This window comes from Winogradskyella algicola (assembly GCF_005869935.1).
Taxonomy (GTDB): Bacteria; Bacteroidota; Bacteroidia; order Flavobacteriales; family Flavobacteriaceae; genus Winogradskyella; species Winogradskyella algicola.
In genome coordinates this window covers 230,686-288,356 of record NZ_SZQF01000003.1, presented here as the reverse complement: position 1 = coordinate 288,356, position 57,671 = coordinate 230,686, and the positions used below count along the sequence as shown (strand labels likewise).

Annotated in this window: 57 protein-coding genes (2 of these 57 only partly in view); 26 read left to right on the top strand and 31 right to left on the bottom strand. The window is 33.7% G+C overall.

The window, feature by feature from the left end:
• Both FC091_RS07425 and dnaA read right to left on the bottom strand, forming a co-directional pair.
• Window positions 1-325: the 5' portion of a low molecular weight protein-tyrosine-phosphatase gene (locus tag FC091_RS07425; protein ID WP_138433643.1), read on the bottom strand. The gene continues 137 nt to the left of window position 1, outside the view; 325 of the gene's 462 nt are visible here — the first part of the coding sequence; it begins with the start codon at window positions 323-325; its stop codon lies beyond the left edge, outside the window.
• Between the two features lie 12 nt (window positions 326-337).
• Entirely contained in the window at window positions 338-1,765 is a 1,428-nt protein-coding gene (gene dnaA, locus FC091_RS07420; RefSeq protein ID WP_138433642.1) for a chromosomal replication initiator protein DnaA, read from the bottom strand.
• Between the two features lie 200 nt (window positions 1,766-1,965).
• Between dnaA and FC091_RS07415 the strand changes: the two genes are divergently transcribed.
• Entirely contained in the window at window positions 1,966-2,373 is a 408-nt protein-coding gene (locus FC091_RS07415) for an acyl-CoA thioesterase (protein ID WP_138433641.1), read from the top strand.
• Here FC091_RS07415 and FC091_RS07410 read toward each other — a convergent pair.
• From FC091_RS07410 to FC091_RS07390, 5 genes are read right to left on the bottom strand one after another with little or no spacing between them, the layout of a single operon-like run.
• Window positions 2,368-2,976 carry an IMPACT family protein gene (locus tag FC091_RS07410; RefSeq protein ID WP_138433640.1) on the bottom strand — a complete coding sequence of 203 codons (609 nt, stop codon included), beginning with the start codon at window positions 2,974-2,976 and terminating at the stop codon, window positions 2,368-2,370. The genes FC091_RS07415 and FC091_RS07410 overlap by 6 nt on opposite strands.
• The gene (locus tag FC091_RS07405; RefSeq protein ID WP_138433639.1) at window positions 2,976-3,824 is read right to left on the bottom strand and encodes a DMT family transporter; all 849 of its coding nucleotides are present in this window, start codon (window positions 3,822-3,824) and stop codon (window positions 2,976-2,978) included. Before FC091_RS07405 ends, FC091_RS07410 begins: the two co-directional genes overlap by 1 nt.
• A complete protein-coding gene (locus FC091_RS07400) occupies window positions 3,821-4,432 on the bottom strand; it encodes an HAD-IA family hydrolase (RefSeq protein WP_138433638.1) in 612 nt (203 codons plus the stop codon). Before FC091_RS07400 ends, FC091_RS07405 begins: the two co-directional genes overlap by 4 nt.
• Window positions 4,425-5,429, bottom strand: a complete 1,005-nt coding sequence (ribD, locus tag FC091_RS07395; RefSeq protein WP_138433637.1) for a bifunctional diaminohydroxyphosphoribosylaminopyrimidine deaminase/5-amino-6-(5-phosphoribosylamino)uracil reductase RibD — start codon at window positions 5,427-5,429, stop codon at window positions 4,425-4,427. Before ribD ends, FC091_RS07400 begins: the two co-directional genes overlap by 8 nt.
• A complete protein-coding gene (locus FC091_RS07390) occupies window positions 5,430-5,888 on the bottom strand; it encodes an LEA type 2 family protein (RefSeq protein WP_138433636.1) in 459 nt (152 codons plus the stop codon).
• Window positions 5,889-5,950: 62 nt separating this feature from the next.
• Here FC091_RS07390 and FC091_RS07385 point away from each other — a divergent pair, with 62 nt between their 5' ends.
• The 5 genes from FC091_RS07385 (at window position 5,951) to FC091_RS07365 (ending at window position 10,749) form a co-directional block, all read left to right on the top strand.
• The gene (locus FC091_RS07385; RefSeq protein ID WP_138433635.1) at window positions 5,951-6,442 is read left to right on the top strand and encodes a GNAT family N-acetyltransferase; all 492 of its coding nucleotides are present in this window, start codon (window positions 5,951-5,953) and stop codon (window positions 6,440-6,442) included.
• Window positions 6,443-6,444: 2 nt separating this feature from the next.
• The gene (gene prmC / locus FC091_RS07380; RefSeq protein ID WP_138433634.1) at window positions 6,445-7,326 is read left to right on the top strand and encodes a peptide chain release factor N(5)-glutamine methyltransferase; all 882 of its coding nucleotides are present in this window, start codon (window positions 6,445-6,447) and stop codon (window positions 7,324-7,326) included.
• A 1-nt stretch (window position 7,327) separates the two neighbouring features.
• A complete protein-coding gene (locus FC091_RS07375; protein WP_138433633.1) occupies window positions 7,328-7,909 on the top strand; it encodes an LOG family protein in 582 nt (193 codons plus the stop codon).
• 1 nt (window position 7,910) lies between these two features.
• A complete protein-coding gene (gene ligA / locus FC091_RS07370) occupies window positions 7,911-9,905 on the top strand; it encodes an NAD-dependent DNA ligase LigA (protein WP_138433632.1) in 1,995 nt (664 codons plus the stop codon).
• 100 nt (window positions 9,906-10,005) lie between these two features.
• Window positions 10,006-10,749, top strand: a complete 744-nt coding sequence (locus FC091_RS07365; protein ID WP_138433631.1) for a hypothetical protein — start codon at window positions 10,006-10,008, stop codon at window positions 10,747-10,749.
• Here the strand turns inward: FC091_RS07365 and FC091_RS07360 are convergent.
• From FC091_RS07360 to FC091_RS07350, 3 genes are read right to left on the bottom strand one after another with little or no spacing between them, the layout of a single operon-like run.
• Window positions 10,738-11,130 carry a DoxX family membrane protein gene (locus FC091_RS07360; RefSeq protein ID WP_138433630.1) on the bottom strand — a complete coding sequence of 131 codons (393 nt, stop codon included), beginning with the start codon at window positions 11,128-11,130 and terminating at the stop codon, window positions 10,738-10,740. The two genes, FC091_RS07365 and FC091_RS07360, sit on opposite strands and share 12 nt — an antisense overlap.
• Before the next feature lie 57 nt (window positions 11,131-11,187).
• Window positions 11,188-12,099 carry a bifunctional metallophosphatase/5'-nucleotidase gene (locus FC091_RS07355; RefSeq protein WP_138433668.1) on the bottom strand — a complete coding sequence of 304 codons (912 nt, stop codon included), beginning with the start codon at window positions 12,097-12,099 and terminating at the stop codon, window positions 11,188-11,190.
• Window positions 12,100-12,101: 2 nt separating this feature from the next.
• Window positions 12,102-12,827 (bottom strand): 5'-nucleotidase C-terminal domain-containing protein, encoded by a 726-nt coding sequence (locus FC091_RS07350; RefSeq protein WP_317128733.1) that lies wholly within the window; start codon window positions 12,825-12,827, stop codon window positions 12,102-12,104.
• Between the two features lie 99 nt (window positions 12,828-12,926).
• On the opposite strand from FC091_RS07350, the gene FC091_RS07345 reads away from it, so the two are divergent.
• From FC091_RS07345 to FC091_RS07270, 16 genes are all read left to right on the top strand, one after another.
• Entirely contained in the window at window positions 12,927-13,445 is a 519-nt protein-coding gene (locus FC091_RS07345) for a DUF6913 domain-containing protein (RefSeq protein WP_138433628.1), read from the top strand.
• Window positions 13,445-14,329 (top strand): 4-hydroxy-tetrahydrodipicolinate synthase, encoded by an 885-nt coding sequence (dapA, locus tag FC091_RS07340; RefSeq protein ID WP_138433627.1) that lies wholly within the window; start codon window positions 13,445-13,447, stop codon window positions 14,327-14,329. Before FC091_RS07345 ends, dapA begins: the two co-directional genes overlap by 1 nt.
• A gap of 108 nt (window positions 14,330-14,437) precedes the next feature.
• Window positions 14,438-15,238 (top strand): outer membrane protein assembly factor BamD, encoded by an 801-nt coding sequence (locus FC091_RS07335; RefSeq protein ID WP_171032486.1) that lies wholly within the window; start codon window positions 14,438-14,440, stop codon window positions 15,236-15,238.
• 11 nt (window positions 15,239-15,249) lie between these two features.
• Entirely contained in the window at window positions 15,250-15,576 is a 327-nt protein-coding gene (locus FC091_RS07330) for a DNA-directed RNA polymerase subunit omega (RefSeq protein WP_076616447.1), read from the top strand.
• A 7-nt stretch (window positions 15,577-15,583) separates the two neighbouring features.
• Complete coding sequence (gene coaBC, locus FC091_RS07325; RefSeq protein ID WP_138433625.1) at window positions 15,584-16,795, top strand: bifunctional phosphopantothenoylcysteine decarboxylase/phosphopantothenate--cysteine ligase CoaBC; 1,212 nt, start codon at window positions 15,584-15,586, stop codon at window positions 16,793-16,795.
• Window positions 16,788-17,675, top strand: coding sequence for a type IX secretion system protein PorD (gene porD, locus FC091_RS07320; protein ID WP_138433624.1), 888 nt, complete (start codon window positions 16,788-16,790; stop codon window positions 17,673-17,675). Before coaBC ends, porD begins: the two co-directional genes overlap by 8 nt.
• Before the next feature lie 77 nt (window positions 17,676-17,752).
• A complete protein-coding gene (recN, locus tag FC091_RS07315) occupies window positions 17,753-19,405 on the top strand; it encodes a DNA repair protein RecN (RefSeq protein WP_138433623.1) in 1,653 nt (550 codons plus the stop codon).
• A 35-nt stretch (window positions 19,406-19,440) separates the two neighbouring features.
• Entirely contained in the window at window positions 19,441-19,953 is a 513-nt protein-coding gene (locus tag FC091_RS07310) for a tetratricopeptide repeat protein (RefSeq protein WP_138433622.1), read from the top strand.
• 17 nt (window positions 19,954-19,970) lie between these two features.
• Complete coding sequence (locus FC091_RS07305) at window positions 19,971-20,783, top strand: enoyl-ACP reductase FabI (RefSeq protein WP_138433621.1); 813 nt, start codon at window positions 19,971-19,973, stop codon at window positions 20,781-20,783.
• A 135-nt stretch (window positions 20,784-20,918) separates the two neighbouring features.
• Window positions 20,919-22,622: an FG-GAP-like repeat-containing protein gene (locus FC091_RS07300; RefSeq protein ID WP_138433620.1), complete on the top strand. Its 1,704-nt coding sequence runs from the start codon at window positions 20,919-20,921 to the stop codon at window positions 22,620-22,622.
• Window positions 22,623-22,789: 167 nt separating this feature from the next.
• The gene (locus tag FC091_RS07295; protein ID WP_138433619.1) at window positions 22,790-25,741 is read left to right on the top strand and encodes a T9SS type A sorting domain-containing protein; all 2,952 of its coding nucleotides are present in this window, start codon (window positions 22,790-22,792) and stop codon (window positions 25,739-25,741) included.
• 76 nt (window positions 25,742-25,817) lie between these two features.
• Window positions 25,818-26,822 (top strand): glycosyltransferase, encoded by a 1,005-nt coding sequence (locus tag FC091_RS07290; protein WP_138433618.1) that lies wholly within the window; start codon window positions 25,818-25,820, stop codon window positions 26,820-26,822.
• A 4-nt stretch (window positions 26,823-26,826) separates the two neighbouring features.
• Window positions 26,827-27,783: a YbbR-like domain-containing protein gene (locus FC091_RS07285; protein ID WP_138433617.1), complete on the top strand. Its 957-nt coding sequence runs from the start codon at window positions 26,827-26,829 to the stop codon at window positions 27,781-27,783.
• A gap of 1 nt (window position 27,784) precedes the next feature.
• Entirely contained in the window at window positions 27,785-28,378 is a 594-nt protein-coding gene (gene coaE, locus FC091_RS07280; protein WP_138433616.1) for a dephospho-CoA kinase, read from the top strand.
• Between the two features lie 66 nt (window positions 28,379-28,444).
• The gene (locus FC091_RS07275) at window positions 28,445-30,013 is read left to right on the top strand and encodes a sensor histidine kinase (RefSeq protein WP_171032485.1); all 1,569 of its coding nucleotides are present in this window, start codon (window positions 28,445-28,447) and stop codon (window positions 30,011-30,013) included.
• 9 nt (window positions 30,014-30,022) lie between these two features.
• Window positions 30,023-30,736 (top strand): response regulator transcription factor, encoded by a 714-nt coding sequence (locus tag FC091_RS07270; RefSeq protein WP_138433615.1) that lies wholly within the window; start codon window positions 30,023-30,025, stop codon window positions 30,734-30,736.
• A 37-nt stretch (window positions 30,737-30,773) separates the two neighbouring features.
• Here the strand turns inward: FC091_RS07270 and miaA are convergent, their stop codons facing one another.
• The 8 genes from miaA to FC091_RS07230 all read right to left on the bottom strand — a co-directional run bounded on the left by miaA (window position 30,774) and on the right by FC091_RS07230 (window position 38,307).
• The gene (gene miaA, locus FC091_RS07265; RefSeq protein WP_138433614.1) at window positions 30,774-31,676 is read right to left on the bottom strand and encodes a tRNA (adenosine(37)-N6)-dimethylallyltransferase MiaA; all 903 of its coding nucleotides are present in this window, start codon (window positions 31,674-31,676) and stop codon (window positions 30,774-30,776) included.
• Window positions 31,669-32,556, bottom strand: a complete 888-nt coding sequence (locus tag FC091_RS07260; protein WP_138433613.1) for an ion transporter — start codon at window positions 32,554-32,556, stop codon at window positions 31,669-31,671. Before FC091_RS07260 ends, miaA begins: the two co-directional genes overlap by 8 nt.
• 30 nt (window positions 32,557-32,586) lie before the next feature.
• The gene (locus FC091_RS07255) at window positions 32,587-33,948 is read right to left on the bottom strand and encodes an exonuclease domain-containing protein (RefSeq protein WP_138433612.1); all 1,362 of its coding nucleotides are present in this window, start codon (window positions 33,946-33,948) and stop codon (window positions 32,587-32,589) included.
• Window positions 33,949-33,967: 19 nt separating this feature from the next.
• A complete protein-coding gene (locus FC091_RS07250; RefSeq protein WP_138433611.1) occupies window positions 33,968-34,627 on the bottom strand; it encodes a YggS family pyridoxal phosphate-dependent enzyme in 660 nt (219 codons plus the stop codon).
• A complete protein-coding gene (locus FC091_RS07245; protein WP_138433610.1) occupies window positions 34,617-35,855 on the bottom strand; it encodes a DUF1015 domain-containing protein in 1,239 nt (412 codons plus the stop codon). Before FC091_RS07245 ends, FC091_RS07250 begins: the two co-directional genes overlap by 11 nt.
• A gap of 66 nt (window positions 35,856-35,921) precedes the next feature.
• Window positions 35,922-36,296, bottom strand: a complete 375-nt coding sequence (locus tag FC091_RS07240) for a four helix bundle protein (protein ID WP_138433609.1) — start codon at window positions 36,294-36,296, stop codon at window positions 35,922-35,924.
• Window positions 36,297-36,325: 29 nt separating this feature from the next.
• Entirely contained in the window at window positions 36,326-37,213 is an 888-nt protein-coding gene (locus FC091_RS07235; RefSeq protein ID WP_138433608.1) for a 3-hydroxybutyryl-CoA dehydrogenase, read from the bottom strand.
• A gap of 134 nt (window positions 37,214-37,347) precedes the next feature.
• Window positions 37,348-38,307: a Gfo/Idh/MocA family protein gene (locus FC091_RS07230; protein WP_138433607.1), complete on the bottom strand. Its 960-nt coding sequence runs from the start codon at window positions 38,305-38,307 to the stop codon at window positions 37,348-37,350.
• Window positions 38,308-38,450: 143 nt separating this feature from the next.
• Between FC091_RS07230 and FC091_RS07225 the strand changes: the two genes are divergently transcribed.
• Window positions 38,451-39,092 carry a protein-L-isoaspartate(D-aspartate) O-methyltransferase gene (locus tag FC091_RS07225; RefSeq protein WP_138433606.1) on the top strand — a complete coding sequence of 214 codons (642 nt, stop codon included), beginning with the start codon at window positions 38,451-38,453 and terminating at the stop codon, window positions 39,090-39,092.
• Between the two features lie 3 nt (window positions 39,093-39,095).
• The gene (locus tag FC091_RS07220) at window positions 39,096-40,379 is read left to right on the top strand and encodes a cyanophycinase (RefSeq protein WP_138433605.1); all 1,284 of its coding nucleotides are present in this window, start codon (window positions 39,096-39,098) and stop codon (window positions 40,377-40,379) included.
• On the opposite strand, the gene FC091_RS07215 is transcribed toward FC091_RS07220, so the two are convergent.
• The 4 genes from FC091_RS07215 to smpB form a co-directional block, all read right to left on the bottom strand.
• On the bottom strand, window positions 40,376-42,220 hold the full coding sequence (locus FC091_RS07215; RefSeq protein WP_138433604.1) for a Xaa-Pro dipeptidyl-peptidase: 1,845 nt from the start codon (window positions 42,218-42,220) through the stop codon (window positions 40,376-40,378). The two genes, FC091_RS07220 and FC091_RS07215, sit on opposite strands and share 4 nt — an antisense overlap.
• Window positions 42,221-42,252: 32 nt before the next feature.
• Window positions 42,253-42,777: a hypothetical protein gene (locus tag FC091_RS07210; RefSeq protein WP_138433603.1), complete on the bottom strand. Its 525-nt coding sequence runs from the start codon at window positions 42,775-42,777 to the stop codon at window positions 42,253-42,255.
• 82 nt (window positions 42,778-42,859) lie between these two features.
• Window positions 42,860-45,352 (bottom strand): DUF5686 and carboxypeptidase regulatory-like domain-containing protein, encoded by a 2,493-nt coding sequence (locus FC091_RS07205; RefSeq protein WP_317128732.1) that lies wholly within the window; start codon window positions 45,350-45,352, stop codon window positions 42,860-42,862.
• 124 nt (window positions 45,353-45,476) lie between these two features.
• Window positions 45,477-45,935: an SsrA-binding protein SmpB gene (gene smpB / locus FC091_RS07200; protein WP_138433601.1), complete on the bottom strand. Its 459-nt coding sequence runs from the start codon at window positions 45,933-45,935 to the stop codon at window positions 45,477-45,479.
• Window positions 45,936-46,045: 110 nt separating this feature from the next.
• Here smpB and FC091_RS07195 point away from each other — a divergent pair, with 110 nt between their 5' ends.
• The gene (locus FC091_RS07195) at window positions 46,046-46,801 is read left to right on the top strand and encodes a DUF6503 family protein (RefSeq protein ID WP_138433600.1); all 756 of its coding nucleotides are present in this window, start codon (window positions 46,046-46,048) and stop codon (window positions 46,799-46,801) included.
• A 177-nt stretch (window positions 46,802-46,978) separates the two neighbouring features.
• Here FC091_RS07195 and FC091_RS07190 read toward each other — a convergent pair whose 3' ends face one another.
• The 8 genes from FC091_RS07190 to deoC all read right to left on the bottom strand — a co-directional run bounded on the left by FC091_RS07190 (window position 46,979) and on the right by deoC (window position 54,440).
• A complete protein-coding gene (locus FC091_RS07190; RefSeq protein ID WP_138433599.1) occupies window positions 46,979-47,752 on the bottom strand; it encodes an SDR family oxidoreductase in 774 nt (257 codons plus the stop codon).
• 29 nt (window positions 47,753-47,781) lie between these two features.
• Window positions 47,782-49,068, bottom strand: a complete 1,287-nt coding sequence (locus FC091_RS07185; protein WP_246035817.1) for an ATP-binding protein — start codon at window positions 49,066-49,068, stop codon at window positions 47,782-47,784.
• 20 nt (window positions 49,069-49,088) lie between these two features.
• Complete coding sequence (locus tag FC091_RS07180) at window positions 49,089-50,348, bottom strand: glycosyltransferase family 2 protein (protein ID WP_138433597.1); 1,260 nt, start codon at window positions 50,346-50,348, stop codon at window positions 49,089-49,091.
• 2 nt (window positions 50,349-50,350) lie between these two features.
• On the bottom strand, window positions 50,351-51,178 hold the full coding sequence (locus FC091_RS07175) for an SMP-30/gluconolactonase/LRE family protein (protein WP_138433596.1): 828 nt from the start codon (window positions 51,176-51,178) through the stop codon (window positions 50,351-50,353).
• A 10-nt stretch (window positions 51,179-51,188) separates the two neighbouring features.
• A complete protein-coding gene (locus tag FC091_RS07170) occupies window positions 51,189-51,935 on the bottom strand; it encodes an SDR family NAD(P)-dependent oxidoreductase (protein WP_138433595.1) in 747 nt (248 codons plus the stop codon).
• A 143-nt stretch (window positions 51,936-52,078) separates the two neighbouring features.
• Entirely contained in the window at window positions 52,079-52,969 is an 891-nt protein-coding gene (locus FC091_RS07165; protein WP_138433594.1) for a histidine phosphatase family protein, read from the bottom strand.
• Window positions 52,970-53,050: 81 nt separating this feature from the next.
• On the bottom strand, window positions 53,051-53,749 hold the full coding sequence (deoD, locus tag FC091_RS07160) for a purine-nucleoside phosphorylase (protein WP_138433593.1): 699 nt from the start codon (window positions 53,747-53,749) through the stop codon (window positions 53,051-53,053).
• A 28-nt stretch (window positions 53,750-53,777) separates the two neighbouring features.
• Window positions 53,778-54,440, bottom strand: coding sequence for a deoxyribose-phosphate aldolase (gene deoC, locus FC091_RS07155; protein ID WP_138433592.1), 663 nt, complete (start codon window positions 54,438-54,440; stop codon window positions 53,778-53,780).
• A 333-nt stretch (window positions 54,441-54,773) separates the two neighbouring features.
• Between deoC and FC091_RS07150 the strand changes: the two genes are divergently transcribed.
• Entirely contained in the window at window positions 54,774-55,394 is a 621-nt protein-coding gene (locus tag FC091_RS07150) for an OmpW/AlkL family protein (RefSeq protein ID WP_138433591.1), read from the top strand.
• Between the two features lie 230 nt (window positions 55,395-55,624).
• Here FC091_RS07150 and clpB read toward each other — a convergent pair whose 3' ends face one another.
• On the bottom strand, window positions 55,625-57,671 hold the 3' portion of the coding sequence (gene clpB, locus FC091_RS07145) for an ATP-dependent chaperone ClpB (protein WP_138433590.1). The gene runs 560 nt beyond the window's last position; 2,047 of the gene's 2,607 nt are visible here — the last part of the coding sequence; its start codon lies off the right edge, out of view; its stop codon occupies window positions 55,625-55,627.

Genomic DNA, 57,671 nt, shown 5'->3' with positions numbered 1-57,671 from the left:
GAAATAGTTTCACCTTTCCTATATCCGAATTATTTCTTGCCAGACTAACAATGTTGGTGTAGTTTGAAGCATCCATAGCATAGATATAATCAAATTTATCAAAATCTGAAGCTTTAAATTGCCTAGCTGTTTGGTGACTTATATCTACACCATTGTTTTTGGCTACTTTAATGGACCTCTGATCTGGTTGAAGACCTGCATGATATGCTGCTGTACCGGCAGAATCAACATAAAATTTAGAAGTGTTAAGTTTGGATTCCAAGATACCATGGGCTAATGGCGAACGACAAATGTTGCCAAGACACACCATTAGAATTTTAGTCATGGCGTTAAATGTTTAAAGCGATAATTTTTTGGCTAAATCCTCAACGTATTTTCTAAACTGTTTGTCAGTAGACGATAAGTTATCAACAGTTTTACAAGCATGTAATACCGTAGCATGATCGCGCTGCCCAATTTGAGAGCCAATACTTGCCAAAGACGCTTTAGTGTATTTTTTTGCAAAAAACATAGCCAACTGACGCGCTTGTACAATATGTCGTTTACGCGTTTTAGATTGAAGTGTACTTACATCCATCTGAAAATAATCTGAAACGACTTTTTGGATATAGTCTATAGATACTTCGCGTTTTGTGTTTTTAACAAATTTGTCTACAATATCCTTAGCAAGGTTTATTGTAATTTCTTTTTTATTGAAAGATGATTGTGCTATTAAAGAGATTATGGCACCTTCAAGTTCTCTAACATTTGTTTTTATGTGCTTAGCAACATACTCTACAATTTCATCTGGCATTTCTACACCATCTCTGTAAAGCTTGTTTTTAAGGATAGAGACCCTAGTTTCAAAATCTGGAGTTTGTAACTCAGCAGAAAGTCCCCATTTAAAACGAGATAATAAACGCTGCTCAATATCTTGCATATCAACAGGTGCTTTATCACTCGTTAATACAACTTGCTTACCATTTTGGTGCAAGTGGTTAAAGATATGGAAGAATACATCTTGCGTACCTGTTTTACCAGATAAGAATTGTACGTCGTCAATTATTAGAACATCAATGATTTGATAAAAATGAATAAAGTCGTTTCTATTGTTTTTCTTAACAGAATCTATATACTGCTGCGTAAATTTTTCAGCCGAAATATAAAGGACAGTTTTTTCTGGATATTTATCTTTTATATCTACACCAATAGCGTGAGCTAGGTGTGTTTTTCCTAAACCAACTCCACCAAAAATTAAAAGTGGATTAAAAGACGTTCCACCTGGTTTATTGGCAACAGCAATTCCTGCATTTCTTGCCAAACGATTAGAGTCACCCTCTAAAAAGTTTTCAAACGTGTAGCTTGGATTGAGTTGAGACTCAATTTTTACATTTCTTATGCCAGGAATTATGAATGGATTTTTTAACTCAGGACTTTTATTATTAAATGGAACATCAACATCTTGCGACTTTACTGGTGTTCTGTTAGCACTTGGAATCTTTTCTGTAAAAGGTTGCTTGTTGCCATAGGTGTTCTCCATCTTAATAACATACACCAATTTGGCATCGTCTCCTAACTCCTTAGTAAGAGCTACTTTAAGGATTTTAACATAATGCTCTTCTAACCACTCATAGAAAAACTTACTTGGTACTTGAATACTCAATGCATTGCCAGTAAGTTTTACAGCTTGTATGGGTTCAAACCACGTTTTATAGGCTTGGGGTTGTATATTATCTTTAATAAAATCGAGACAATTACTCCATACAGAATCCGCTGTGATCTCCATTAGTTAAATTTAGATTTTAAGTTGTTAGTTAGATTAGCAAAAAAAAAGAGAATTAGGATTCTCTCAGCATTTTGAACATGACAAATATGTGAACAAAATTTTTAAAAAAAAAATCAATTCTAATTGAATTTTAAGATTTTTTTCCCCATGTTTAAAATCTTCTAAAACTACAAATTTTTTATTAAAAATCATCTAAAATTTTGAATTATAACGAAACAAAAATACGTGTCCGCTATGGCGAAACTGACCAGATGGGAGTTGTGTATCACGCTAATTATGCTGTATACTTTGAGGTAGGTAGAACGGAGTGGCTAAGAGAGTTTGGATTCAATTATAGTGCTATGGAAGCAGAAGGTATAATGCTTCCGGTAATTTCACTTAATATAAACTACAAAAATTCAGCACGTTATGATGATGTGCTTAAAGTAAAAACTAAGTTGAAGAAAATGCCAACTGCATCCATAGAGTTTGATTATGAGTTAACAAATCATAAAGGTGAATTATTGGCAACTGGCAATACTATTTTAGCTTTTATTGACACAAAAAAAAATAGACCTACAAGATGCCCAAAATATCTTTTAGACAAACTGCAAAATTATTCGTTATAATTCATCAATTGTAACACCATAAAACTGGTTAAATATTTCAAATACTTTTGAAGCGTTACCTTTTCTGACAGATATTTCTAACAAACAATCAAGCTCTAAGGTTTGTTTTAATATTTCTATTTGATGCTCTTTAAGAATTCGCATCACCTTACTCATGTTTTTATATTCAAATTTGAGTGAGAAATGCTTATTAATTGTTTTTTCAATAATTTCTGAAGCTTCAAGAGCAAATTGAGCGCCAGTTTTGTAAGCGTTGATTAAGCCACCAACACCAAGCTTTATTCCGCCATAATACCTAACAACTACAACAAGAATATTAGTTAGTTCATAAGACTGAATTTGCCCATAGATTGGCATTCCAGCAGAATTATTGGGTTCTCCATCATCGTTTGCTCTAAAACTTATGTTTTCTGTCCCTAATTGATAAGCATAGCACCAATGCCTTGCCGAGTGATGCTCTTTTTTAACTTCATCTATGTAAGCTTTTATTTGATCTTCGTTTTCAACCGGAAATGCAAAACCAATAAATTTACTGTTTTTGTCTTTAAACAACTCTCCAACCGAAGATTTAGAAATGGTTTTATATATGTCTTGAGTCAACATTATAAGGTTACTAAAATTATTGAAATTAAAGCTAAGCCAATACCAAACCAGTTTTTAGAAGATATCACTTCTTTAAAAAGTAATAAGCCTGTTAAACAAGATACTGCAACAATCGCTACATTATTTACGGTAAAAACGACAGAACTTTCAAATCCTTCTACTCTTAATGCTTTTAATAAAAAATACATGGAACAATAGTTTACTAAACCTAAAGCAAAACCAAAGGGAATGGCTTTTACTTTAAAAACCTGTTTTTCTTTTATGGTTTTTATAGATACTAATATCAATCCTATAATTCCTGCGCTAGCAAATATGATAGCCAAAAATAAAGGCATATTCCCTTCAGGTGCAAAATGGTTAACACTTGTTTCTATAACACCAGAACCTAAAAATAGGATAATAGGCAGATAGATGGTCTTTGTCAATCTTACATTACTTTTAGGCTTTATTGATGCTAAGACGACAGCAACTAAAGCGAACATAATGCCCACTATCTTATAAAAACCCACACTTTCATTGTAAACGATGATTCCGAATAAAATAGGTATTATAACACTCATTTTACTCGCAACAGATGCTACTGATAATCCATTTTTCTGAGCTGTAAGTGCCATAACATTAAATATGCTAATAAATAAAAACCCTAATACTAGTGCTACATAAAACCAAGGCTCATTAACAAAATCTATAATATCATTTTTTTTGTCGAATAGAATGATTCCACAGATGCTGGCGGTAATATAATTGTATACGATAGCTTGGAGTGTATCAACATTATATAGTTTAAAGAGTTTAAATAAAATAAAAATAGACGTTGAGGATAAGACACTCAGTACAAGGAAAATCAAAACAGTGTATTATTAAGATTAAACAAATTAATAACATCTTCTTTGGTTTCATCAATATTCCAAACCTTAATACCAAGAGATTTCGCTGTGTCTGTATTTTCTTTAGTATCATCAACAAAAAAGCAACTTTCAGGTTTTAGATTATTACTTTCTAAAACAAAATCAAAAATATCTCTATTAGGTTTTCTCAACTGAATTTCTTGGGATAGATAAAACTGGTCAAAACAGCTTTTAAAGTCTTCATAGAAACTAATATTAGTCTTTATAAAGTCTATATGCATATCATTAGTGTTGCTTAATAATATCAGTTTGTAGCGTTGTTCTTTTGAAAGTTGTTGAATAAACTCTAAGCGATATTTAGGAAAATCTTTTAGGATATAATTCCATGCATCAATGATTTGATTTTCATCTAAATGTGAAAATTTAGATGCATAAAAATTAATAAATTCTTCAGTTGAAATTTTACCAATTTCATATAGAATATTGGTGTTAATCATGTCGTCTTCAAACGTATCAATCTCAAACAAATTAAGTGCGTTTAGCATAGCACCTTGCTTGTCTAGGTTGATAAAAACATCACCAAAATCGAAAATAAGCGTATCAATCATTAATGTATAATTTTAGGCGATCTCCTTTTATTAATTTTTCTGAAACTAATGTACTATTTAGCTGCGGTGCTTTTGTACCTGATTTAAAATTAGTTTTACCAATAAAAATCCGAGCTTCGTCCCATAAATTTTCATCAATAAAGGTTTCAAGCGTTTTAGCACCACCTTCAATAATCACAGAGTTTATATTGTGTTGGTGTAAATAATTACAAATCTCAGAAGCCAGAGTTTCATCAAAATTAAGCTCAGTTTTAGTGAGTCTGATGGTTTTAGCTGAGGAATCAAAAACTTTATAACTCTCTTCGAGTTTGTTGTTCTTATCTATAACAATTCTAATAGGATTTTCACCAGTATAATCTCTAACGGTAAGACTAGGGTTGTCTTCAATTACTGTATTTGTTCCGACTAAAATGGCTTGTTCTTCAGCGCGCCATTTGTGTACCAATTGTCTTGAATAAGTGTTTGTAATCCAAACTGGTTTTTGTTCATCCTTAGTTTCTGGTGCCATAAAACCATCTTCGGTTTCGGCCCATTTCAAAATTATATATGGTCGTTTTTTATTGTGATGTGCAAAAAAACGCTTTAAATGCGCTTTACATTCTGCTTCTAAAACACCAACAATAACATTGCAACCATGAGCCTTTAATTTGGCAATGCCTTTGCCTGCAACATCAGGATTGTCATCTACACAGCCAATTACCACATTTGGGATGTTGTGATGTATAATGAGGTCACTACAAGGTGGTGTTTTTCCGTAATGGCTGCAAGGCTCTAAAAGCACGTAAATTGTACTGTCTTTTAATAAGGATTTGTTTTTAACAGAATTTACTGCATTAACTTCGGCGTGTGGCCCTCCATAAGCGCTGGTAAAACCTTCTCCAATAATACTGTCGTTATGCACAATAACAGCGCCTACCATGGGATTTGGTCTCGTGGTTCCTAATCCGTTTTTGGCAATTTGTAAGCAGCGTTTTATGTAATGCTCGTGTTTTTGCACCTATAACTTAATTTTTACGTCTTCAGTTTTATCAATATTATAGGTAGAAGAATAGCCTAAAACCTTGAACTTAATATCGCCTTTGTATTGCACTTTTAATTTTTTAGATAGTAAACTACCCAACAAACCACCAAGATTACCTTTATTTATAATGCTATCTGTAGCAATAGAAACCGTAAGTGGAATTTTGAACTTGTCTTTAGAAGGTACTTTAAATTCTTTTGATGTAAATGTGGCTATTTCTCTGTCGTTAACAAACACTTTTAAAGCATCTGTTTGAAGTGTGCCACCAACATCATTTGGGTTGCTAAACTCTGCATCTGCACTAATGGTAATAGTCTCAATATTAGAATCTAAAACCTTGATATTATCAATGCCGATAAACTTAGGTTTTTCTCTAACGGTGCAGTTGAAAACAAGTGAACAAATCATCAAAATGAATAATATTCTTTTAATCATAAAAAGGTATTTATAATTATCTTCATGCCGTAAAAACAGACAGAATAAAAGTTTTAATTAAGGTGGGTAAAGATACCATAGTTATTCGAGAAATAGAACAAAAGGACAATCCTAAAATAGCCAAAGCTATACGAAGTGTTTTAATAGAAATGGGAGTGCCAAAGGTAGGTACTGCATACGAAGATGTGTCGTTAGATTGTATGACAGAAACGTATAGTTATCCTAAAACCCGATATTTTGTTTTAGCTCAAAATGAAGAGATTCTTGGTGGTGCTGGTATTGCACCATTAAATAATTACGAAGGAAATGTTTGCGAGTTGCAAAAAATGTATTTTATGCAAGAAGCCAGAGGAAAAGGATTAGGAACTAAAATGATGAATACATGTTTAGACTTTGCCAAAAACGCTGGTTTTGAAAGTTGTTATTTAGAAACCATGCCTTATATGAATGATGCCAGAAAATTGTACAAAAAGGTAGGTTTTGAATTTATCGATAAACCGATGGGGAATACAGGTCATTACTCATGTACGGTTTGGATGCTTAAAACATTTTAATTTTGAAAGCAAAGGATTTAAAAGACATATTTCATAAGGAATTAGATCAAATTTATGGTAAGGATGAGGTAGCAAGCTTTTTTTATTTAAGCTTAGAACATCGTCTTAGTGTGGCCAGAATTCAGTTGCAATTAGATCCTGAATTTACCTTGTCTAAACCTGAAATCGATTTCTTTTTTGAAATTTTAGAAGGGTTAAAGCAGCAAAAACCAATTCAATATTTATTGGGAGAAACTGAGTTTTACGGGTTGCTATTTAAAGTGAATGACAATGTACTCATTCCAAGACCAGAAACCGAAGAGCTTGTAGATTGGATTATAAAGGATGTAAAATATAAAATTCAAAATTCTGAAACAATAAAGATTTTAGATATAGGAACAGGTTCTGGTTGTATTGCAATTTCGTTGGCAAAGCACTTGTCAGAAGCTCAGGTTTTTGCTGTTGATATATCAGAGTCTGCTTTAGAAGTAGCCAAAGAGAATGCGGATAGTAATGGAGTTGAAGTTAAGTTTATTAAAGCCGATATTTTAGAGTCTTCCCTTTGGGAAGGTGTAGCTTTGCGACAGATGGGCTTTTTCGATATCATCGTTTCAAATCCGCCATACGTACGAAAATTAGAAAAGCAAGAAATTAAGCCTAACGTTCTCGATAATGAACCACATTTAGCACTCTTTGTAGAAAACGAAAAACCATTAATTTTTTACAAAGCTATAACTGATTTTGCTGTTAATAAGTTGAAGTCTAACGGCTCGCTGTATTTTGAAATTAACCAGTATCTTGGACAACAAACAAAGCAACTTTTAGTTGATGCCGAATTTAAAGCGATTGAATTGAGAAAGGATTTAAACGGTAATGACAGAATGTTAAAAGGAACAAAAAAGTAACATGAAAAGTGTATCAGTTTTTTGCGGAAGTAGCGATGGAAATGACAACGAAATTATTACTACAGCTTATGCTTTAGGTAAAGAATTTGCTCAAAAAAATATAACGCTTGTTTATGGTGCAGCAAAGATTGGTATCATGGGAAAAGTTGCAGAAGGTGTTATAGAAAACGGCGGTAAAACAGTTGGTGTTATTCCATCATTTCTTAAAACCAAAGAAATTGTTCATACAGAATTAACGGAATTGATTACCACAGACAACATGCATGATAGAAAAGTTATTATGTATGAAAAAAGTGATGGTTTCATTATTATTCCTGGTGGTTTTGGTACTATGGATGAGTTTTTTGAAATCACAACTTGGGGACAATTAGGCTTACATACCAAACCTATTGGTATTTTAAATATCAATGGCTATTACGATGCTTTGATAGAGCAATGCAAAATGATGGTAGAACGTGGATTTTTAAAACAAAACAATTTAGATGCTGTTGTTTTAGACACAACCATTGAAGGACTTTTAGATAAAATGAATAATTACAAACCATTGCCTGCGCCAAAATGGTTGAATAAAGAAAGATTATAGAATGGATATAAAATCTAAGATTGAATCCTTAAGAGACGAGTTACGTCAACACAATTATAATTATTATATACTCGATAATCCTACCATTAGCGATTATGAGTTTGATATGAAGTTGAAAGAACTTCAAGCTTTAGAAGAAGCACATCCAGAATTTTATGATGAAAATTCGCCGACAAAACGTGTAGGTGGTACAATTACTAAGAATTTTAATACGGTTGTACACGATTTTAGAATGTATTCTTTAGATAACTCTTATTCTAAAGAAGATTTAATGGACTGGGAAAAGCGCATCAAAAAAATGGTCGATGGTGACGTGCAATACACATGTGAGTTAAAGTACGATGGTGTATCGATGAACTTAACCTACGAAAACGGAAAACTCGTAAGAGCAGTTACCAGAGGTGACGGAGTGCAAGGAGATGAAGTTACGGCTAATGTAAAAACCATTAATACAGTACCACTTCAGTTAAAAGGTGATTATCCAGAGCGTTTTGATATAAGAGGTGAAATCATTTTACCTATTGAAGGATTTTTAAAAATGAACGAAGAGCGTATTGCTAATGATGAAGAACCCTATCGAAATCCCAGAAATACAGCATCAGGAAGTTTAAAGCTGCAAGATAGTGCTGAGGTGGCAAAGCGACCTTTAGAATGTCTTCTATATAGTATTAAAGGTAATAATCTTAATATTTCTACGCAGTTTGAAGGTTTAGAAAAAGCCAGAGAATGGGGCTTTAAGGTACCACAAGAAGCGAAATTGGTTAATTCTATTGATGAGGTTTTAGAGTACGTAAATTTTTGGGATGAATACCGACACAGTCTGCCATACGAAATTGATGGAGTAGTGGTAAAGGTAAATAGTTTATATCAGCAAGATGAGTTAGGTTATACAGCCAAAGCACCACGTTGGGCTATGGCTTATAAATTTAAAGCCGAACAAGTTTCAACTAGGTTAAATGAAATTACGTATCAAGTTGGTCGTACAGGAGCCATTACACCTGTGGCGAATTTAGAGCCAGTGCAATTGGCTGGTACAATAGTAAAACGTGCATCGTTGCATAACGCTGATCAGATTGAAAAGTTAGACATTAGAGAGGGAGACGAGGTCTTTGTTGAGAAAGGTGGCGAAATTATTCCAAAGATTATTGCTGTAGACCTTGCAAAACGTCCTGAAGATTCTAAACCAACAGTCTACATTACAAATTGTCCTGAGTGTCAAACCGAATTGGTAAGACCAGAAGGGGAAGCAAAGCATTATTGCCCTAATTATAATGGTTGTCCACCACAAATAATAGGTCGTATTCAACATTATATTTCAAGAAAGGCAATGGATATTGAGGGTCTTGGTGGAGAAACCGTTGCGCTTTTGGTAAAAGAAGGCTTAATTTCAAACTATGCTGATTTATATGAGTTAACAGTAGAACAAGTTATTCCGTTAGAACGCATGGCGGAAAAAAGTGCTGAGAATTTGGTAAAAGGTATTGAGGCCTCTAAACAAATTCCGTTTGAACGTGTCTTATTTGCTTTAGGTATTAGGTATGTTGGAGAAACTGTTGCTAAAAAATTAGCAAAGCATTATAAATCTATAGATGCGTTAATGTTTGCTTCAGTCTTGGATTTGGTAACTGTAGATGAAATAGGTGAGCGTATTGCAGAAAGTGTTGTGGAGTTCTTTTCTTCAGAAGAAAATAAAACAATTATAGAGCGATTGAAAGGATATGGTGTGCAATTAGAAATCTCTGCAGCGAAACTAGCTAACCAAACGGAAAAACTCAAAGGACAAACTTTCGTAGTTTCAGGTGTATTTGAATCCATTTCTAGAAACGAGCTTAAAAAACTCATTGAAGATAATGGTGGAAAGGTGTCGTCCTCCATATCATCAAAAACCAGTTATGTTGTTGCAGGTGACAAAATGGGACCAAGTAAGCGTACAAAAGCAGAAAATTTGGGTCTCACTATTCTTTCAGAACAAGAATTCTTATCTTTTTTGAAATAAATTCCTACAAAAAAATTAACTTTTTATCGATAAAAAGCGTTTTTTTATCGTTTAATTGTTTTTTTTTGATATATTCGCCTAATTAATAAGGGATTAATTAATGTTAGTAAATAAAATCTTAAAAGTACTACTATTGCTCTTGGGTGGTGTTTTTATAATACTTCAAGGTCTTGCCTATGAAGTACAAGGTGCCGCTGTAAGTGCTCTGATGCTTGTGCTATTGACCATTTTGTATTGTGGTTGGACAGCAGATAAGTCTAAGCATTTCTTTTGGTTTTTGGTAATTTTTTCAATCGGTCACATTTTAAGTTATACAGGCTGGTTTATGCCATTATTAGAGGTAGACCAATTTGATATACATTATTATGGTGCTAATATCCTTTTTATTAGTGCATATTTATTTTTGATAATCAAAGTTTTAACTTCAATTAATGTTGGTAAGGTTTTTAGAGAGTTGTTAATTCCTGTTATAATTCTTGTTGTATTAGATGTGTTTTGTGTAATTATTGTAACAGATGCTACTGGGAATTCACTTACTACTTATGAATATATTTTAGAGTTTGTTTATAATGGTATTATAATGACGTTATTATCTGTAGCTTTAATAGACTATATGTATAGAAATGATAATAAATCTATGCTTTTTCTATTAGGTTCTATTTGTATAGTTTTTTCAGAAATAATACAATTAGCTTATTATTATATTTTAGAAGATAAAAATTTAGGATTTATTTATTCGTTTTTCCTAGTTGTAGCGTTTGTGTTCTTCTACTTACAATCGCAAATTGATCATACTGGTCCGCAGCCTACATATTTGGATATGGACGAGCAATTAGAAGCTTAATTTCTTGCCTACAACCGGAATATCTTTTCTGAAATAATAAAGAATTACAGCACTCAACAGAAATGTTATCATTGCTGTATAAAATAGAACTCCGCCATCTCCGTTTACTTCAATACCTAGTTGTGTTAAATGCATTACTATTGCGCCACCTATAAGGCCTAAGGTTAAAAGTGCTCCTGCCCAAACAGTTTTTGGTATTAACAGTAAAATTCCAGCGACTAGCTCTAATATTCCAACTCCTATTCGTCCATAAGGCTCCAGACCTACAGTTTCAAAAATATAGACACTATCTGGATGCGCGGTAAACTTAAAGCGAAGCGTTTGAATCAATATAACAGCAACGGCTATTCTTAGCATAAGAATAATTTTGTAAGATTTCATAAACTTTGGTTTAGTTGAAATCTTAGACGATTCAATTTTAGGAACTTACAAAAATTACTAAACGATTATTGTGGTGCTATCTGAATAAAGAGGCTTACCTTGTTCAAAATAAAAGTCAATTCTACCTAAATATAATCCGTAAGCACCAACCTGATTAACCAATACATTCTTGCCTTCACTATTTTGAGTTATAGTTGGTTTTGGTAAAAACGTATGTGTGTGTCCACCAATAATTAAATCGATATCCTTTGTAGCTTTAGCCAAATTTAAATCACAAACGCGATCTGGACTATTTTTATAATAATATCCTATATGAGAAAGACAGATAACCAAGTCGCAAGACTCTTCTTCTTTTAAGATACGCGACATATCTTGTGCAACTTCAATTGGATTGTGATAAACAGTTTCTTTATACATTTTTTTATCGACCAAACCTTCAAGTTGAATGCCCAAACCAAATACGCCAATTCTAACACCATCTTTTACAAGAACCTTGTATGGTTTTACATGTGTGTCCATTACCGTATTGGAAAAGTCATAATTTGCAGAAACAAACTCAAACTTTGCATGTGGTAATTGTGCATAAAGTCCGTCTATGCCATTATCAAAATCATGGTTGCCAATAGTTGCCAAATCATAATTAAGCATACTCATTAGCTTAAACTCAAGTTCACCTCCATAATAATTGAAATAAGGAGTACCTTGAAAAATATCACCAGCATCTAACAATAATGTATTGGGATTTTCTTTTCTAATATTTTCAACCAAAGTAGCACGTCTTGCAACACCACCTTTGTTTGCATTTCTTTTGTCGTTTGGTCCAAAAGGATCTATATGACTATGTACATCGTTAGTGTGCAGAATCGTAATATGTTTTCTGTTTGGTACACAAGATTGAAGATTTAATGCTCCTAAACCAGCAAGTGCTGTAGCAGCAGTTGTTTGTTGTATAAATTGCCTTCTTTTCATCATTATTCTGCAGTTAACTTTGTGAAACGATTGTCAATTTTAGGATTGATGGTGTCTTCTTTTTTGAAATAATCAATCAATACATTTCTAATTTTATAATCTAGTGTGTATAGGCTATCGTTTGGATGAAAGAATGTCATGCGGTCACCGCCATTATATAGATAATCGTTAGTGGCAACATAGTATGTTTCATCTTCAGAAACTTTTTTGCCATTAACCAATGCTTTTTTAATGTTAAAATCTTCATCTAAAAGTAATTCAACTTGCTTAGAGACTGGGTGAGCACGTTTAGCTTTAGAGAGATAGGTAAAGAGTTCATTTATTTGTTTTCCTTTTAAAGCAACAACTACAACAGAATTTTCAAAAGGCATAACTTCGTAAGCTGTTCTTGTCGTGATATTTCCTTGAGAAATTATAGCTCTAATTCCACCATGATTCAGTAAAACAAAATCAATATTCTTGCCTGTACGCTTATTAAATATAGGATTACTTTCACTAAACACAGCATCAGCCATTAAGTTGCCAATGGCAGTATTTAATTCTCCATCGGTTTTAGAATAGGTTTCAGGTGCAAATGAGATAATACTGTCTAAATTCTTATTTACGTTGTCTCTGTAAGGGCTTATAAAATCTTCTATCTCCTTGTTTGATGTAATTTTTTCGTCAATTTCTAGACGATTACCTTCAATTCTATTTGGTAGTTCTTTACAAGAATATACAAGGCTCAAAAAAAGAACTAAAAAAAGTGATTTTTTAATCATTGTTTTAAAATAGTAGTAAAAAAATGGATGTGCTTTTGCTAAATTTGCAACAAAGGCTAAAGATAAATGATTTTAAAAGCATTTAAGGAAAAATCAAATCAAAAATATGTAAACAAATTGTTGTCTGCTCGTAAAGCAGCTGTAAACAACAATAAAGTTAAAGTTATTGCGATTTTACTTAATGTAAGCGAATTCGAAGATTTTGAAGCCTTTAGGAATTATTTTAAAGAATTGAACTTAACATCTCCAAAGCACAAGATTATTGCTTTTACAAAAGATGATAAGTACGAAGGAAGCCAATGGGAAACTTATTTTTCACCAAAGCATTTTGGGTGGAAGGGAAAAATAAACAATATCGACTTGCAAGCATTTATAGATGAACCCTTTGATGTATTGGTAAGTTATTATAAAAATGAAACACCTGAGTTAGATTTAATAACTGCAGCATCTAAAGCCAACTTAAAAGTAGGTCTTAGCAGAAAAGATGAACGTTTATATGATTTAATCATTGATGTAAATCCAAAAGACATTAAGATATTTAAAAACGAACTAAAAAAATATTTAAACATTTTAAACAAATTATAATGACCAAATTTATAGGTACAGGAGTAGCGCTAATTACACCATTTAATGCAGATTTAAGTATAGATTTTGAAGGGCTTGAGCGATTGGTAGAGTATAATATTAAGAACGGTACAGAGTACTTAGTAATTAGTGGTACCACAGGCGAAAGTGTTACGGTTACTGCAGAAGAAAAAAAGGAGTTAATAAAGTTTATAAGCAAAGTAAACAACGGAAGGCTACCATTGGTTTTAGGTATTGGGGGAAATAATACAGCGTCAATCATAAACGAAATTAAGACTACAGATTTATCTAGCATAGATGCCATTTTATCAGTGTCTCCGTATTATAGCAAACCTACGCAAGAAGGCATCTATCAGCATTTTAAAGCCATAGCTGAGGTGTCACCAAAACCAATAATTTTATATAATGTTCCAGGTAGAACTTCGTCTAACATGTTACCAGAAACAACAATAAGACTTGCTAAGGATTTTGAAAACATCATTGCTGTTAAAGAAGCAGGTAATAACGTACATCAATATCTAGAATTGCTAAGAAAAAAGCCTGAAGATTTCTTGGTGTTATCTGGTGATGATGATTTAGCATTAGGTGTAGCCTTAGCAGGTGGTTCTGGTGTAATCTCGGTTATAGGACAAGCATTGCCAAAAGAATTTTCCGAAATGATTCGTTTAGGTATTGCAGGTAGAGCTAAAGAAGCCTATAAAGTTCATTTCGATTTAATGCCAATAACACGTTTAATTTTTTCTGAGAATAATCCTGCTGGTATAAAAGCAGTTTTAGAAGCACTAGAAATTTCTAAATCTTATGTTCGTTTACCGCTTGTTGAAGCAACAGATCAGCTTAAAAAAGATATAAAGATTGCTTTAAAAGATTTAGGTAAAAGTTAAACTTAGTTTAAATAACACAGTGCATTTAAAACAACCATTATTTTAGCGTATAATTTATGTTTTTAAAATCCGTTAAAAATGTGTACTTTTGCATCCTGTTTAAAATTTATGAAGCAAGGAATTTACATACTTTTAGCAACCATTTTATTGGTGTCGTGTAGCGATTTTCAGAAAGCATTAAAATCTGAAGATATAGCTGAGAAATTTAAGATGGCTGATGAATTGTACGAAGCTGAAAAATGGAGTAAGTCTAAGAGACTTTTAGATCAGATTCTTCCAAAGTATAGAGGGAAACCTCAGGCTGAAAAGTTAACATACATGCATGCTAACTGCTCTTACGAAATGGGTGATTATTACATTGCAAGCTATCATTTTGATAAGTTCACAGATATTTATCCACAAAGTGAAAAGGCAGAAGAAGCAGCTTTTAAGTCTGCAAAAGGATACTATTTTAATTCGCCTGTATACTCTAAAGAACAGAAAGAGACTGTCGAGGCTATTGAAAAATTACAGTTATTTGTAAACCAATATCCTAACTCTCAATATTTGGCAGAGGCAAATACATTGGTTAAGGAATTGGATTTTAAATTAGAAAAGAAAGCGTTTGAAATTGCTAAACAGTATGACTTGATTAAAGATTACAAGGCGTCTGTAAAGTCTTTTAACAATTTCTTGTTAGATTTTCCTGGATCTTCTTTAAGAGAAAAAGCCTTGTATTATAGGTTGCATGCAGAATATAATCTGGCGATATTAAGTGTGGATAGGTTAAAGGAAGAGCGATTAAATTTGGCTAAGAATTATTATAAAGCTTTTGTGAAGGCTTATCCTAACTCAGAGTTTCTTGCAGAAACAACAGAGTGGAACAATAAATTAGAAGAAGAATTACAAAATATAACAACAAAAAGTTAATCATTATAACGATGGATTTAAAAAAGACAGATGCACCTGTTTCAACTGTAACGTATAACAGAAATGAAGTTGATGCTGCGACGGATAATATTTATGAAGCGATTTCTGTTATCTCTAAGCGTGCTGAGCAAATTAATACAGATATACGACGTGAGTTAATAGACAAGCTTGAAGAGTTTGCAACTTACAACGATAGCCTTGAAGAAATTTTCGAAAACAAAGAGCAGATTGAAGTTTCTAAGTTTTACGAAAAATTACCTAAGCCACATGCATTAGCAGTAAAAGAGTGGTTAGATGGTAAAATTTATCACAGAAATACTGAGGATACTCAACAATAATCCTTAGATGTCTATTCTAAGAGACAAAAATATTTTATTAGGCATTACAGCAGGTATTGCCGCATATAAATCTGCAAGTTTAGTCAGATTATTCATTAAAGCAGGCGCCAACGTTAAAGTTGTTATGACGCCTGCTTCTAAAGATTTTATAACTCCACTTACGCTTTCAACCTTATCTAAAAATCCAGTATACTCATCTTTTGTTGACGAAGATGATGATAACGAGGTTTGGAACAATCATGTAGAACTAGGATTATGGGCAGATTATTTTGTAATTGCTCCCGCAACTGCTAATACCATGGCAAAAATGGCTAATGGTGTTTGCGATAATATCCTTTTAGCTACATACCTTTCAGCTAAGTGTCCTGTATATTTTGCTCCTGCAATGGATTTAGATATGTACAAGCACGAATCTACAAAAACGTCTTTCGAAAAACTAACCGCTTACGGAAATAAAATGATACCTGCAGGTACCGGAGAGTTAGCCAGTGGTTTGGTAGGCGAAGGTCGTATGTCAGAGCCAGAAGATATTGTAAGTTTTGTGGAAAAAGATGTTTTGAAGCAATTGCCTTTGCATGGTAAAAAGGTACTTATTACTGCTGGCCCAACTTATGAGGCTTTAGATCCTGTGCGATTTATCGGAAATCATTCTAGCGGAAAAATGGGTTTTGAAATCGCAAGGGCAGCAGCGAATCTTGGTGCTGAGGTCATTTTGGTTTCAGGACCAACGCATCAAACTATAACGCATGCACTAGTTAGTGTAAAGTCTGTGGTTAGTGCGGAAGATATGTATAATGAAGTACATCAACATTTTAATTCTTCGGATATCGCAATTCTTTCTGCTGCTGTAGCCGATTACAGACCAAAAAATGTAGCCAACCAAAAAATAAAAAAGAAAGATACTACGTTTAGTATTGAGTTAGAAAAAACAAAAGATATTCTAAAATCTCTAGGCGAGATAAAAAAGCATCAATTTTTAGTTGGTTTTGCATTAGAAACCAATAACGAATTAGAGCATGCCAAAGGAAAGTTAAAATCTAAAAATTTAGATTTAATTGTGCTTAATTCTTTGCAAGATAAAGGTGCTGGTTTTGGAGTATCAACAAATAAAGTTACATTTATAACATCGTCTAACGATATTATTGAAAATCCGCTTAAATCTAAAGCTGAAGTTGCTAAAGATTTAATGCAACAGATCTTAAAACAGCTAGATGCGTAGATTATTAGTTTTATTAGCCTTTTTATTCTCAGCGGTTGTGTTTTCGCAAGAGTTGAACTGTACTGTTAGTGTCATTGCTCAGCAAACGGGAAATGACAATAATGTTGTTTTTAAAACCTTAGAAAAACAGCTCAATGAATTTATAAATAACACCAAATGGACGGAGAAAAACTTTGGTGCAGAAGAGCGTATTAACTGTAGTATGGTTATTAACATTAGCAATTATGAGAATGACAGCTTCAGTGCCACCTTACAGGTTTCTTCTTCCAGACCAGTGTTTAATTCTACATATAGTTCTCCGGTCTATAACTATAACGATAGGGACTTCAATTTTCAGTATATAGAATATCAAAATATGGTATTTAACCCATTACAGTTTGAATCTAATTTGGTGTCTGTGTTATCTTTTCATGTGTTTATGATTTTAGGAATGGATGCGGATTCATTTGCGTTAAATGGAGGTGATGAATATTTTGCTCAGGCACAAACTATAGCAAACTACTCGCAACAACTTAACGGACAAGGCTGGAAACTAGAAGATGGTCTACAATCGCGTTTTGCTTTAATTGATAACTTATTGTCACCTACATTTAAAGAGATTAGATCTACAATGTACAGCTACCATATAGAAGGTATGGATATAATGGCTGAGGACGCAAAAGGTGGGAAGTCTAAAATTATTTCTACTTTATCTGAACTACAAAACATACATAGAAGACGTCCAAATTCTTACTTAATGCGTGTGTTCTTTGATGCTAAATCTGATGAAATTATGGACGTACTCTCTGGTGGTCCAAGTGTTAATATTGTAGAAGCTGTAGACATACTTAATAAAATTGCACCAATGCACTCTCAGAAATGGCGAAAAATTAAGTTTTAATTTTCTCTTTATTTTTTGAATAGCCATTCTCAACTTCACTCAGATTCTATATTTTTGTAAAAACAAATTATAGATTTTTGCTAACCTCACTTTACATAAAAAATTACGCCTTAATAGACGAACTCAATGTTCAGTTTAATAATGGATTAAGCATTATTACAGGTGAAACAGGAGCTGGTAAATCTATTTTATTAGGTGGTTTGTCTTTGGTTTTGGGTAAACGTGCAGACTTAAGCCAAGTAAAAGATAAAGATGACAAATGTATAATCGAAGCTAGCTTTGATATTGCTAATTATAATCTTAAGACCCTTTTTTCAAAATTAGATTTAGATTACGATGTGCAAACTATAATTAGAAGAGAAATTTTGCCTTCTGGCAAGTCACGTGCCTTTATAAATGATACACCAACAACCTTAGATAGTTTGTCTGAGTTGAGTTCATACCTTATAGATATTCATTCTCAACATCAGACACAAAAATTAATAGATAACGATTATCAGTTTAAAGTTATAGACGCTTTGGCAGATAATAAAGAAAACTTAGAAACGTATTCCAAAAAACTAGCTGATTATAAACGTCTTCAAAAGTCCTTACAGACTTTAATGGATTCAAAAGCAGAACTAATAAAAGAGTATGATTATAATCTCTTTTTGATGAACGAGTTGAACGAAATTAATCTAGAATCTATTAATCTTGAAGATTTAGAAACACAGTATGAGCAACTTAATAATGTTGAAATAATAGGCGAGAAGCTAGCTAATACTAAAGGCATCTTAAGTTTGGAAGATCAAGGAATTATTGATCAACTAAATGCCGTAAAACAAGAGCTTAATAAAATTTCTGGTTTTGGTAAAGTTTATGAAGCTATTGCAGAACGCGTAACAAGTGTTCATATAGAACTCAATGATTTGTTGTTGGAATTAGATGATTTAGAAGACACATTATCTAATGACCCTCAAGAGTTAGAGCGTGTAAATTCTCAACTTCAAATTCTTAATAACCTATTTCAAAAACATGCTGTATCTCAAATTGAAGATTTAATTTCTATAAAAAATGAATTAGAGTCTAAGGTCTCTGATACAGAAGGATTGGATGATGCTATTAAGGCAAGGGAAGACGAAATCTCCAATCTTCAAAAAGAACTAAATAAAATAGCGGAGCAAATTTCTAAAAAACGAGAATCAGTATTAACAATTTTAATACAAAAGCTCGAAAGTTTGCTTGCTGGTTTGGGAATGCCAAATGCCAAATTTAAGATTGAACTTACAGATGCAGAACGATTTTTACATAACGGAAAAGATAATCTGCAGTTTTTGTTTATGGCCAATAAAGGCTCAAGTTATAATGAATTGAAGAAGTCTGCTTCAGGAGGTGAATTGTCAAGGATAATGTTGGCAATTAAATCAATTTTATCAGAATATATTCAATTACCATCTATTATGTTTGATGAAATAGACACTGGAGTTTCAGGTGAAATTTCAAATAAGATGGGAGACATCATGAAGCAAATGAGTGGCAGAATGCAAGTGTTTGCTATAACGCATTTACCTCAAATTGCAGCGAAGGGTAATTCGCATTTCAAAGTGTTTAAAATTGATAAGGATAATACAACAGAAACACAATTAAAAAGATTGGGTGAAGACGAACGCGTTGTAGAAATTGCTCAAATGTTGAGCGGAATGGATATTACAGAATCTGCTCTAGCTCATGCCAAGCAATTGTTGAATTAAATAATATTATATTTGGTTATAAATTAAGAGTTATAATGTACAACGATGTGGAAAATTTGTTCTATGAAGCTGATAAATTAATCAGTCAAGAAAAAATCATAGAAGCAAAGGACTTATTATTTGAGATTTTAGAAAACGATCCAGACTATTCTAAAGCGCACAATCATTTAGGGTGGATTTATCATTATAAAATGGTTGATTTTTCTAAGGCAGAAAGACATTATAAACTAGCTTTAAAATATTCTAAAGATTATCATGCACCTTATGGTAATTATGCTTATTTTCTACTAGACACAAATGCTTATGAGGATATGTTAAGCTTTGGAAGAGAGGCTCTTGAAAAGAAATTTGTAGACAAGGGAACTATTTATAACCAAATGGCAAAGTCTTATGAGCTGACAGGTAATCTTTTAATGGCATATGATTATTTTAAAAAGGCAAAATTTCACTCAACTGCAGGTGGCTACATTGAAGAAATAAATGCATCGCTGTTCCGAGTAAAGGGAAAAATGAATATCATACAGAAAATAAAATCACTTTTTAAATAAAAAACTAACAAAATACTATGTACAACTTACTAAAAGGAAAAAAAGGAATCATTTTTGGAGCTCTTGACGAAAATTCAATCGCATGGAAAACAGCAGAGCGCGTACATGAAGAAGGAGGCGAATTCGTACTGACTAATGCGCCAGTAGCTATGCGTATGGGACAAATAAATGCTCTTGCTGAGAAAACAGGCTCGCAAATTATTCCTGCAGATGCCACTTCAGAAGAAGATTTACAGAACCTTGTAGAGAAGTCTATGGAAATTTTAGGAGGGAAAATTGATTTTGTTTTGCACTCTATAGGTATGTCCATCAATGTTAGAAAAGGAAGACATTACACGGACCAAAAGTATGATTGGACTCAAAAAGGAACAGATGTATCTGCAATGTCTTTCCACAAAGTTATGCAAACGCTTTACAAAGCAGATGCTATGAACGAATGGGGAAGTATTGTTGCTTTAACTTACATGGCAGCACAACGTGTATTTCCAGATTATAATGATATGGCAGATAATAAAGCATATTTAGAAAGTATCGCACGCAGCTTCGGTTATTTCTTTGGAAGAGATAAGAAAGTACGTGTTAATACAATTTCACAATCACCAACGCCTACTACTGCTGGCAGTGGTGTTAAAGGTTTTGATGGTTTTATTTCTTATGCAGAAAAAATGTCTCCGTTAGGTAATGCAACCGCTATGGACTGTGCAAATTATACGGTAACATTGTTTAGTGATTTAACACGTCGTGTTACACTTCAGAATTTATATAATGATGGTGGATTTAGTAATATGGGAGTAAGTGATGCTGTAATGGATAAATTCATAGCGGAATAGCTCTAAATTTAAATATAATTCAACACTTGAGGCGTAACTTTAAAAAAGTTGCGCTTTTTTTGTTAAATAGATGTTAATATTATATTTTGGTAATGGGTGGTTTATTTCTCAGCTATAGAATATGTTTTGCAGATTATGAAAAGAATATGGATTTGGGCTTTATTAGCATTTAATTTTACTTCAGCACAGATTTCCTTTGCAGAAAGTTCGCAACAACTTGGTGTTTCTGCAAGTTGCGGATACACTTACTTAGGTAATGGTATTAGTTTTTATGACTACGATAATGATGGTTGGGATGATGTTACTATTGCATCTTCTAATGGCGAACCTATTTATTTCTTTAAAAATATCAACGGTAACTTTGTGACTCATAATATAAATGTAGTTACTGATGATTTAAGTGCAAAACAGATTAATTGGGTTGATATTGATAATGATGGAGATAATGACTTGTTTTTAACAAGTAGCAATTCTGGTATACGGCTTTATGAAAATTTAGGTAATATGATTATGCAAGATATTACCTATACCTCCGGAATGTTGACAGATGCTTTTCCTTATTATGGTGCTTCTTGGGGAGATTATAATAACGATGGCTATCTTGATGTTTTTGTGAGTATAAGGGATAATTATATTCCAAGTATTTTGTACAAGAATAATGGCAACAATACATTTACTTTGGTAAATTCAGAAGTTGGTTTGGTTAATATAGGTTATATGTCGTTTTGTTCAGCTTTTTTGGATTACGATAATGATGGTGACCAAGACATATACGTGTCTAATGATAAGTATTCAAACAGAAACTTAATGTATAGAAATAATGGCGATGGTACGTTTGCTGAAGTAGCAGAAGAAACAGGAACAGATATAAGCATTGATCCTATGACTGTTACGGTTGGGGATGTAAACCAAGATGGGTGGCCAGATATGTATATTACTAACGATCCTAGTGATAGTGTCCTCTTCATAAACAACAGTGATGGCACTTTTACAGATATGGCTCAATCATATAATGTAACCTTTAATAGTACAGGTTGGGGTGCAGTATTTTTAGATGCGGATAATGATAAAGATTTAGACCTTTATATCAGTGGTGAAAATAATGGAAGCGTAACAACTCAATTATCTTCAGCATTATATGAAAACAACAACGACGGAACCTATAACTTAAATAATTTCGCAATACCAAATGATTTAGCCTATAGTTATGGAAATGCAGTTGGTGATATAGATAACGATGGTTATCCTGAGATTGTCGTAAATAATATAAATCACAGCAATATTTTTCTTTGGAAAAATAATACACAAGATATTAATAATTGGTTAAAAGTAAAGCTTGAAGGAACAGTAAGCAATAGACAAGGTATAGGTTCATATATAGAAATTTCCATAAATGGTGAACAACAATACAGATACACACATTGTGGTGAGGGATACTTATCTCAAAACTCAGGAACTGAATTCTTTGGAACTGAACATCATACCATAGTTGATTATGTTAAGGTAAAATGGCTTAGTGGTTTAAAGGACATTTTATATGACGTACCAGTCAATCAGACTTTAGATATTGTTGAAGGTTCCACATTATCACTCACAGATTATGAAACTGAACCAAGATTGTGGTACAATAATCCAATAATTAACATTATTAAGCTAAATTCTAATCAAATAATAAGCGAAATAAATATTTATGATGTTCTAGGGAGTTTGGTTCTAGAGAAACAGGCAAAGAAAAAGGGTGTTGTTATCAATGCTTCAATATTAAATTCAGGTATTTTCATCTGCAAAGTTCAATTCTCAAATAATAATTTTCAAACCATTAAATTGATTAAGAAGTAATAATTTTTGCCATTTATCAATTGATTTTCATTTATAGTAACATGTTAAAACACCATCTGTATTTCGGCGATGTTTTCTGTTTTTTATCGATTAGTAAATAATGATAAGGAGTATTGTAAAATATTGACATATTTTTAACATATTACTAACTTAAAATTCATGTTAATATGAAAAAAATTACATTTAATTGTTTTCTTATAATGTTTTTGGCTGGAACGTTTATTGGTTCTGCACAAACGTTAAACCAAAATGCTGGTTGGCCCAACGCAGCTTGGACATTAGGGGGAACTTATGGTTCCTCAGGTTTATTAGAAGATCCAACGATAGCATCAACGAACTTTTCTTTTGATGATGATGCAACAGGAAATGGGAACGAGGACAATATTACAGCAACCTCGCCAGTTATTGACCTTACGGCTGCTTCTGGGGCTGGTGAGACTTGGATAACAGTTTCTACTGACTTGGTGTATCGTTATTTAGCTAATGATGAACTTAAATTCCAATATTGGGATGCTGATGCAATGATATGGGTAGATTGGGGACCAGCAAATACTACGACTACAACGGGTGCACCATTTGGAGGTCCTTATTGTGGGGCAACCTTTGAAAATTGGACAACAGATATATTGAATATTGCGTCGTTTACAGCAACTCAGCTTTCTGGTTTTAGATATCGTATATCATATGATGATGATCCTGCTGGTGATGATTGGAATTATGGCTTTTGTTTTCAATCACCGACAATAACTTCTGCAACTCCACCTTCATGCCCAGAACCAGCTTCTCTTATGGCCACAACTACCAGTACTACAGATGTAGATATTACTTGGATGGTTGGTGGTTCTGAATCAGAATGGACTTATGAATATGGTGTTTCGCCTTATGCTCAAGGTGGAGGTGGCACTTCTGGTACAGTAATGACAACTCCTTCTTTAACACTAATGGGATTAACTCCAGGTGAAACATATGATATATATGTTCAATCAAATTGTGGTGGTGGAGCAGGAGATAGTGGTTATATAACTGTACAATGGACTCAACCGAATCTTGGGGAATCATGTACCACTCCAATTTCGGCTACAGTTGAGGCTGATTGCAGTACTGCCACTCCATTTACTATTGATTTTTCTACAGCACCAAATATTGGCGGTACTGGTTCTTGTGATGCAACAGGTGATAATAGAGGTTTTTGGTATGAATTTACAACTACAGCATCTGGTGGTGTAACTATTTCAAATTCTGGTTCTAATAATGAGTATGTCATCTTAGACTCATGTGGAGGAACTGAGATTGTTTGTGCAGCAATGCCAGCTAGTGTTGATTTAGTTTTAATGCCTTCTACTAACTACAGAATGGCAATTTGGAAAGATAGCTTTCAAACATTAACTACAGATGATTTTTGTATTCAAGAATTTACACCTCCAGCGGCACCAAACTGTGCAGAAGCACCAATTTCTCCAGTAGACATGGCAACAGATGTTGCAGGAGGTACTGTAAACCTAAGTTGGACAGCTCCTTCTTCTGGCCCAGCTCCTACCGATTATGAAGTTTTCTTTGGGGAAACATCAGGAGCCTTAACATCTTTAGGGTTATTAGGGTCAACAGATACAAATGTTGATGTTACTGGTGTAGGATTTAACACCACATATTATTGGTCTGTTTTACCTTACAATGGAGTTGCACCTGCTGCAGGACCTTGTTCTGAGTGGAGTTTTTCAACAGGTAATCCACCGCCAGGAGATGATTGTACTAATCCATTTATAGTAGGTGCATTACCGTACAGTGATACAAATGATACAGCTAATTTTAGTGACGTATATGATGGTTCTCCAGGGGCTTCTGGTTGTGGAAGTACTTCAGGTTACTTAGGCGGTAATGACGTTGTTTATTCTTACACGGCTGCGTCTGATGGTTCAATAAATGTTTTATTATCTGGTGTAGGTACATATACAGGTATTTTTATGTACACAGATTGTTCTGATATTGGTACAGCTTGTGCGGATGGTGGTGTGAATGGATTTGCTGGTGGCGATATTGCATTAGATGATATTGCGGTTACCAATGGCACAACATATTATTTTGTAATATCTACTTGGCCAGCACCACAAACTACAGCTTACACTCTAGATATTACTGAAAATACTTGTACAAATGCTACAGTTGATTATGCAGTGGTTAACGATTGTGATGTTTCAGGTGGTTTTAATATCGAAGTTGATATTACAGATATGGGATCAGCAACAGACTTAACAGTAAGTGATGACCAAGGTAGCCCTACGCAAGCAGCTACTGGTGTTACGACTTTAACATTTGGGCCTTATGTAAATGCAACTGATGTTGTCATTACTGTTGTAGATGATAATGATGCAAGTTGTACACAGTCAAGTTCTGCTCTGACACAAGCTGCTTGTCCTCCTGTAAACAATGATTGTGCTGGAGCTATAGCGGTTTCTGATGGGAGTTCAGTTACTGGTTCAACTGTTGCTGCTACCAATGTTGAAGCTTTAACGGCTTGTAATGGTGGTGGTGGAAGTGCTGAAACAGGTTGTGCAGGTGGTACAGGTACAATGAATTTTGGTGCTGGTATATGGTATGTTATTACAACTTCCGAAGGTGAGGTTGTAACTGCTACTACAGATAATAGTCCAGTACCATTTGACACTGAAATACAAGTATTTGAAGGTTCTTGTGGTGCTCTTGTTTGTGTTGGTGGTGATGATGACGGTGGAGCTAACGCTGCATTATCTACATTCTGTTGGGAAAGTTCAGCAACTGGCGGTGGAACTGTTGATTACTTCATTTATGTCGATGGTCATTCAACTAGCACAGGTGAATTCCAATTAGATATAAGTGTAGAGCAAACCCTTTCTACAGCTAGCTTTGAAGATGAAGCTGCTTTTACTTACTATCCTAACCCAGTAAAAAATACATTAACATTAAATGCTCAAAATACTATTGAGAATGTTGCAATGTATAATATGCTAGGTCAAGAAGTATTAAGAGCTACACCAAATGCTGTTAATAGTGAATTAGATATGTCTAACTTACAAGATGGTGCTTACTTTGTTAAAGTAACTATCGCGGATGTTACTAAAACTATAAAAGTAATTAAGCAGTAATTTTAGATTAACATAAATTATCAAAAGCCACCTATTAAAGGTGGCTTTTGTGTTTTCTTTAGTTACTTTTGTAGCTATGGAGAAGCTGTATTTTTCTTTTATAATTCCCGTTTATAACAGACCTGAAGAAATTAAAGAACTCTTAGAGAGTTTTAAACATTTAGAAGGTGATTATAACTACGAAATAGTTATAGTTGAAGATGGTTCTTCTATTACGTCTGAGGATATTATTAAGAGCTTTAGTGCTCATTTAAGTATATCCTATTTCTATAAGGAAAACTCCGGCCCAGGTGATTCTAGAAATTTTGGTATGAGGCATGCTAAAGGAAATTACTTTATAATATTAGACTCAGATGTTATCTTACCATCAAATTATTTGATTGAGGTAAAAAAGTTCCTTTCTAATACATATTATGATTGTTTTGGTGGGCCAGATGCAGCACATCCATCATTTTCAAATCTTCAAAAGGCTATCAATTTTGCTATGACCTCTTTTATTACAACTGGTGGTATTAGGGGAGGGAAGAAACAAGTTAAAGATTTTCAGCCAAGAAGTTTTAATATGGGCTTGTCCAAAAAAGCTTTTTTAGAGACAGGTGGCTTTGGTAAAATACATCCTGGTGAAGATCCGGATTTATCTTTAAGGCTATTAAAATTAGGTTTTAAAACAACTTTAATTGAAAATGCTTTTGTATACCATAAACGTCGAATATCGTGGTCTAAATTTTACAAGCAAGTAAATAAGTTTGGAATGGTGCGTCCAATACTTAATCAATGGCACCCAAAGTCTAAAAGTTTAATATATTGGTTTCCTGCTATGTTTACTTTAGGTTTTATAATTGCAGTAGGTCTTGGTATGTTTAATATGTTACTACCTTTATATTTTTATGGTTTTTATTTTGTTATGGCTTTTATCTTAGCGCTAATTAATAGTAGAAGTTTGATTGTAGCTATTTTGTCTTTAGTAGCTATTTTAGTTCAGTTTTTTGGCTATGGTTACGGGTTTATTAGGTCTACATTCAATATTGTAATTTTGGGTAAGCAGCCAGAAAACGCTTTTCCTCAGTTATTCTTTAGATGATAAAATGAGTTCAAAAAAAAGATTGAGCATATTAGATTTTATTAAAAAGCGAAATATCAATCGTTTCAGTATCTTTTTTGGCATAGCATTTATCTTTTTGATTTTTTCAAAACTTTCTAATGATTATAACCAAACAATAAAGCTTAAAATACAGTTTAGCAACCTAGCAGAAGAAATAATTATTGATAAAGATACATCTATCACCATTGATGCTATTGTAGAAGCAAAGGGTTTTTCATTAGTACCTTATATCTTTAATAACTCTAAAACAATAACCCTGAATGCCAATGAAGACATAACCGTAAGTGAAAAGGAGTTTGTTTTCGAGGTACAAGAAAACAGTTTTCTTATAGAAAAGCAGCTAGGGTCTTCTTACAAAGTTCGTTCTTTAAAACCAGAAGTGCTGCATATACCATATTCTAAAAGAGCATCTAAATTTGTGCCAATAGAATTAAAAGCGAATATTAATTATACCACTGGCTTCGATATAAAAGGTAACTTTGATTTAAGTATAGATAGCGTTAAAATTGTTGGTCCTTACGAGAAAATAGCAAATATCAGCTCGGTATTGACAAATGATTTGAAACTAAAGAATGTTAGTAACGATATTAATGCCAGTGTTACTATGTCTGAAATAAATGGTGTCGAAATTTTTCCTAAAAGTATAAATGTAAAAGCAGAAGTGAAACGTTTCACGGAAGGTAAAATGGAGGTGCCACTGACAATAATTAATAAACCAAAAGATGTTCTTATTAATTACTTTCCTAAAACGGTTACGCTTTCCTATTATGTAGATTTAGAAAGTTTTAATCAAATTAAAGCTTCTGATTTTCTTGTTGAATGTGATTATAATGAAGTAAACGAAGGCCAAACTTATTTTACACCTAGGGTTACTAAACTCCCAGAGTTTGTAAAGCGTATAAATGTTAAGCAGAAGCGTATAGATTTTATAAGATTATAATATGATTGTAGTTGGTTTAACAGGTGGAATAGGAAGTGGTAAAACAACCATAGCTAAATGGTTTCAATCTCAAGGGGTACCTGTGTATATTGCAGATAAAGAAGCTAAAGCTCTAATGAACAGGTCTAAAGTTATAAAACGAAAGCTTACAGCGCTTTTTGGTGAGAATGCATATAAAAATGGTATTTTAAATAGAGAATTTTTAGCATCTAAGATTTTTAGTGACAAAACCTTGCTATCTCAAATGAATGCTGTTGTACACCCAAAAGTAGCTTCACATTTTAAACGCTGGCTAAAAAAACAAGACACACCTTACATTATTAAGGAAGCTGCCATAATTTTTGAAAATAACCTAGAATACCAATACGATTATATTATTACAGTTATAGCTGATGAAAATTTAAGAATAGAACGCGTTATGCAACGCGATAACACTTCAAAAGAGAAGATAGAATCTATCATTCGTAATCAACTCTCTGATGAAGAGAAGGTTAAAAAATCTCATTTTGTTATTAAAAATAATAATTTGGAAGAGGCACAGAAACAAGCACAGGATATACACCAAGCATTACTTCAAAAAACTAAACAGCAATAATCTTCTGATTGTTAATGTAAGGTTAAACATAATTTGTGCTAAATGTTAAAATGTTAAATTTGGCTGATGAGTAAAAAACTATTCATCTTATTGGTGGTTTTAATGAGCCTATCGCTCATAGGTATAATCTTTGTACAATCATTCTTTATAAATAATAGTTTAGAGAATGAAGAAAAGAATTTTACAAGAAGTGTTACTAGAGCTTTAAGCTTTGTATCTAGAGACATTCAAGATTACGAGATTAGGAAGTATTATGCCAATATACAACCGTATATAGAAAATAATAAAAAGCCAGATTCCACCATAATAAGACAATTATATATTACGACTGAAGATGATGTTAATGATCAAACCATTATCCATCGTAATACTATTTTAGAAGAGCGTTTTAAGGTGCCTTCTTTGTTCTTTGAAATTGATACAGACAGTATAGATATCAGTAATTTTACTAGTGAGCGTACAACAGAGTACTTTGAGAGATCGCGATTAGATGGTAATTTAGGAATTAAACCTACCAAAACCTTAGTGGAATTTTCTAATCTTTCAGACATAGATAAAAAAGCTTATGAAGATTCTTTTAAAACACAATTGCGCGAAGTGCCTATATATAAGCGTGTCAGTGCATTGCAGGTAGAGACTTTACTGAAGAGACATCTTAAAGATGAAGGAATAGATATAAATTTTGAATTTGCTATTTATGATGATGATTTAGCAACCAAAGTACAGACCAGAAACTTTGAAAAAAGTAATGCCTTTTTAGGAGTTCCGGTGTTCTTAGATACTAATAATGAAAGTAGTTATAGGCTTTATGTAGATTTCCCAGAAAGAAAAAAGTTTTTAATATCTACAATACTTAAAATGATTGTGTTATCCATAGTATTTACAGGTGTTATAATTATTGCCTATTCTAGTGCCATTTATCAATTAATAAGACAACGTCAGATATCACAGATAAAAACAGATTTTATCAACAACATGACGCATGAGTTTAAAACACCAATAGCCACAATAAATTTAGCTTTAGATGCTATAAAAAATCCAAAAATTATTGCTGATCAAGATAAAGTGAAGCGTTATTTAGGAATGATAAAGGACGAAAATAAACGTATGCATGCACAAGTAGAAAATGTATTGCGTATATCTAAACTAGAAAAGAACGAACTTAACATAAGTAAGGAACGATTAGAGTTACACGACTTAGTTGAAGATGCGATAACACACATTGAGTTGATTGTAGAAGACAGAAAAGGATATGTAAAAGCACATCTTAATGCAGATAAAACCTCGGTTTTAGCAAATGAGTCGCACTTTACAAATGTTATAGTTAATATTCTAGATAATGCTGTTAAGTATTCAGATGATGAGCCAAAAATAGACGTTTTTACAGAAAACGCTGGTAATAACGTTATTCTAAAAATTACCGATCAAGGTAACGGAATGTCTAAGCAAGTGGCCAAGCGTGTGTTTGAAAAATTTTACAGAGAGCACACAGGAAATGTACATAATGTTAAAGGGCATGGGTTGGGATTAGCCTATGTAAAACGAATAGTAGATGACCATCAAGGTCATATATCAGTAGAAAGTGAAAAAGGAAAGGGTAGTACTTTTATAATAAAACTACCATTAATATCATAAAAACGAATCATGGAAGAACAAAACAAGAAAATTCTTTTGGTAGAAGACGATCCAAATTTTGGAACTGTTTTAAAAGATTATTTAATGATGAACGATTATGACGTTGTCCATGCCAAAAATGGAATGGAAGGTTTTGAAAAGTTCAAAAAAGACGATTACGATCTTTGTATCTTGGATGTAATGATGCCTTACAAGGATGGATTTACACTAGCAAAAGAAATACGCGAAAAAAACACAGATGTGCCAATTATATTCCTAACCGCTAAGGCAATGAAAGACGATGTGCTTAAAGGTTACAAGGTTGGTGCAGACGACTATCTTAATAAGCCTTTTGATAGCGAAGTGCTATTAATGAAAATTAAAGCAATAATGCAGCGTAAGGCAACTGATTCTGTTGCAGATAGTAAGCAGTTTGAATTTAAAATTGGTCGTTTTGATCTTAATTCTAAGCTTCGTTTCTTAAAGTTTGATGGTGGTGAACCAACAAAATTATCACCAAAAGAAAACGAATTATTGCGCTTATTGGCATTGCACGAAAATGATTTAATGCCAAGAGAACTAGCATTGACAAAAATTTGGAGAGATGATAATTACTTTACATCTCGTAGTATGGATGTATATATTGCTAAGTTGCGTAAGTATTTAAAACCTGATCCTAAAGTTGAAATCCTCAACATTCATGGTGAAGGCTTTAGACTAGTAGTGAATGATAAAGAAAATTAATAGAAACAGAAATCCGATGCATTTGCATCGGATTTTTTTATAATCTTTTTTCTATATAATTGGTTATATCATCTGTGTTTGTGGTATAATCAAACCATTTAATAGTATCATCTTTTCTAAACCATGTTAGTTGGCGTTTGGCAAAGCGCCTAGTCTTTTTCTTTATTTCTGAAATAGCAAAATCAAGAGTCCATTCGCCTTCAAAATATTTAAATAATTCCTTGTAGCCTACTGTATTTAGAGCATTGAGGTGTTTATATGGTATTAGCTGTTTTGCCTCTACAACTAATCCTTCATTTACCATTATATCCACACGCTGGTTAATTCTGTTGTAAATAGTAGAACGTTCAGCATTTAGGCCAATGCTAATAACTTTAAAAGGTCTTGCCTTGTCCGGATTTGTTAAAAATGAAGAATAAGCTTTCCCAGAACCTATGCAAATTTCTAAAGCTCTTATTAATCGTTGCGGATTATCAATAGCAATAGTATCGTATGCTTTTGGGTCTAATTCTTTTAATTGGTTCTGTAATGTTTTTAAGCCTTCAAGCTCTAAACGTTCATTTAATTCTAATCGAATATGTTCTTCTATATCAGGAAAATGGTCAAGTCCCTTAGTTACAGCTTTTACATAAAGACCAGAGCCACCAACCATTATCGCTATATCATTATTTTTATGAATGGATTCAATTTTTGAGATAGCATCACGTTCAAAATCCCCAACACTGTAATTTTCTTTTATTGATATATGTTGAATAAAATGATGTTTTGCCGCATTTAACTCCTCAGTAGAAGGTACAGCAGTCCCAACAGTCATTTCTTTAAAAAACTGACGAGAATCGGCTGATATAATTTCTGTATTAAAATGCTGAGCTAATTTTATACTTAAAGCAGTTTTGCCAATGGCAGTAGGGCCAACTATAGAAATAATGATTTTAGTCATGATGAAGTTTGCATCCACATTTATGGCAATATAAAGCACCATCTTGATGCTTCTCTGCCAAACAGTTTATACAACATTGCGAATTAGTATCTACCACAGGTTGATGGGTTGGTTCAGGACTGTTGAGCGTTTTTTCGCCATTATTTTTAGCGGCTTTATTTACACTTCTTGCATATTCAGCAGAAACTATTCCTGTTGGCACTGCAATGATACCATAACCCAAAATCATTATAATTGTTGTTATAAACTGGCCTAGAGCTGTTTGTGGAGCGATATCGCCAAAACCCACTGTAGTTAGAGTAACAATACACCAATAGACACTTTTGGGGATATTAGTAAAACCATTTTCCTCACCTTCTACAAGGTACATTATTGTACCAAAAATTACGGAAGACACCAATACTGCAAATAGAAACACTAAAATTTTTACTCTGCTCGCAATAATCGATTCTTTGAGCTGATTTGAAGCGCCTAAGTAGCGAGCTAGCTTCAATATTCTGAAAACTCGTAATAGACGTAATGCACGTAAAGTAACCAGTGCTTGAGATCCAACAAAGAAAAATGATAGATATTTTGGTATGGTTGAGAGTAAATCTATAATGCCATAAAAACTGGTAATATATTTTAGAGGCTTATTTACCGTTATAATTCTTGTGATGTATTCTATGGTGAAAAGTATTGTAATTATCCACTCGCCAACATTTAAAAGAGTATGGTATTTGGCATCTATACTGCTTACACTTTCTAGCATTACTAAAATTATACTTGCAAGTATAGCTATAAGCAATATGACATCAAATAATTTTCCTGCAGGAGTATCTGCTTCATAAATTATTTCATGCAGTTTTGTTCTCCAATTATGTTTGTTTTCTGATTCCACGTTTTAAAAATACAAAAAGTAACCTTACTCTTACAATTGCACAACTTTGAGACGTTTATTTCTTCGCATATAGCTTTGTATGATATGCTGAGTATCTCTATCGTTTTGCATTGGGGTTATGAGAGATTCTAAAATTTCTCGATTATTAATTTGATGGTTTAAATCAAAAAAACCAAGACCTTTAAACACACCATCTTCTATTAAGATGACGCTTTTTTCATCAATATATCTTCCTCTGTCAATGAGAATCATATCCTTATTGTCATAAGTATTTTTTTCTATAACTGCATTTGCTCGTTTATTGTATACTTCTGGCAGTTCGTTTTGTATACAAGCACCAAAACATTCCTCAATACCATAGTTAAAGCAACTCGATTCTGTTTTTTCTAAGCCACAAAGCTTAGTGCATAGTTCATAAGTTTCAACCATTTTATTTATAAATGAAATTCCACTTTTTCTATTGGTAAAAGTGGTAATTGGCTTTTCATCTTTTTTGATTGAACTGATTCGAAGATTTACATAACCCTTATCATCAGTAAAACTATAAAGCCCTTGCGTAAATTGATTTCGCTTTAACGCTCTGTTTAAAATAGGTTTATTGGCTTTTATTTCTTCACTTTCTTTTAAAAGTGCAACTAGTTCGCTACCGGTTTTTTCATAGGTTACTGCAGCAACTTTGACCTGAATTTTTTTAGATTTTGAGTTTTTGTTGGTAAAGTGCTGTGTTATACGTTTTCTTATGTTATTACTCTTTCCAATGTAAATAATATCACCATTGGCATCATGAATGTAGTAAACACCTGTTTCACTCGGTAACGCTTCGATAATCTCTTTTAGGTTTGGTGCTAACTTAGATTTTTGTTCAACTTTTACAGCTTGCTTAATAATCTTTTTATCAGAGTCTTTACTAAGCAACATTTTAAACAATTTTACAGTTGCTAACGCATCACCATTAGCTCTATGTCTGTCACTTACAGGAATTCCTAAAGCTCTGGTTAATTTACCCAAGCTATAAGATTCCATATTTGGAATAAGCTGTTGAGACAATTCTACTGTGCATAATGTCTTTCGCTTAAAGGGAAAACCTAAGCGTCTGAACTCAGTTTTTAGAATGCGATAATCAAAATCTGAATTGTGAGCTACAATAATACAATCTTCTGTAATTTCAACAATACGTTTTGCTACCTCATAGAATTTAGGCGCATTTTTGAGCATGTTAGAATTAATACCAGTAAGATTAACCACAAAAGGTTGAATTTCACGCTCAGGATTTACAAGAGAAATGAACTGATCGGTTACTTTATGACCATCAAAACGGTAAATAGCAATCTCAGTTATACCTTCTTCATTGTACTTACCACCTGTGGTTTCTATGTCTAGTATTGCGTAAATAGGGTATTGTATATTTTATTTAATGATAATTTCTTGCGCCAAAGATACTACTTCCCACGCGTATCATAGTACTACCACATTCTATTGCTAGCTTATAATCGCCACTCATGCCCATACTTAAAATTTTGAGTTCTGAGTTCTGAGTTTTAAGTTTGTCAAAAGTAGTTTTTAGAAATCTAAATTCGTTTTCTACTTGTGCCATATTATCTGTAAATGTTGCCATTCCCATGAGACCAACAATTTCAATGTTTTTTAATTCTGAAAACTCATCTGAATGTAAAAGTGTAGTAGCATCATTTGCAGACATGCCGAATTTACTATCCTCATCAGCAATTTTTATTTGAAGCAAACAGTTGATGACTCTATCGTACTTTTTAGCCTGTTTATTAATTTCTTTTAGAAGTTTAAAGCTGTCAACACCGTGAATTAAGCTGACAAACTCAGCCATGTATTTCACTTTGTTACGTTGAACATGTCCAATCATATGCCATTGTATATCCTTTGGCATTTGTTCATATTTTTCAACCATTTCCTGAATTTTGTTTTCGCCAAAAATTCGCTGACCAGCATCATAAGCTTCCATTAAATCACTAACAGGTTTGGTTTTAGAAACCGCAACTAGAGTAACATGTTCTGGTATGCCAGATTTTATGTTTTGAAGGTTGTCTTTAATACTCATAAATCGTAATTCCGCTTCTTAATTTTGGTAAAATATAAGTGCTTTTTGGTGGCATTGTAAGGCCTTCGTCTGCAATTTCTTTCATTTGTTGCACAGTTGCAGGACACATGCCAAAACCAACTTTAAACTTTCCACTATCCACACTGCTTTTAATGGTTATCATTTCGTGTTTGCCGTGTACGTATTCAATCCTATTATCGTTTCTCAAATCTTTAATGCCAAGTATAGGGTCTAAAATTGTGCTGTACAAGAGTTGAGCATCAAGTTTATCGAGAGCATTTTCAAAATTATAATTCGTTTTTCTTAAATAAAGTGAATAGAATTCTCCATCTAAATACATACTAAAATGATGAGGTTTTGAAGGACTGTATGGTGTTAAACCTCTATTTTCAATTCTATAAAGTGCATCTAATTTTATTAAGAATTCTTCTTTTGTTAATCCGTTTAAATCTTTTACCAATCGGTTAAATTCTTGAATAACTAAATCAGATTCTGGGATTAAATACGACATAAAAAAGCTGTAAGATTCAGAACCGTTGTGGTTTGGGTTTTTCTCTTTTTCATCTTTATACAACAGATAAGAGGAAGCCGATCTATGGTGACCATCTGCTATGTAAATGGTTTCCATTTTTTTAAATTCGTTTTGAATTTTATTAATGGTTTCATCATTATCTATTTTCCATAAATAATGTGTGTCTCTATAGGTCATAGTAAACTCAAATTCAGCATAGCCTTTTTGAGTTTCTTTTATAATGTCTGATACAATGGCATTATCAGGATAGGTGAGGAGCACAGGCTCTGCATTAAAACCTACAGTTTGTAGATAGGTTTTAAACGTTTGTTCGCGTTTTGCAATAGTATCCTCGTGTTTTTTTATAACATCTTTTTCATAATCTTCAGCACTTGTTGCGGCAATGATACCGTTAAATTCCTGTCCATGCCTATTTACAATTTTATAGACATATAGCGACGGTTTGTTTTCGGTAACAAAAATGCCATCTTCCTTAAATTCTTCGTAACGGCTTCTTACCAGTCTGTAACGCTCTTCTCCAGTGACTTCTTGGTCGTATTTATAACCTGGATTAACAATATGGAGAAAGCTGTACGGATTATAACCCATTCTAGATTCACGTTCATCTAAAGTATAACTTTGATAAGGGCGTGCTGCTACAAGACCAACAATAGCTCTGGTTGGTTTAACCGCCTTAAATGGAATTATTTTAGCCATCTTTTAGTTTAAAGTGTAAAGTAATAAGTGTGAAGTGGCAAATTTTTGACGCTTATTACTACATGTTTAGGATTCTTTTTTTGAACCAAATTTTTCAGGATTTAGTATCATATAATTTAAAAGTTTAGCAACTTCAAAAGATTCTTCGTTTAATAATTCGAATTGTTTTGAAGAAATGTATTTGCAAGCAACTGCGAACTCTAACCAAGTTTGAGTTTCTCCATTTTCAGCATCACAATCTGTAAGCTTACTAATAAAGTGTTTGGGATAGCGTCTTTTACGATAAGCTTCTGATAAATTGGCACAAACACTTCTTGAAGAACGTCTTATCTGATCTGTAAGTGAGTAAGTTTCTTCTTTAGGAAAAGATTTTGAAATTTCATAAATATTCATCGCTAGTTTAAAACCCTTTCGATAAGCTATTAAATCTTGAACTTTCATACTTCACACTTTAGACTTTACACTTCACACTATAAAAACTGCTTAGATACGTTTTCTGCTTTACGGCTTTCTGAATAATCATAAAAACCTTCTCCAGATTTTACTCCCAATTTACCAGCTTGTACCATGTTAACAAGCAAAGGACAAGGTGCATACTTAGGATTTTTAAAGCCATCGTACATTACATTTAAGATAGAAAGGCATACATCTAAACCAATAAAATCTGCTAATTGTAATGGTCCCATAGGGTGTGCCATTCCTAATTTCATTACGGTATCAATTTCTTGAACACCAGCGACACCATTATATAAAGACTCTATAGACTCGTTAATCATTGGCATTAAAATACGATTGGCTACAAAACCAGGATAATCATTAACCTCAGTTGGTACTTTACCAAGCGTTTTAGATAACTCCATGATGGTATTTGTAACGTCATCGCTTGTATTGTATCCACGAATAATCTCTACCAATTTCATGATTGGCACAGGATTCATAAAATGCATACCAATCACTTTTTCTGGACGCGATGTAGCAGCTGCAATTTGTGTTATTGAGATTGAAGATGTGTTTGTAGCCAAAATTGTAGCGTCATCACAAGCTTCGTCTAGCTGCTTAAAAATCTTTAGTTTTAAATCTATATTTTCTGTAGCTGCTTCAACGACAAGATCAGTGTTTTTAACACCATCAACCGTGTTTGTATAGGTAGTAATGTTTCCTAAGGTTTCTGCTTTATCATTTTCAGTGATTTTTTCTTTAGCTACCATTCTGTCTAAATTCTTAGAAATTGTAGCTAAACCGCGTTCTAGAGACGCTTCACTAATATCTATAAGGTTTACTTTAAATCCTGACTGAGCAAAGGTGTGGGCAATTCCGTTTCCCATTGTTCCTGCTCCTATAACTGCTATGTTTTTCATAATTAAAAAAGAGCCCATCCTAGCCTTCCCAGAGGGAAGGAATTCTTACTCGGGCTGGTAAGAATTTTGTTAGTAATATATATTTAAAGAGCGCTTCGAGTTCCCTTCCTTCGGAAGGGTTAGGGAAGGCTTTTTTAAAACTGATTAATAATCATTGTTGCAACACGTAGCGCTTCTGTACCATCATGCAATGTTACAATTGGCTTTGTGTTGTTGTTAATGGCATCTGCAAATGTTTCTAGTTCGTCTAAAATGGCGTTGTTACTAGACACTTCAGGATTATCAAAATAGATTTGCTTTTTAACACCTTCAGCATTTTGAAGAATCATATCAAAGTCACCTGGATTTTCTGGTGCATCTTTCATTTTTACGACCTCACATTTCTTTTCTAGAAAATCTACAGAGATGTAAGCATCTTTTTGAAAGAAACGTGTTTTTCGCATGTTCTTTAATGAAATACGACTTGCGGTAAGGTTGGCTACACATCCGTTTTTAAATTCAATACGTGCATTAGCAATATCTGGAGTATCACTAACGACAGAAACTCCACTTGCAGAAACATGCTTTACAGGCGATTGCACCACGCTAAGAATAATGTCGATATCGTGAATCATTAAATCCAATACCACAGGAACATCTGTACCACGAGGATTAAATTCAGCCAAACGGTGCGTTTCTATAAACATAGGATTTTCTATTTTATTCTTCACTGCTATGAATGCAGGATTAAAACGCTCTACATGACCAACTTGCCCTTTTACACCATGTTCTGCAACTAAAGTTCTAATGGCTTCAGCTTCTTCAACAGTATTGGTAATTGGCTTTTCTATAAAAATATGTTTACCTTTTTTAATTGCTTGCTTGGCACAATCGTAATGCGAAAGGGTAGGAGTTACAATATCTACAACATCTACAGCGTCAATTAAAGCCTCAATAGAATCGAAATATGTGTAACCAAACTCTTCTACAACACGTTTTGCATTTTCAGCATCTGCATCATAAAACCCAACAAGCTCATATTTTTTGGATTGATTGAGCAGTCTCAAATGTATTTTTCCTAGGTGACCAGCACCCAAAACACCAGCTTTTAGCATGTTTTTCTGTTTTTTTCAAAAATAATTGATTTGAACGAGATATTTAAGAAAGAAAATCTAAAATAATGAGAATTTAATAATTGAAAATTGCAATTGCATTTTGCTTTTGTTTGAAGTAATTTAGCCTGAAACTAAACTGAGATTTGAAAGATACATTTAAGCACAAAGGGATGCGTCAGCAACTCGTTGACACTCTTATTGGAAAGGGGATTAAAGATAAAGCGGTACTGAATGCAATCAGCAAAATACCGAGACATCTATTTATGGACTCTGGCTTTATAGATCATGCTTATGTAGATAAGGCTTTTCCGATTGCGGCAGATCAGACGATTTCTCAACCTTACACTGTAGCATTTCAATCTGAACTATTACAAATAAAACCTGGAGACAAAGTTCTAGAAATTGGTACAGGTAGTGGTTATCAATGTGCTGTTTTAATAGAGCTTGGAGCTAAGGTTTATAGTATAGAACGTCAGCAGGAATTGTTTAAAAAAACATCTAAGTTTTTGCCAAAAATTGGTTACAGAGCTAAAAAATTAATCTTTGGAGATGGTTATAAAGGCCTGCCTGAAGAGGCACCTTTTAAAAGTATTATTGTAACTGCTGGTGCGCCTTTTGTGCCAAAACCATTACTAAGTCAGTTAGCTATTGGTGGTAGGCTAGTGATACCAGTTGGAGATGATGTACAGGTAATGACCCTATTTATAAGACGAGGACAAAAGGAATTTGAAAAACACGAGTTTGGTGAATTCCGTTTTGTGCCGATGCTAGAAGATAAAAACTAAATTATGAAGTATTTTATTGTTTTTGTGTTAAGTATTTTTGTGCAATTGGCTTTAGGTCAGGACTACACAGAGTATTTAACCGGTAATTCTTCTGACTTAGAAGTATCGCCTGAGTTTGGAATTTGTATGATGGGTGGTGCAAGCGAAAATGATGAGGCGATGATTTGGTTTTTAAATAGAGCCAACGGAGGAGATGTTGTGGTTTTAAGAGCTACGGGAAGTGATGGCTATAATAATTATTTTTATTCTCAACTTGGTGTTACCATCAATTCGGTAAGAACGTTCGTTATTTCTTCGGAAGAAGGAGCTACAAATAGTTATGTTTTAGATAAAATAGAAAAAGCAGAGGCGATTTGGTTTGCAGGTGGTGATCAGTACGACTATGTAAGCTTTTTTAAGAATAATGCTATGGAAGACGCGATTAACGATTTTGTGAATATAAAAGGCGGTGCCATAGGTGGAACGAGTGCAGGAATGGCAATACTAGGTGGTGGTTACTTTTCCGCAGAAAACGGAACAGTAACAAACGCACAAGCACTTAGCGATCCTTACCATAATAGAATGACTTTAGGATATAATGATTTTTTAGAGATTCCTTATTTAGACCAAATGATTACAGATACGCATTACGATGATCCGGATCGTAGAGCTAGACACAGTGTTTTTCTGGCACGATATGCAAATGATAACACTTCAAGAGCCTTTGGTATAGCATGTAATGAATATACTGCTGTTTGTGTTGATGAAAATGGAAGGGCTAATGTTTATGGTGAATACCCAACATATCCTGAGTATGCCTTCTTCTTGCAGTCTAATTGTACGAATGAATTTTTACCGGAAACTTGTACTGATGGAAATCCATTACATTGGGTGAGAAATGATGAAGCTTTAAAAGTTTATAAAGTACCAGGTACGCTAAACGGACAAAATTATTTTGATCTTTCCGACTGGCAAAGCGGGAGTGGTGGTGAGTGGCAAAATTGGTATGTTAACAACGGTACGTTTGCAACATCATCATCAATAAACCCAAATTGTAACGATGCCTTGAGTGTTGAGGATATTGCCAATACAGAGCTAAAAGTACTGCCAAATCCATTTTCAGATTACGTGTCAATTAAAACAGAAATCGAAAACTTAAATATTAAAATGTTTGATGTTTCTGGGAAACAAGTTGGAGTAGAATTTGATAAAAACAAAATAGATACCAAAGCATTAGCCAATGGTATCTATTTTATAATCATAGAAAATGAAGATTATAAACAAACGTTTAAACTTATTAAGCGCTAATTAACGTATTTTTTATAGGATTCTTCACCATTAACAATTGGTAGTGTTAAGGTTGTTTTGTCTAGTTCAATGGTTAATTCAGTTCCAGGTTTGGGATGGATAGTATATTCTTTATCACTAGAAAAAATCATTAATCCAATTTGCTTTCCTGCTTTTATAACTTGGTCATCTGGTTGTAGATCAAAATTCACCGTGTATGAACGACCAGGTATTAGGTCTTCTTCGTTGGTTAATGATTTATAATTTTTAGGATCTGCCCAACCACGAGTAATAATATTGTCGGTAATTTTTGATGCGCTATCATCCCAAGGTAAGGATACTAGCCATACACTCAGGTTAGCCGCTGGCTTTTTACTAGATAGTGTAATACTCACTTTTGGCACTCCAGAAATATGGATATCTCCATTTAACTTAGGTGTTACATATAGTAATCTATGTTCTGAGCGCTCCGCTTTTGCGAGATCAGCACCAGAGAATGAAACATCATCTATAAGTATTTCTCCAGTTTCTATAACATTTTTATTTAGCGTTAATCCACCCGCTGTATTTCCTCCTTCTGTTAGGTGTAAAACAACATCCTGCGTATTAGGGTTAGGATAATCTTTGTAAGCTGTAGGATTTGAAGGGTCATCATATTCTCTTACGATATAAGCCTTGTTTTCTTCTTTATCAACTCCATTGTCTACACCATGAAGATATTTAGTAAACCATTTGTTCATCATTGAAATTGGAGGTGGTCCACCATGACCATTCTGATGATAATAAATCTGAGCAGGAAGGCCTTTCTCTTTTGCAGCCTTATATATTCTGTAACTATGCTCTGGCATTACATTCCAGTCGTTAAAGCCATGAGACATTAGTAGTGCAGCTTTCATATTATCCATTTGGTTAAGGTAATCTCTGGCTGCCCACCAATCGCTATAATCGCCAGTCTGACGATCCATATTGTTCATCATATCAGTATCTCTAACCACTTTGTTGTTGTGGGCTCTGTTTTCTTCATCACCACTGTGAATAAAATCATAAAGCACATCGATGTCTTCACCTAAATAACCTCCAGGAGAACGTACTAAGCCATTAGAACGGTAATAATGATAATAAGATGTGTTTGGAGCAATTGGGATAATAACTTCTAAACCATCAACACCAGTTGTGGCTGCTGCTAAAGGTAAAGTACCATTATACGATGTACCTGTCATGCCTACTTTTCCGGTAGACCAATAGGCTTTTACTTCTTTTTTGCCATCGCGTTCTGTGTAACCTTTTGCTCTGCCACACAACCAATCGATAACAGCTTTTGGTGCTAAAGATTCATTTTTACCACCACAAGTTGGTGCACCGTCAGAGTAACCAGTGCCAGGCGAAGATGAGTGCACAACAATATAACCACGAGGAACCCATTTTTTGATGTGAGAATATGAAATCATTGGTCTCGGTGCAGCACGTCGTTTTACTTCAGGATGTGTGCGCTCTTCAGATTTGCCTCCGAGTTCTCTTTCTACATTCCACATAATACCTGGTGTATCACCAGCAACACCTGCAAAATATGGACTCGTAACATAGATGATAGGTAATTTTAAGTCTTCTGTATCAGTTTGTTCTGGTCTGGTAACAGAAACATGCATTCTGTCTAAATCGCCATCACCATCTGTATCAAACTCTGTTTCTACCCAAAGATCGTGATGTACCCATGTCTCTGGGTTATTAAAGGCTTCAACAATTTGAGCTTCACCATCTTTGAAAATAGGTGTTACTTTTTCTGTTGTGTCTTGTGCAAAGCTTTGGAAAGAAAGAGCAATTGCAAGCGCTAGAATGAAATTGATTTTGCGTGTTTTTAGCATGGTGTTGTTTTTACTTTTTGATAAAAATAAGATTAATTCTTTGGTAAATAGTCATCAGGAATAGGGTTGTCTTTAGTTTCTTGCATCCAGTAAATATTGATAATCCACCAACGTTCGCCATCATTTAGTAATTGAATACTATTAATGCCTCGCATAAATGGTTTATCATCATCTTTATTTTTAAAAGACTCATAGGTACTAAACACTTGCGTGATGTTTCCAAACGTTTGAACTTCTCGATTGATTTCAACTTCATGAAATCCGTTTTCCACTAACCATTTTCCTGAGCTATTAATGTAATCATCTGGCGTCATGTAGCGTGCAATTTGTTTACCTTCTTTGTCTTTTCCTGTTGGTATTAACTTTGCATTTTTGTGAAACAAATGTTTAAACAAAGTCCAATCGCGTTCAAAACCTTTATCGCCAGAAATGACCGTATATAAAGTTTCAATGGTGCTATCTAATGTAGCCACATTTTTACTGAAATCTTTTGTTTCTTCTTGGGCTGAAAGCGTTAAAGTAAGAACGGAAAATAGAATTGTAAGTGAATTCTTCATCTTTATGGTTATCATTTTATGGATTCCTGCCGTAGTTTATCTTGAGCGATAGTCGAAAGGCAGGAGTGACAATTATTTAAAATTAAAAGAATTTCAAACCAAATAAAATAGCATCTCCTTGAAATCCTCCTTGGTAAGAGCGAATATAATCAAACCTTAAGAAACGCCATTTTCCCCAGCCAATATTATCAACACCAATTGTAAATTCTTGATACGGTTTGTTGTCTGGTGTTGCTAAGTTGTGCGCACCTACTATAAGGTTGAAATTTAATTTATTTAAACCTGGAATTTTCCCCAAAATAAAGCCATTAAAATCATGTTCAGCGTGCATTTCTAGATAACTGTCATTGGTGCTTAAGTCGTAATAGCCTAAGTTGTTAAATACGTTTGTATAGTTTCCACGTCTGCTTACGTTAATTTGGTTGCCATTAAAATGTTGGTAGTCCATAAACGCAATATCGTCTGCATTAAAAAATTTACCTCCTCTTAGGTTGTAGCTAAAGCGACCTTTGTCTGCTATGGTAAAGCTTTGATAGAGTCTTGCTTTAATCTGGTCAAAATTATAATCGCTATTTGTAGCTCCCAGACCTTTTTCGTAACTCAATACCAAAGTTGGATACTTCTCTGATCTAATATTGAATTTACTATCTGGATAACTCAAATACTTTTGACCAAAGTTAATCTGACCAGTCACATTAAATTTTACAATATTATGGTTTTCAAAAGGTGCATCTGTGCTTGTAGGATCTATAGGGTTGTTTGTTAAGTAAACTTGGTCTGCCCTTGGGTAGAATGCCTGATCTGTTGTGTTGAAAAGTGCTGATCTGTTTTCGTAAGAAATGTTAGAATACAGATAAAAGCCGTTGAATAACTCCTCTGAGTAATTAAGTTGAATAAAACGACGTTCGTACAACTTCATGTAGTTTTCTTCAAAAAATAATGTTGCAATAGAGTTTCCAAAAGGTGTAATGGGTTCAGCAGAATTAAACTGTTCTACCTTGGTTCCACCAGAAAGTGTTAAGAAACGCCTGTTAGTATTGTTAAACTTATATCTTAATGACGCAGTTGCACGTAAACGTTCATCTGAAAAACCATATTGTACGCTAGCACTTGCATTAAAATAACGTCTAAATTCGTCTAACTGTTTATTGTAAAACAAATTGAGTTGTGTGGTAAATCCTTGTACAGTATTAAACTGAACTCCTCCAATAGGAATATCAAAACCTAAACTATACTTTTTATAAGAGTTATCATAAGTGTAACCTAAAACATCGCCAAGTTTAAATTTGTTTTTTTCGCGATCTACAGAATCTAAGTACGTTTTAGATTCGCGAACAATTTGTATACTATCTTTTTTTACATAATCTGTACGTTCTTCTTCAGTTAGAGGCACAGGTCGTATTTGTTTCCAGAACAAAGAATCTTTTTTGTTAGCCTCATTTTCAAAAGAAACAAGCTCCGCTCCAAAATCTTTTTGAGTAAGGTTAGAATTGAATTCGTAATTACTATAAACAGCAGTAAAGCGTCCATCTCCTTTAATGCCAAAAATGCCGTATTTAAAGTCAATACTTTGCGATATTAAAGCCCATAAATCATCAGTTTTGGAATACGAAAAACTCTGTTTTAAAGAGATGATATCTGCAGCAGGAATTCTGGCTTGCGTTCCTGTAATGTCTAGTTCAATAGCGTAAAGCGTCCATTGATCTTCAACTATATAAATGGTGCCTGAAAACACAGGATCATTTTTGCGCTTAGGAATTACATTTATTTTATTGATGAGGTTGCCATGTTCATCATAAAAGATACCTTCTAATTTATAGCGGTAATAACCAAAGGCATTGTTAGCTATTGGTGACACGATTTGATTACCAAACTCAACCGTATTATTGTAGAAATTATAATCTACATCTTGCGCATTGTTGAAACTAAAACCATTATCGTCTCCACTTACTTTAGAGGCTGTAATTTTTTCTTTGAGCTGATTTGGTCGTAAATATTGAATTTTTGAAATGGTTTCAGAGAGGTAAATAATACCACTTCTGGTAGAGTCTAAACCACCTCCAAGATCTCCAATTTCTTGGCCTAAAATTTTTTCTGGGGCATCTTTTATTCTTATCAATCCGCGCGAATAAAAGTCGGCTTTAAACGATTCAATTTTCTCAAGATTCTCTTTCCGTTTGGCTATCGCTTGTCTTATGATTGCGTTTGCTGGATTGTCTTCCGATGCTACTACGACTTCATTGAGAGAAACAGATTCCTCTTCTAAAGTAACATCAACCTTAAAAGGAAGTGAGGTTACATCAACTGTTTTCTTAACTGTTTTATAACCTAAATACGTATAAACTATGGTGCATGATTTTTTCTCTGAAACGGAGAGTTCGTAATAACCATCGTCGTTACTGGTAGTGCCTTTAAAAGTGTTTTCTACGAGAATATTTACAAAGGGTAGCGGTTCTCCGTTGGTGTTTGTAATGGTTCCTGTAATTTGGGCAGATGCAAAAGTGCAAACAAAAAGTAAAAAAAGAGCGTGTAGTTTTAGTTTCATAGATGTTGATTGATGGTTAAACTTAGACATGGATTTTATCGCACAAAAAACATGCCTTTATAATTACAGACACTATTTTACCAACATTGGTTGCCTGCAACTGCATCAAACTTAGAGTAAAATGAAATATGTAACAGTTATAGCAATCCTAAAGTTATCGAAAACTTTTCTTAATACGGTCTAAATTACGCTTGTTGTCACGATCTTTTATGGTCTCACGCTTATCGTAGAGTTTTTTACCTTTACCTAAAGCAATTTCTAATTTGGCTAGTCCTTTTTCATTGATGAACAGACGAAGCGGAATAATAGAATTTCCTTTAACGTTAACTTCTTTTTCAAGTTTTTTAAGCTCACGTTTGTTAAGTAATAATTTACGCTCAGCTTTAGGTTTGTGGTTGTAGTAGTTGCCAAAAGCGTACTCTTCTATTGTCATGTTGATAACAAACAATTCTCCACGATCATTAAATTCGCAAAAACTTTCGGCAATAGAAGCTTTACTGGCTCTAATAGATTTTATCTCAGTACCAGTTAAAACAATTCCGGCAGTGTACTTATCCAATATCTCGTACTGAAATTTTGCCTTCTTGTTTAGTATGTTTACCTTTTTTTGCATAGTTGGCAAAGATAATAAGAAAGTATCAAGTACAAAGTGCAAAAGCATTAAGTAAACTTTATTGTAAACTATTACTTAGTTTTACGACCTTAACTTCCTAAATCGTAATTATGAAATATCTATACTTGGTTTTATTTGGATTAATGCTTTTTAGTTGCAAGGATGAAAAACAAGTTATAAACCTTACAGCAGATGAAATCATTTCTAAATCTATAGAGAAAGCAGGAGGTAAAGCATTTGATAATTCTGTAATACGATTCAATTTTAGAAATAAGTTTTATGTAGCCAGACGTAATAAAGGACAGTTTTCCTTAATACGAATGTTTAAGGATGGTAATGATTCTGTTTTCGATTTGTTGACCAATAACAATTTTGATCGTTTTATAAATGAAAGTCGTGTTATTCTAGAAGATAGCATGAAGGCTAAGTTTTCGGCATCTGTTAATTCTGTGCATTACTTTTCGGTTTTACCGTATGGTTTAAATGCAGATGCTGTCAATAAAACTTTATTGGGAGAAGAGCAAATTAACGAAAAGAACTATTATAAAATTAAAGTAACATTTAATCCTGATGGTGGAGGTGAGGACTATGAAGATGTTTTTGTGTATTGGTTTGATAAAGAGCGTTTTAAAGTTGATTATTTAGCGTACTCGTATAATGAAGAAGATGGTGTAGGCATGCGCTTTAGAGAAGCGTTTAATGAAAGATATATTGAAGGAATCCGGTTTGTAGATTATAATAATTATAAGACGGAAAACAACGAATTAGAACTGTTTGATTTAGGTGAAGCTTTTGAAGAAAAGAAACTAAAACTATTATCTAAAATTGAATTAAAAAGTATAGAGGTTGAATTACTCAATCAATAAAAAAGAAGCTGTAGTCTTAAGCTTCATGTTATTTGTCAATCTGAACTCGTTTCAGATTCTTGTAAATTAAATCAACAAGATTCTGAAATACACTTCGACTGCGCTCAGTGGGACAATTCAGAATGACAGCTTGTGACATTTTTAAGACAGCTTCCTTCTTTATGATAAAGTAAACGATTATCGGCCTAAATAGCCACCATCAACAGGGATAATAGTGCCAGTAACGTAATCGCTAGCAGATGATGCTAAAAAGACTGTAAGACCTTTTAAATCTTCACCAGTTCCCCAACGCTTCATTGGTACACGCATAAAAATCTCTTCTGTTCGTTTTTTGTCGTTGATGATAGCAGCATTTAATTGTGTGTCCATGTAACCAGGTGCAATAGCATTGACACAAATACCTTTAGCCGCTAAATCATTTGATAGTGCCTTTGTTAATTGACCAACACCACCTTTTGACGCTGCATATGCCGGAATTGTAATTCCGCCTAAGAAGCTCATTAATGATGCAACATTGATAATTTTTCCACCATTGCCTTCAAGCATAGTATTAGCAGCATATTTACAGTAATAGAATGTTGCATCTAGATTAATTGCAATAACTTTCCTCCATTCTTCATCCGGAAATTGTTCGCTAGGATAGCGTCGTTGTATTCCTGCAGAATTCACTAAAATATCTAGTTTGCCTTCAAGAATTTCTAAAGCCTTTTTATAAGAACTTTTAATGTCTTCAATTTTACTGACATCAGCTTTTACAGCCTCTACATTGAGATTGTTTTTTTTGAAATCTCTGCAAAAATCATACATTCTGTCGTCAATGTCTATGATAACTACTTTAGATCCAGCTTCTGCTAAAGCCTCTACCATTGCTTTTCCGAGGTCGCCTGCGCCTCCAACAACAATGGCATTTTTGTTTTCTAAACTAAATTTTTTTAAAACATTAATACTCATTTTTTAGTTGATTGTTAGGGTTGTTATAGTTAGTGATGACTGTAATCATCGGTATTCCATAAATCTGTCCACTCCAATACCATATTTTCTCCGTTTTCATCTCGGATATCTAATATCTTTTGAATGTCTAAAATGGTTTGATTGGTTTCTGCAACCGAGTCAGAAACTGTATAAATTCTGTATAATACTTGTCTTTCTGTACCAATCATAGCAGGTAATACTTCATCACCTTCCTTAAATCGTTCTACAACAAAAATTACATTTTTATGATTCTTAAGTTCCTTTAAGCCTTTTATAGACGTAATTTTACCAGCTTTTAAAAGTACCCAAACTGAACACGCTTTTTTGCCACGCAGCATATAATCGTTTTGTTCAGCAAAATTTTCATCACCAAAAACACCTGTTAAAGCAAAATTTAAAAGCATATTTCTATGGTCAAAACCGTTGATATGTGCTAAATGAATATGAGGTGCTTCTCCTTGTAATCTAAATCCAGGATCATAGCTGTAAAACTCACCATTTTCAACAAAGAATTGAATATTTAAAACACCATTTTGCACTCCTGTGGCTTTAAATAATTCAGATAATTTTGGATGAACGGTTTCGACAAACTCTTTAGTGAATTTTGATGGATATAACGTTGCTAAGCCTATAGGACTAGAGTTGCCTTGTAGTCTGGTTAAGGTTCTGTCGTATATGGCAGATAAATACGGAACTCCATTTTTAAACGTGTAATATGCGGCCATATCGTGACAACTAGAGTCCATATACTTTTCTACCAGGACGATGCCTTTTTTAGAGAATTTAAGAACATTTTTTACGGTTTGGTTATAGTCTTCCTCATCTCTGCATATTTTCATACCAACACCTCCGCCACTATCAACTGGTTTTACCATTAATGGAAGGTCAACTTTTTTAGGCTTTCTTATGGGTTCGTCTTTTTTAAGATAAATACCCGGTATATCTTGTACGTCGTGCGCTTCACAATAACGTTTATAGCCATCCTTACTGCAGAAAGCTTCAATTGTACCATCTGTAGCATAGCAAGGTAGTCCTAGTCTTTCGCAAATTTCTTTATAGGGCTTAACTAAAATATCTGCAACACCGACAAGTACTGCATCTACGTTTTTTTCTTTAGCAACTTTTACAATACCATCGATGTCAAAACCATCGATGTCATATGTCTCAGCAGCGAATTTTTTAGCAGGTGCCTCTGGATTTGGATCAATTACAATAGTGTGTAATCCCATATTATTGGCAAATTCTACTAAAACTCCGGTTTCTGGATTACCGCCAAGTATTATTATTTTTTTCATCATTGTTAATTTTAAGGGTTTTAAATTTTAGGGGTGAGGGAATTTTTAGTTTTTTTAGGGAATATAAAATTTTTATCATAGCCCAAATCTTTCAGAAGGCTTTTGATTTTTGTTTCGTCTGTATTGATTTTAATAATTTTAGACTTGTCTATACCCATCAATTCTAATTCTTCTTTTAGAGATTTATGGGTTGAAGGGTTAATAGTCGCTATTATCAAATAATCAAATTCATCATTGTTAATACTACTGATGGGATGAACAGTGTTTTCCCCAATTTTTAAATCGTGATAATCTACATCTATCCATTTTATAATCTTAAAATAATCCGTTTTTAGATTGGTAGAAAGTATGTGCTGACCAAAAGAGCCAGAACTATATACTACAATTTTTGAATCTTTTTCGGTATTTAAAAATGGATTGAACCAAGTATCGTGCTCTTCGTTGTATATAAGTCCACCTGATCTCACTAATATTTGTGAATAGAGGTAATATGTTATTTGTGTGTTTAAATTTTCTTCATCTAAAACATTGTTTAATTTAGTTTTAAGGAAATTCATTAAAAGTCCTAGTCTGTAGTATTCTGTCCTTGGATTTTCAACGGATTTTACAATAGAGTCGTGACGTTGTCTGTAATAATAAAGTGGAATTTTGCTAATGACCAATCGTTTAGTAAAAGCTAAGTACGAGTATGTGATAGCAGCATCTTCACCCATTACAACATCATTAGGAACATCGTAGAGTATCTTTTCTAAAAGTTCTTTTTTGAAGAGCTTATTCCAAACATAAGTAGACATACCATGCTCACAGAATTCACCATTGTATATGGCTTTTGGTAAAATTTCAGATGTAATTTTAGTTTCATCATAAAAACCAGGATTTTTTGGTTTTATGGTTTCTATTTTACCATCAAACTCTCTAAAATGACCAGTTACAACTAAATCAGCATCGTTAGCAATAGCAAGTTTATACAACGTATCTAGATAAAAATGATCTACCCAATCATCGCCATCTACGTACGCAATATGTGTGCCTGAGGCAGCTTCTAAACCAGCTTTTCTTGCTGATAATAATCCTCCGTTTGGTTTATGAATTACTTTAATTCTGCTGTCATCCTTTGCATAATCATCACAAATTTGAGGACAGTTGTCAGGACTACCATCATCTACCAATATTAATTCAAAGTCTTTAAATGACTGCTCTAACAAACTTTCAATACATTGTGCTAAGTATTTTTCTATACGATAAATAGGAACAATAACACTAATTTTTATAGAGCTCATACTTATATATTTTGATTTATTTCTACATAAAATAATCCACTACCATTTTCATAGTTTTTATCTTCGTCATTCTTTGCTGTTGTGATGTATAAATTTGATTTATCATCAAAACAACAAGACGTAACGTTTGTGTATGGAAGGGTTATTTCATTAATTTTTTTTCCGGTTGAAGGGTTCCACTGCGAAATACAAGCTCCTCCCCATTCTGCAATCCATAGCATACCCTTTTTGTCTATGCACATTCCGTCAGGACTTCCATCTTCGTTAAACTCAATGACGTAATCAACAAACTCAACTTTTCCTGTATCGAGGTTATAGTTGTACTTAGCAACCTTCTTTGTTGGTGTGTCAATAAAATAGAGTGTTTTATTGTCTTCTGTGAAAGCTAGTCCGTTTGAAATAGTAGTATTTTCTATAATCACTTTAGATTCACCGTTATAGTAAGAAAACACATTTCCTATTCCGTTAATGACCTTTGGATAGCCCATTGTACCAATTATATATCTTCCTACTGCATCTTCTATACCGTCATTGTAGCGTACATTATTGGGAATATCTATCTGAAATTTGAAAGTAGATTTTAGGGTATTAAAATCTATTTCGTAAAATCCATTTTTTGAAGCGACCAAAACAACTTTTTTAGATATAACATAAACGTTACTCGTAGGCGAATCTAGCTTTAAACTCAAAATCTCCTTAGTATTTGGGTTGTAGCAATACACCAAGGCATCTAGGATTGAAACAAAATATAGTAGCTGATGTTTTGAGTCGAAAATTGGACCTTCAAATAGTTCAGCGGATTGGGAGAAGTAAATTAAGTGTTTTGTCATTACATGTTTCTTAAATAAATTCTCCTCCTGTTACTCTCATAATTGAACCTGTAGTCATTGCAGAATCATCAGAGATAAAATACATAACTGCTGGCACAGGATCATTTGGAGTAAGCATGCGTCCCATAGGAATTATTTCGCTTGCATTACTTTTTAACTGCGCTTCACTTATACCTTCTTGCTGGCGAAGTTGAAGTTCTCCTTCGGTACTGGTCCAGCCCATTACTAAATAGTTTGATCTAATTCCATATTTGGCATAATGGTGTGCAATATGGGTAGAAAGTGTGTATAATGTTCCTTTGGTTAATGCATATGCAGTGCGATCTTCTTGACCATAATCCATATGAGCAGAACCAAAGAATACAACAGAACCACCTTTTTGTTCTATCATAGACCTTAAAACATGTTTTAGTAAAAAATAAGGTGCTTTAAGATTAACATTAAATACCTTGTCATAGGTATCTTCGTCTGTGTCAATCAAAGACGCAACAGGTGTAATGCCAGCATATATAATTAGCGCATCTATTTTTTTGAAACGTTTTATGGTCGCTTTGTAATAATCTTCAATACCATTAATAGATGTAAGATCAAGTTTATGAAAGTATAAGTTGTCTTGGTTATTAGAGGATTTAATGATGTCGTTACCTTCTTCAGTATTTCTTCCACAAAAGGCTACATTATACCCTTTTTTTAAGCTGGCCTTAAGTATTTCTTTTCCAACACCTTTGGTGCCACCTAATAACATTACAGTTTTCATAAATGGTTTAAATCAATCTTTTCTAATTAATGTTCTCAAAACTAGTTATTTATTTTTAGAAATAAATTTTTTTATCTGTGTATTGATACTATTTACGGTAAATAGGTTAAATGCAAAAATATTGGTTAAATAGAGTTGAGTTTTTATTCAATTTTTAGAAGTGTGGAAGTCTTTGTGTTATCCGTTATGGTTATAATATAAAGATTGGCATTGTTGCTTTCGTCAATCTGATTATATTTTTTTTCGTTGAGTAGAGCATTGGTTAGCATAGGTGTAGTATTGCTATGGCCAACAACTAAAACCGTTTTTCCTTTAGTTTCTTTAATGAAATCCTCAAGTTTTAAATTTCTAGGATCATAAAAGGTAATATCTATATTATTTGCTTTGGCTGTAGGCTCTGCAGTTTCCTTGGTTCTGTTATATTTGGTGGAGAAGACCATATCGAATTTAACATCACCAAAGGTTGTAGTCCAGTTTTCGGCGCGCTGTTTACCTTCTTCTGTCAAATGTGGATCTTTATTTGTTTTGTCAGATTGGTCTTTCTCTGCATGTCTAATAAGGTAGTAGGTTGTTGTTTTTTGTTCTTCTTTAAATTTTTCTTCAAAAGGCCCTTCCCAAATCACTTGTTCTATCATCCATTTTCCCTCATCTTTTGATAAAAGTATATAGTCCAAACCCCAAAATCCTGTAACTTTTGCCGAAGCGATGTGATTGCTTATCTCTAACACTTTAACACTTCGCATTTTAGTTTCGGTAGTTGTTCTACCTTTTTCTTTGATGTTTTGAGCCATTTTAAGAGCATTCTCATATGTCAATTGCTCGTAGAACTCGTACTCACCTGTATCTTTATTTTTCCAATAGCCAAACTTGTAGAGTCTTGGTTTTAATGCTGCTTTTAGTTTAAGGGTATCTCCTTGATAAAAGCCATCAATGTAATTGTTAAGGGTGGTTTCGATTTGCTCTACATCAGTGTTTTCTTGTGCAGATAAACTGATAAATAGTAAAAACGATAGTGTAAAGAATAGAGATTTCATTTTTTGAAAGATGATTGATTAAACCTCTCAAAAATAGACTAGAAAATCTGATTTTCTTCGAAAAAGTATGTTAAATGCCGTTTAAGCTAACTCTAAAGCTATCTCAATCATGTTCTTAAATGTTGTTTCACGCTCTTTACTTGTAGTTTTTTCGCCAGTCACCAAAGAGTCTGAAATCGTTAAAATTGCAAGTGCGTTTACGTTGTGCTTAGCAGCAACAGTGTAAAGTCCAGCAGCTTCCATTTCTACACAGAGCACCCCAAATTTAGACCACTTTTTGTAGGATTCTATGTTGTCTTCGTAAAATTCGTCAGAAGACAGAACATTACCAGCATGTATAGGTATGTTTTTAGCTTCGGCAGCCTTTACAGCCTTTAGGAACAAACCAAAATCTGCTGTAGGTGCATAATCTGCACCACCAAAACGTAGCTCGTTAACACCAGATGTAGAGGATGCAGCCATTGCTAAAACGACATCTCTAATTTTTACATTCTTTTGATAAGAACCTGCACTACCAACTCTTATTAAGTTCTTTACACCGAAGTCTTTTATAAGTTCATTAGCATAGATGGAAATACTTGGGATACCCATGCCAGAACCCATTGTAGATACACGCTTACCCTTGTAAGTGCCTGTATATCCATACATGCCTCTTACTTCATTAAAGCAAACAGGATCTTCAAAAAAAGTTTCCGCAATCCATTTTGCTCTTAATGGATCACCTGGTAATAAAATAGTTTCTGCAATATCGCCTCTCTTGGCACCAATGTGTACACTCATGCCACAAAGTTAAGCAAAGCGTTTTAAACTAGTAAGTGGAATTAGATGTTTGATTATTCATCATAGCAACACCAGACGACGCACCAATTCTGTGGACACCTACTTCTATATATTTTAGGGCAGTTTCAGCGTCTCTAATACCTCCTGAGGCTTTAATTTTCAATTGGTCTTTTACGGTCTTCTTCATAATTTTTACTGCCGTAAGTGTAGCTCCACTCTTAGAAAAGCCAGTTGATGTTTTTACAAAATCCGCTTTGGCATCTACGCAGATTTCGCAAGCCTTTACAATTTCATTTTTAGAGAGTTCACTAATTTCTAAGATAACTTTGAGAGGTATTAATCCGATAGCACGTTTTACATCGCTAATATCTTTGAGGACTGCGACATAGTTTTTACTTTTTAGACGACCAATATTCATCACCATATCAATTTCGGTGGCACCTTGTTCTATTGCCTTTTTAGCTTCAAAAATCTTAGCTTCTATAGACATAGCACCAAGTGGAAAACCAACAACCGTACAAACTTTTACTTCAGATCGTCCTAGAGCTTGCTTTGCAATAGGTACATAACAACTATTTACACATACAGAGTAAAAATTATATTTCATTGCATCTTCGCAAAGTTTAAGTATATCTGATTCGGTTGCTGAAGGGCTTAATAAGGTGTGATCTATATATCTGTTCAATTCCATGTTTAAATAAGTAGGGTTTATAAAATAATTAACTATAGTAATCCCTTTGATTTAGAGGGAAAACTGCAACAAGTTTTATTGTTTCTTAAGTTATGTTGGAATTAAATAGCTCGACAAAATTAATAATAAATCCGTTAAAATGTACAGCGTTAATTAAAATTAATTATGTATTTCATCGAAAAATATCTTTTTCTATTGCAAATACTTCTAACTGAACAATTTGAATTTATCCTCACATATTTTTACAAAAGTGAAACTTAGTTTTACATGATAATTATCAGCAATTAAGCTTTTTTAAGCATTTATTTTTGTGGGAAACTTAAATATTTTAACATGAAAAATTTATTATTATTTGCTTTACTAATAGGATTAACATTTAACCTAAATGCACAAGATACTGAGGCTGCTGACGATTATAATAAGTGGCAAGCACGTTTAAGATTAATTTCTGTAATACCTTCTCCTGGTGATGATATTGATGGTGCTGATGTAGATTTAAGCACAGCGTTTGTACCAGAACTAGATTTTACTTATTTTTTCTCTAAAAATTGGGCAGCAGAGTTAATACTTGGTACTGCAAAGCACGATGTAGATTTAGATATCGATGGTGGTGGATCTTTAGATTTAGGTCATGTTTGGTTATTGCCTCCAACTTTAAATTTACAATACCACTTTTATGCTAATGATTTTAAACCTTATGTTGGTGCAGGTGTAAACTATACTATATTCTATGGTATTGACGAAGGTGAATTAGATGATATAGAGTATGAAAATTCATTTGGTTTTTCTCTACAAGCTGGTTTAGATTACAATTTAAATGACAAGTGGTTTTTAAATTTTGACGTAAAGAAATTATTTCTTAAAACAGATGTTACTGTAAATGGTGATCCCGATACTTCAGAAGTTAATATCGATCCCTTAATTATTGGTCTTGGTGTTGGCATGAAGTTTTGAGTTGAAAACAAATATTCATACGAAAAGAGCCTCTTCATTGAGGCTCTTTTTTGTTTAATCTATACGCTTAGTTTGTTTTGAATCCTAAAATACTTAAAAAAAAGGAAAGCAACACATCCAAAATTCGATAGCTTTTCGAATTTATTTCAGTGTTGCTTTAACCAACCAATCAATATAAAGACTCTTTAGAGGCTATTATGTTACACTTGTATAATCTTAGAACAAGCAGTCTATAACTCTTCTACAACTAAATCTCCTTGGTTTCTAAAAACCAATTGTCCATCAAACTCATCAAGAAGAATAATACTGTCTGTAGTAACTCTTCCGGATAAAATTTCCTTGCTTAACTGATTCAGGACTTCTTTTTGTATCACGCGTTTTACAGGTCTTGCACCATATTCAGGATTATACCCTTTATCTGCTAAATATGCTTTAGCTTCTGGTGTAGCATCAAATGTAATGCCTTGTTGCGCAATCATTTTTGTTACTCCTTTAAGTTGAAGGTCTACAATGGCTACAATGTTTTCTTTAGTTAATGGCGTAAACATTATAGTGTCATCGATACGGTTTAAAAACTCCGGTCTTACGCTTTGTTTTAATATGCCTAACACGTCAACTTTAGCTGCTTCCATTGCAGATTCAATATCCTTGGTAGCTTCAAAACGCTCTTGTATAATATGGCTTCCCATATTTGAAGTCATGATGATTATAGTGTTTTTAAAATCAGCAATACGACCTTTATTGTCCGTTAAACGCCCTTCATCCAGTACTTGTAATAAAATGTTGAAGGTATCTGGATGCGCTTTTTCAATCTCATCTAACAATACTACAGAATACGGTTTACGTCTTACAGCTTCTGTCAATTGTCCACCTTCATCATAACCAACATATCCTGGAGGTGCACCGACTAATCTACTCACCGCATGTCGTTCTTGATATTCACTCATATCAATGCGTGTCATAGCATTTTCATCATCAAATAAGTATTCTGCCAAGGCCTTAGCTAACTCTGTTTTACCCACACCAGTTGTACCTAGGAACAAGAAGGTTCCTATTGGTTTTTGTGGATTCTGTAAACCAGCTCTAGATCTGCGAACCGCATCACTAACAGCTTCAATAGCTTCTTCTTGGCCAACCACGCGTTTGTGCAGTTCGTCTTCAAGTTTAAGTAGCTTCTCGCGCTCGCTTTGTATCATTTTGGTTACAGGAATTCCTGTCCATTTTGCCACAACATCAGCGACATCTTCGTAATTAACTTCCTCTTTAATTAAGGCCGTTTCTTGTTGTTCTGCTAATTGTTTTTGATATGCTTCAAGCTTTTCAGTGGCTTCTTTTATCTTTCCATAACGGATTTCAGCAACCTTGCCATAATCACCTTCACGCTCTGCACGTTCGGCTTCGAGCTTATAATTTTCTATTTCTTGTTTTATATTCTGAACGTTTTCAACCGTTTCTTTTTCAGACTTCCATTTGGCATTAAGTTCGTTACGCTCTTCTTTAAGGTTAGCCAATTCAGCTTTTAAAGACTTTAATTTGGTTTCGTCCTTTTCACGTTTAAGAGCCTCGTGTTCAATTTCAAGCTGCATAATCTTACGATCTAGAACATCTAATTCCTCTGGTTTAGAGTTGATTTCCATACGTAATTTAGAAGCCGCTTCGTCCATAAGGTCAATAGCCTTGTCTGGTAAAAAACGATTGGTAATGTATCGGTTTGATAATTCTACAGCACCAATAATCGCTTCATCTTTAATACGCACTTTGTGGTGTGCTTCGTACTTTTCTTTAATACCACGTAGGATGGAAATGGCACTCTCTGTATCTGGCTCATTAACCGTTACCTTTTGGAAACGGCGTTCTAATGCTTTGTCTTGCTCAAAATACTTTTGGTATTCATCTAAAGTGGTTGCACCAATAGCTCTCAGTTCACCACGTGCTAAAGCAGGTTTAAGGATGTTTGCTGCATCCATAGCACCTTGACCACCACCAGCACCAACAAGGGTGTGGATTTCGTCAATGAAGAGTACGATATCACCTTCACTCGTGGTTACTTCCTTGATAACCGCTTTTAATCGTTCTTCAAACTCACCTTTGTATTTTGCACCAGCAATTAACGCTCCCATATCCAACGCAAAGATTTGTTTGTCTTTTAGGTTCTCTGGAACGTCACCATCTATGATTCTGTGCGCTAAACCTTCTGCAATAGCTGTTTTACCAGTACCAGGTTCACCAACTAAGATTGGGTTGTTTTTGGTACGACGTGATAATATTTGAAGTATT

Bases quoted from the DNA above. Each gene is read 5' to 3' on its own strand.
- dnaA (WP_138433642.1), bottom strand. From the start codon at position 1,765: ATGGAGATCACAGCGGATTCTGTATGGAGTAATTGTCTCGATTTTATT.
- FC091_RS07410 (WP_138433640.1), bottom strand. From the start codon at position 2,976: ATGTTGACTCAAGACATATATAAAACCATTTCTAAATCTTCGGTTGGA.
- FC091_RS07400 (WP_138433638.1), bottom strand. From the start codon at position 4,432: ATGATTGATACGCTTATTTTCGATTTTGGTGATGTTTTTATCAACCTA.
- FC091_RS07390 (WP_138433636.1), bottom strand. From the start codon at position 5,888: ATGATTAAAAGAATATTATTCATTTTGATGATTTGTTCACTTGTTTTC.
- FC091_RS07375 (WP_138433633.1), top strand. From the start codon at position 7,328: ATGAAAAGTGTATCAGTTTTTTGCGGAAGTAGCGATGGAAATGACAAC.
- ligA (WP_138433632.1), top strand. From the start codon at position 7,911: ATGGATATAAAATCTAAGATTGAATCCTTAAGAGACGAGTTACGTCAA.
- FC091_RS07365 (WP_138433631.1), top strand. From the start codon at position 10,006: ATGTTAGTAAATAAAATCTTAAAAGTACTACTATTGCTCTTGGGTGGT.
- FC091_RS07360 (WP_138433630.1), bottom strand. From the start codon at position 11,130: ATGAAATCTTACAAAATTATTCTTATGCTAAGAATAGCCGTTGCTGTT.
- FC091_RS07355 (WP_138433668.1), bottom strand. From the start codon at position 12,099: ATGAAAAGAAGGCAATTTATACAACAAACAACTGCTGCTACAGCACTT.
- FC091_RS07345 (WP_138433628.1), top strand. From the start codon at position 12,927: ATGATTTTAAAAGCATTTAAGGAAAAATCAAATCAAAAATATGTAAAC.
- dapA (WP_138433627.1), top strand. From the start codon at position 13,445: ATGACCAAATTTATAGGTACAGGAGTAGCGCTAATTACACCATTTAAT.
- FC091_RS07335 (WP_171032486.1), top strand. From the start codon at position 14,438: ATGAAGCAAGGAATTTACATACTTTTAGCAACCATTTTATTGGTGTCG.
- FC091_RS07330 (WP_076616447.1), top strand. From the start codon at position 15,250: ATGGATTTAAAAAAGACAGATGCACCTGTTTCAACTGTAACGTATAAC.
- coaBC (WP_138433625.1), top strand. From the start codon at position 15,584: ATGTCTATTCTAAGAGACAAAAATATTTTATTAGGCATTACAGCAGGT.
- porD (WP_138433624.1), top strand. From the start codon at position 16,788: ATGCGTAGATTATTAGTTTTATTAGCCTTTTTATTCTCAGCGGTTGTG.
- FC091_RS07310 (WP_138433622.1), top strand. From the start codon at position 19,441: ATGTACAACGATGTGGAAAATTTGTTCTATGAAGCTGATAAATTAATC.
- FC091_RS07305 (WP_138433621.1), top strand. From the start codon at position 19,971: ATGTACAACTTACTAAAAGGAAAAAAAGGAATCATTTTTGGAGCTCTT.
- FC091_RS07300 (WP_138433620.1), top strand. From the start codon at position 20,919: ATGAAAAGAATATGGATTTGGGCTTTATTAGCATTTAATTTTACTTCA.
- FC091_RS07295 (WP_138433619.1), top strand. From the start codon at position 22,790: ATGAAAAAAATTACATTTAATTGTTTTCTTATAATGTTTTTGGCTGGA.
- FC091_RS07290 (WP_138433618.1), top strand. From the start codon at position 25,818: ATGGAGAAGCTGTATTTTTCTTTTATAATTCCCGTTTATAACAGACCT.
- FC091_RS07285 (WP_138433617.1), top strand. From the start codon at position 26,827: ATGAGTTCAAAAAAAAGATTGAGCATATTAGATTTTATTAAAAAGCGA.
- coaE (WP_138433616.1), top strand. From the start codon at position 27,785: ATGATTGTAGTTGGTTTAACAGGTGGAATAGGAAGTGGTAAAACAACC.
- FC091_RS07275 (WP_171032485.1), top strand. From the start codon at position 28,445: ATGAGTAAAAAACTATTCATCTTATTGGTGGTTTTAATGAGCCTATCG.
- FC091_RS07270 (WP_138433615.1), top strand. From the start codon at position 30,023: ATGGAAGAACAAAACAAGAAAATTCTTTTGGTAGAAGACGATCCAAAT.
- miaA (WP_138433614.1), bottom strand. From the start codon at position 31,676: ATGACTAAAATCATTATTTCTATAGTTGGCCCTACTGCCATTGGCAAA.
- FC091_RS07250 (WP_138433611.1), bottom strand. From the start codon at position 34,627: ATGAGTATTAAAGACAACCTTCAAAACATAAAATCTGGCATACCAGAA.
- FC091_RS07245 (WP_138433610.1), bottom strand. From the start codon at position 35,855: ATGGCTAAAATAATTCCATTTAAGGCGGTTAAACCAACCAGAGCTATT.
- FC091_RS07240 (WP_138433609.1), bottom strand. From the start codon at position 36,296: ATGAAAGTTCAAGATTTAATAGCTTATCGAAAGGGTTTTAAACTAGCG.
- FC091_RS07235 (WP_138433608.1), bottom strand. From the start codon at position 37,213: ATGAAAAACATAGCAGTTATAGGAGCAGGAACAATGGGAAACGGAATT.
- FC091_RS07230 (WP_138433607.1), bottom strand. From the start codon at position 38,307: ATGCTAAAAGCTGGTGTTTTGGGTGCTGGTCACCTAGGAAAAATACAT.
- FC091_RS07220 (WP_138433605.1), top strand. From the start codon at position 39,096: ATGAAGTATTTTATTGTTTTTGTGTTAAGTATTTTTGTGCAATTGGCT.
- FC091_RS07215 (WP_138433604.1), bottom strand. From the start codon at position 42,220: ATGCTAAAAACACGCAAAATCAATTTCATTCTAGCGCTTGCAATTGCT.
- FC091_RS07210 (WP_138433603.1), bottom strand. From the start codon at position 42,777: ATGAAGAATTCACTTACAATTCTATTTTCCGTTCTTACTTTAACGCTT.
- FC091_RS07205 (WP_317128732.1), bottom strand. From the start codon at position 45,352: ATGTCTAAGTTTAACCATCAATCAACATCTATGAAACTAAAACTACAC.
- smpB (WP_138433601.1), bottom strand. From the start codon at position 45,935: ATGCAAAAAAAGGTAAACATACTAAACAAGAAGGCAAAATTTCAGTAC.
- FC091_RS07195 (WP_138433600.1), top strand. From the start codon at position 46,046: ATGAAATATCTATACTTGGTTTTATTTGGATTAATGCTTTTTAGTTGC.
- FC091_RS07190 (WP_138433599.1), bottom strand. From the start codon at position 47,752: ATGAGTATTAATGTTTTAAAAAAATTTAGTTTAGAAAACAAAAATGCC.
- FC091_RS07185 (WP_246035817.1), bottom strand. From the start codon at position 49,068: ATGAAAAAAATAATAATACTTGGCGGTAATCCAGAAACCGGAGTTTTA.
- FC091_RS07180 (WP_138433597.1), bottom strand. From the start codon at position 50,348: ATGAGCTCTATAAAAATTAGTGTTATTGTTCCTATTTATCGTATAGAA.
- FC091_RS07175 (WP_138433596.1), bottom strand. From the start codon at position 51,178: ATGACAAAACACTTAATTTACTTCTCCCAATCCGCTGAACTATTTGAA.
- FC091_RS07170 (WP_138433595.1), bottom strand. From the start codon at position 51,935: ATGAAAACTGTAATGTTATTAGGTGGCACCAAAGGTGTTGGAAAAGAA.
- FC091_RS07165 (WP_138433594.1), bottom strand. From the start codon at position 52,969: ATGAAATCTCTATTCTTTACACTATCGTTTTTACTATTTATCAGTTTA.
- deoD (WP_138433593.1), bottom strand. From the start codon at position 53,749: ATGAGTGTACACATTGGTGCCAAGAGAGGCGATATTGCAGAAACTATT.
- deoC (WP_138433592.1), bottom strand. From the start codon at position 54,440: ATGGAATTGAACAGATATATAGATCACACCTTATTAAGCCCTTCAGCA.
- FC091_RS07150 (WP_138433591.1), top strand. From the start codon at position 54,774: ATGAAAAATTTATTATTATTTGCTTTACTAATAGGATTAACATTTAAC.